The 57,671-nt window shown below is 32.0% G+C and carries 44 protein-coding genes and 1 pseudogene (2 of these 45 only partly in view); 20 read left to right on the top strand and 25 right to left on the bottom strand.

The features are described 5' to 3' along the window. Window positions 1–1,540, top strand: the 3' portion of a protein-coding gene (locus QWY99_RS21225) for a pectate lyase family protein (RefSeq protein ID WP_290267837.1). 1,019 nt of this gene lie to the left of the window's left edge; the window shows 1,540 of its 2,559 coding nt (coding positions 1,020–2,559); its start codon lies off the left edge, out of view; the stop codon is at window positions 1,538–1,540. Window positions 1,541–1,926: 386 nt separating this feature from the next. On the opposite strand, the gene amaB is transcribed toward QWY99_RS21225, so the two are convergent. The 5 genes from amaB to QWY99_RS21200 all read right to left on the bottom strand — a co-directional run bounded on the left by amaB (window position 1,927) and on the right by QWY99_RS21200 (window position 7,416). After that, window positions 1,927–3,480, bottom strand: a complete 1,554-nt coding sequence (amaB, locus tag QWY99_RS21220) for an L-piperidine-6-carboxylate dehydrogenase (protein WP_290267836.1) — start codon at window positions 3,478–3,480, stop codon at window positions 1,927–1,929. Window positions 3,481–3,565: 85 nt separating this feature from the next. Beyond that, the gene (locus tag QWY99_RS21215; protein WP_290267834.1) at window positions 3,566–4,459 is read right to left on the bottom strand and encodes a CorA family divalent cation transporter; all 894 of its coding nucleotides are present in this window, start codon (window positions 4,457–4,459) and stop codon (window positions 3,566–3,568) included. Between the two features lie 176 nt (window positions 4,460–4,635). After that, window positions 4,636–5,562 carry a magnesium transporter CorA family protein gene (locus QWY99_RS21210; protein ID WP_290267832.1) on the bottom strand — a complete coding sequence of 309 codons (927 nt, stop codon included), beginning with the start codon at window positions 5,560–5,562 and terminating at the stop codon, window positions 4,636–4,638. 144 nt (window positions 5,563–5,706) lie between these two features. Further along, a complete protein-coding gene (locus QWY99_RS21205; protein ID WP_290267830.1) occupies window positions 5,707–6,246 on the bottom strand; it encodes a 3-hydroxyanthranilate 3,4-dioxygenase in 540 nt (179 codons plus the stop codon). Window positions 6,247–6,351: 105 nt separating this feature from the next. Beyond that, window positions 6,352–7,416: an endonuclease/exonuclease/phosphatase family protein gene (locus QWY99_RS21200; protein WP_290268273.1), complete on the bottom strand. Its 1,065-nt coding sequence runs from the start codon at window positions 7,414–7,416 to the stop codon at window positions 6,352–6,354. Between the two features lie 171 nt (window positions 7,417–7,587). Here QWY99_RS21200 and QWY99_RS21195 point away from each other — a divergent pair, with 171 nt between their 5' ends. The 4 genes from QWY99_RS21195 to QWY99_RS21180 all read left to right on the top strand — a co-directional run bounded on the left by QWY99_RS21195 (window position 7,588) and on the right by QWY99_RS21180 (window position 11,548). Next, window positions 7,588–8,607, top strand: a complete 1,020-nt coding sequence (locus tag QWY99_RS21195; RefSeq protein ID WP_290267828.1) for an XAC2610-related protein — start codon at window positions 7,588–7,590, stop codon at window positions 8,605–8,607. Window positions 8,608–8,722: 115 nt separating this feature from the next. Continuing rightward, on the top strand, window positions 8,723–9,622 hold the full coding sequence (locus tag QWY99_RS21190; protein ID WP_290268272.1) for a S66 peptidase family protein: 900 nt from the start codon (window positions 8,723–8,725) through the stop codon (window positions 9,620–9,622). Window positions 9,623–10,414: 792 nt separating this feature from the next. Beyond that, the gene (locus QWY99_RS21185) at window positions 10,415–10,774 is read left to right on the top strand and encodes a YraN family protein (protein WP_290267826.1); all 360 of its coding nucleotides are present in this window, start codon (window positions 10,415–10,417) and stop codon (window positions 10,772–10,774) included. Between the two features lie 117 nt (window positions 10,775–10,891). Next, window positions 10,892–11,548, top strand: coding sequence for an aspartate kinase (locus QWY99_RS21180; protein WP_035618292.1), 657 nt, complete (start codon window positions 10,892–10,894; stop codon window positions 11,546–11,548). 93 nt (window positions 11,549–11,641) lie between these two features. Here QWY99_RS21180 and mfd read toward each other — a convergent pair whose 3' ends face one another. Both mfd and QWY99_RS21170 read right to left on the bottom strand, forming a co-directional pair. After that, a complete protein-coding gene (gene mfd, locus QWY99_RS21175; RefSeq protein WP_290267820.1) occupies window positions 11,642–15,010 on the bottom strand; it encodes a transcription-repair coupling factor in 3,369 nt (1,122 codons plus the stop codon). Further along, a complete protein-coding gene (locus QWY99_RS21170) occupies window positions 15,003–15,608 on the bottom strand; it encodes a hypothetical protein (RefSeq protein ID WP_290267819.1) in 606 nt (201 codons plus the stop codon). Before QWY99_RS21170 ends, mfd begins: the two co-directional genes overlap by 8 nt. 228 nt (window positions 15,609–15,836) lie before the next feature. On the opposite strand from QWY99_RS21170, the gene QWY99_RS21165 reads away from it, so the two are divergent. Both QWY99_RS21165 and QWY99_RS21160 read left to right on the top strand, forming a co-directional pair. Beyond that, a complete protein-coding gene (locus QWY99_RS21165; RefSeq protein ID WP_290267818.1) occupies window positions 15,837–16,784 on the top strand; it encodes an L-threonine 3-dehydrogenase in 948 nt (315 codons plus the stop codon). Between the two features lie 210 nt (window positions 16,785–16,994). Beyond that, entirely contained in the window at window positions 16,995–18,203 is a 1,209-nt protein-coding gene (locus QWY99_RS21160) for a DUF418 domain-containing protein (RefSeq protein ID WP_290267817.1), read from the top strand. Window positions 18,204–18,288: 85 nt separating this feature from the next. On the opposite strand, the gene QWY99_RS21155 is transcribed toward QWY99_RS21160, so the two are convergent. Both QWY99_RS21155 and QWY99_RS21150 read right to left on the bottom strand, forming a co-directional pair. Further along, window positions 18,289–20,166, bottom strand: coding sequence for a M1 family metallopeptidase (locus QWY99_RS21155; protein WP_290267815.1), 1,878 nt, complete (start codon window positions 20,164–20,166; stop codon window positions 18,289–18,291). A 62-nt stretch (window positions 20,167–20,228) separates the two neighbouring features. Next, window positions 20,229–21,857, bottom strand: coding sequence for a S8 family peptidase (locus tag QWY99_RS21150; protein ID WP_290267813.1), 1,629 nt, complete (start codon window positions 21,855–21,857; stop codon window positions 20,229–20,231). A gap of 248 nt (window positions 21,858–22,105) precedes the next feature. Between QWY99_RS21150 and QWY99_RS21145 the strand changes: the two genes are divergently transcribed. Both QWY99_RS21145 and QWY99_RS21140 read left to right on the top strand, forming a co-directional pair. Beyond that, complete coding sequence (locus QWY99_RS21145; RefSeq protein ID WP_290267811.1) at window positions 22,106–25,405, top strand: T9SS type A sorting domain-containing protein; 3,300 nt, start codon at window positions 22,106–22,108, stop codon at window positions 25,403–25,405. Between the two features lie 2 nt (window positions 25,406–25,407). Further along, window positions 25,408–26,106, top strand: coding sequence for a glycoside hydrolase family 78 protein (locus QWY99_RS21140; protein WP_290267809.1), 699 nt, complete (start codon window positions 25,408–25,410; stop codon window positions 26,104–26,106). 77 nt (window positions 26,107–26,183) lie between these two features. Here QWY99_RS21140 and QWY99_RS21135 read toward each other — a convergent pair whose 3' ends face one another. Together QWY99_RS21135 and QWY99_RS21130 are read right to left on the bottom strand one after the other, a co-directional pair. After that, window positions 26,184–27,041 carry an MBL fold metallo-hydrolase gene (locus QWY99_RS21135; RefSeq protein WP_290267807.1) on the bottom strand — a complete coding sequence of 286 codons (858 nt, stop codon included), beginning with the start codon at window positions 27,039–27,041 and terminating at the stop codon, window positions 26,184–26,186. 72 nt (window positions 27,042–27,113) lie between these two features. Further along, window positions 27,114–28,037, bottom strand: a complete 924-nt coding sequence (locus QWY99_RS21130; protein WP_290267805.1) for a DUF8428 domain-containing protein — start codon at window positions 28,035–28,037, stop codon at window positions 27,114–27,116. Window positions 28,038–28,314: 277 nt separating this feature from the next. Between QWY99_RS21130 and QWY99_RS21125 the strand changes: the two genes are divergently transcribed. The 5 genes and pseudogenes from QWY99_RS21125 to sufD all read left to right on the top strand — a co-directional run bounded on the left by QWY99_RS21125 (window position 28,315) and on the right by sufD (window position 33,007). Beyond that, a complete protein-coding gene (locus QWY99_RS21125) occupies window positions 28,315–28,644 on the top strand; it encodes a HesB/IscA family protein (protein WP_129540185.1) in 330 nt (109 codons plus the stop codon). Between the two features lie 190 nt (window positions 28,645–28,834). After that, complete coding sequence (sufB, locus tag QWY99_RS21120) at window positions 28,835–30,283, top strand: Fe-S cluster assembly protein SufB (protein WP_290267803.1); 1,449 nt, start codon at window positions 28,835–28,837, stop codon at window positions 30,281–30,283. Window positions 30,284–30,454: 171 nt separating this feature from the next. After that, window positions 30,455–31,201 carry a Fe-S cluster assembly ATPase SufC gene (gene sufC, locus QWY99_RS21115; protein ID WP_290267802.1) on the top strand — a complete coding sequence of 249 codons (747 nt, stop codon included), beginning with the start codon at window positions 30,455–30,457 and terminating at the stop codon, window positions 31,199–31,201. 42 nt (window positions 31,202–31,243) lie between these two features. Next, window positions 31,244–31,546: pseudogene (locus tag QWY99_RS21110) on the top strand (four helix bundle protein). A 144-nt stretch (window positions 31,547–31,690) separates the two neighbouring features. Next, entirely contained in the window at window positions 31,691–33,007 is a 1,317-nt protein-coding gene (gene sufD / locus QWY99_RS21105; protein WP_290267800.1) for a Fe-S cluster assembly protein SufD, read from the top strand. A gap of 645 nt (window positions 33,008–33,652) precedes the next feature. Here sufD and QWY99_RS21100 read toward each other — a convergent pair. Further along, the gene (locus QWY99_RS21100; protein ID WP_290267798.1) at window positions 33,653–34,996 is read right to left on the bottom strand and encodes a serine hydrolase domain-containing protein; all 1,344 of its coding nucleotides are present in this window, start codon (window positions 34,994–34,996) and stop codon (window positions 33,653–33,655) included. 220 nt (window positions 34,997–35,216) lie between these two features. Here QWY99_RS21100 and QWY99_RS21095 point away from each other — a divergent pair, with 220 nt between their 5' ends. From QWY99_RS21095 to QWY99_RS21070, 6 genes are all read left to right on the top strand, one after another. Beyond that, window positions 35,217–36,431: an aminotransferase class V-fold PLP-dependent enzyme gene (locus tag QWY99_RS21095; RefSeq protein WP_290267796.1), complete on the top strand. Its 1,215-nt coding sequence runs from the start codon at window positions 35,217–35,219 to the stop codon at window positions 36,429–36,431. A 13-nt stretch (window positions 36,432–36,444) separates the two neighbouring features. Continuing rightward, the gene (locus QWY99_RS21090) at window positions 36,445–36,870 is read left to right on the top strand and encodes a hypothetical protein (protein WP_290267794.1); all 426 of its coding nucleotides are present in this window, start codon (window positions 36,445–36,447) and stop codon (window positions 36,868–36,870) included. Between the two features lie 3 nt (window positions 36,871–36,873). Next, window positions 36,874–37,299: a SufE family protein gene (locus QWY99_RS21085; protein ID WP_290267792.1), complete on the top strand. Its 426-nt coding sequence runs from the start codon at window positions 36,874–36,876 to the stop codon at window positions 37,297–37,299. A gap of 85 nt (window positions 37,300–37,384) precedes the next feature. Beyond that, window positions 37,385–37,708, top strand: a complete 324-nt coding sequence (locus QWY99_RS21080; protein WP_290267790.1) for an SUF system Fe-S cluster assembly protein — start codon at window positions 37,385–37,387, stop codon at window positions 37,706–37,708. Window positions 37,709–37,775: 67 nt separating this feature from the next. Further along, the gene (locus QWY99_RS21075; RefSeq protein WP_290267788.1) at window positions 37,776–38,285 is read left to right on the top strand and encodes a DUF2480 family protein; all 510 of its coding nucleotides are present in this window, start codon (window positions 37,776–37,778) and stop codon (window positions 38,283–38,285) included. An 81-nt stretch (window positions 38,286–38,366) separates the two neighbouring features. After that, window positions 38,367–39,299 (top strand): DUF3078 domain-containing protein, encoded by a 933-nt coding sequence (locus QWY99_RS21070; protein ID WP_290267786.1) that lies wholly within the window; start codon window positions 38,367–38,369, stop codon window positions 39,297–39,299. A gap of 33 nt (window positions 39,300–39,332) precedes the next feature. On the opposite strand, the gene hflX is transcribed toward QWY99_RS21070, so the two are convergent. From hflX to QWY99_RS21010, 13 genes are all read right to left on the bottom strand, one after another. Then, window positions 39,333–40,565, bottom strand: coding sequence for a GTPase HflX (gene hflX, locus QWY99_RS21065; protein ID WP_290267784.1), 1,233 nt, complete (start codon window positions 40,563–40,565; stop codon window positions 39,333–39,335). Between the two features lie 107 nt (window positions 40,566–40,672). After that, window positions 40,673–41,533: a hypothetical protein gene (locus QWY99_RS21060; RefSeq protein WP_290267781.1), complete on the bottom strand. Its 861-nt coding sequence runs from the start codon at window positions 41,531–41,533 to the stop codon at window positions 40,673–40,675. 170 nt (window positions 41,534–41,703) lie between these two features. Further along, window positions 41,704–43,059 carry a DUF5689 domain-containing protein gene (locus QWY99_RS21055; protein ID WP_353960588.1) on the bottom strand — a complete coding sequence of 452 codons (1,356 nt, stop codon included), beginning with the start codon at window positions 43,057–43,059 and terminating at the stop codon, window positions 41,704–41,706. A gap of 17 nt (window positions 43,060–43,076) precedes the next feature. Next, entirely contained in the window at window positions 43,077–43,286 is a 210-nt protein-coding gene (locus QWY99_RS22305; protein WP_353960587.1) for a hypothetical protein, read from the bottom strand. Further along, window positions 43,250–45,928 (bottom strand): carboxypeptidase-like regulatory domain-containing protein, encoded by a 2,679-nt coding sequence (locus QWY99_RS21050; RefSeq protein ID WP_353960586.1) that lies wholly within the window; start codon window positions 45,926–45,928, stop codon window positions 43,250–43,252. Before QWY99_RS21050 ends, QWY99_RS22305 begins: the two co-directional genes overlap by 37 nt. A 280-nt stretch (window positions 45,929–46,208) precedes the next feature. Next, complete coding sequence (locus QWY99_RS21045) at window positions 46,209–47,432, bottom strand: MFS transporter (RefSeq protein WP_290267779.1); 1,224 nt, start codon at window positions 47,430–47,432, stop codon at window positions 46,209–46,211. A 95-nt stretch (window positions 47,433–47,527) separates the two neighbouring features. Next, complete coding sequence (locus QWY99_RS21040; protein WP_290267777.1) at window positions 47,528–48,568, bottom strand: Gfo/Idh/MocA family oxidoreductase; 1,041 nt, start codon at window positions 48,566–48,568, stop codon at window positions 47,528–47,530. A gap of 79 nt (window positions 48,569–48,647) precedes the next feature. Then, the gene (locus tag QWY99_RS21035) at window positions 48,648–49,715 is read right to left on the bottom strand and encodes an NADH:flavin oxidoreductase/NADH oxidase (RefSeq protein ID WP_290267774.1); all 1,068 of its coding nucleotides are present in this window, start codon (window positions 49,713–49,715) and stop codon (window positions 48,648–48,650) included. A gap of 1,231 nt (window positions 49,716–50,946) precedes the next feature. Continuing rightward, window positions 50,947–51,333, bottom strand: coding sequence for a hypothetical protein (locus QWY99_RS21030; protein ID WP_290267772.1), 387 nt, complete (start codon window positions 51,331–51,333; stop codon window positions 50,947–50,949). Between the two features lie 677 nt (window positions 51,334–52,010). Continuing rightward, a complete protein-coding gene (locus tag QWY99_RS21025; protein ID WP_290267770.1) occupies window positions 52,011–52,580 on the bottom strand; it encodes a hypothetical protein in 570 nt (189 codons plus the stop codon). A gap of 345 nt (window positions 52,581–52,925) precedes the next feature. Continuing rightward, window positions 52,926–55,076 carry a peptidase domain-containing ABC transporter gene (locus QWY99_RS21020; protein ID WP_290267768.1) on the bottom strand — a complete coding sequence of 717 codons (2,151 nt, stop codon included), beginning with the start codon at window positions 55,074–55,076 and terminating at the stop codon, window positions 52,926–52,928. A 1-nt stretch (window position 55,077) separates the two neighbouring features. Next, the gene (locus QWY99_RS21015) at window positions 55,078–56,220 is read right to left on the bottom strand and encodes an HlyD family secretion protein (RefSeq protein ID WP_290267767.1); all 1,143 of its coding nucleotides are present in this window, start codon (window positions 56,218–56,220) and stop codon (window positions 55,078–55,080) included. A 1,391-nt stretch (window positions 56,221–57,611) separates the two neighbouring features. After that, window positions 57,612–57,671, bottom strand: the 3' end of a protein-coding gene (locus tag QWY99_RS21010) for a class IIb bacteriocin, lactobin A/cerein 7B family (RefSeq protein WP_290267764.1). Its footprint extends 75 nt past the window's final position; the window shows 60 of its 135 coding nt (coding positions 76–135); its start codon lies off the right edge, out of view; its stop codon occupies window positions 57,612–57,614.

Raw genomic sequence — 57,671 nt, 5'->3', positions numbered from 1 at the left:
ACGCTATTATTCCGCTCATATCTATAACAACTATTATGATGGTAATTCAAAATATGGATCAGGAGCAACTTTAGGATCTTCTTTGTTTATGGAAGCAAATTACTTCCGAAACACAAAAAATCCTATGTTAACGTCTATGCAAGGAACAGATATTTGGAGTAGCGTTAAACAGGCAAACGATGCCGCTAACCAAGGTACCTTCTCCAATGAAGCTGGTGGATCAATAAAAGCATTTAATAATATCTTAGATGCATCTGTCGGAACTAACTCAATGCGTTTTGTAGCATATGCCGATCCAAATCCGTTGTACAATATTGCTGGTAAAATTAACTCCACGACAGATTTCGATGCCTATGTAGCTTTAACAAGAAACGAACAAGTGCCTTCAACAGTTAAATCTAGTGCTGGTGGAAACGTTTACAACAACTTCGATACAAATGTAGCAATAATGTACTCGTATACGCCAGATAGCCCACAAGATGCAAGAACTAATGTAATGCAATATGCTGGTCGTGTAAACGGTGGTGACTTTAAATTTACTTTTGATAATGCAGTAGATGACGCTTCATATACCGTAAATACACCATTAAAAAATGCATTAACAACATATAAAACTGCATTAAAAGCAATTCAAGGAGAACAAACAACGCCAACTAGCAGTCAAACATTAATTGCAACAACAAATAATACAAACCAAGACGTAACAGAAAACACTGCAATTCAATCAATTGTTTTAACTTGGGGAGGCGATGCAACTGATGTAACCGTAACTGGATTACCAGCATCTGGAATTAACGTAGCAAAGAACACTTCTGCAAGAACCATCACTATCTCAGGTACACCTTCTGCAAACGTATCCTATTCAGCTACTACAATTGGTGCTTCAGGAACGCCAGCAACATTAACTGGAAAAATAACAGTGTTACCTACAGGAACGGGAACAGGAACTCAAATACACAACTTTACAACTTCTATCAAAGAAAGTTCTTTCTACAACATAACAGGTAACATGAATTCTACAGCAGGATCTGTAACCTATTCTGGTTTAACATTAACTGCACGTTTAAAACTAGAAACAAACACAAATATAGTTTACACAACAACTAATGAGACTACATTGACATTAGTATTCGACAGCTCTTTCTCAGGAAAAGTAAAAATAAACGGTATTAACTATACTGCAAGTGCAGGAATAATTAACATCACGGTTCCAGCTGGAAACAATACAATTACGAAAGGTGACACAGCAAACTTATTCTATATAAGCACCGAATACAAAACTACATTACGAGTTGATAACAACAGTATTCAAACTAAAAAAATGATCTTGTATCCAAATCCAGTAACAGACTACTTGCATATAACGAATTCAGATCAAAATATTGAAAACGTAACAATTTACAATATGACAGGTTCACAAGTTAAAAGAACTGAAAAAGGGATTGAAACTATAGATATGAGTACGTTAACTTCTGGAACTTACTTAGTAAAAGTTCAAACAACTGAAGGTGTTACAAATCAAATAATCATCAAAAAATAACCTAATAATAATTAGCTACAATAAAGGCTTCCAATACAAGGAAGCCTTTATTTATTATATTAATCTTTGAGGATAATTATTTTAACACATAGTTCCAATAGCTATCGGAACATAACTTAACAAAACCTAAAAAAGACGTTTCACTTAAAATAAACCACATAAGCTATGTGAAAAAAAAATAATTTTTCTTAAATCTCCTTTGATTATTAATTCTACTCCGATTGCTATAAAAACAATGCCACTATGTGTTAAAATCAATTTTTACAACCCGAACAAAGCGAATTGACGAAGTAATTGCAACCAAAAGAATATTCTGAACAAGTCATAAAAAAAACCGCTTCTTCTAAACAAATTAGAAAAAACGGTTTCTATATAAAAACGTATTATTACAAATCAAATTTTATTCCTTGAGCCAATGGCAAACTTGTAGTGTAATTGATTGTGTTAGTTTGACGACGCATATAAATTTTCCAAGCATCTGAACCTGATTCACGACCACCTCCAGTTTCTTTCTCACCACCAAATGCACCACCAATTTCTGCACCAGAAGTTCCTATGTTAACATTTGCAATTCCGCAATCAGAACCTACAACAGATAAGAAATATTCTGCTTCACGTAAATTGTTTGTCATAATTGCTGAAGATAAACCTTGAGCAACACCATTCTGAATATCAACAGCATTTTCAACAGTTCCGCTATATTTTATCAAATATAAAACAGGCGCAAATGTCTCATGTTGAACAATTTCAAATGAATTTTCTGCTTCTGCAATAGCTGGTTTTACATAACAACCACTTTCATAACCTTCACCAGAAAGTACTCCACCTTCTACAAGAATTTTTCCACCTTCGGCAACAACTTTAGTTAAAGCATTCGCATACATTGCTACTGCATCTGTATCGATAAGTGGACCAACATGATTGTTTTCATCTAAAGGATTTCCGATACGTAACTGTTTGTAAGCCGAAACAATCGCATCTTTTACTTTGTCATAAATACTTTCGTGAATAATTAAACGACGAGTCGAAGTACAGCGCTGTCCTGCTGTCCCTACTGCACCAAAAACGGCACCAATAACAGTCATTTTGATGTCTGCATCTGGAGTAACAATAATAGCATTGTTTCCACCTAATTCTAATAATGATTTACCTAAACGTCCCGCAACTGCTTGTGCAACAATTTTACCCATACGAGTAGATCCTGTAGCCGAAATTAAAGGAATACGTTTATCATTCGTCATTAACTCCCCTACTTTGTAATCTCCGTTAATCAAACAAGAAATTCCTTCTGGAAGGTTGTTCTCTTTAATTACCTGAGCAATTATATTTTGGCAAGCTATTCCGCAAAGTGGTGTTTTCTCAGATGGTTTCCACACACAAACGTCTCCACAAATCCAAGCCAAAGCAGTATTCCAAGACCAAACTGCAACTGGAAAGTTAAATGCCGAAATAATTCCGACAACTCCCATTGGATGGTATTGCTCATACATACGATGTCCAGGACGCTCTGAATGCATTGTTAAACCGTGAAGCTGACGAGATAATCCAACTGCGAAATCGCAAATATCAATCATCTCTTGAACTTCTCCATATCCTTCTTGTAATGATTTCCCCATTTCATAAGAAACCAACTTACCTAAAGCTTCTTTATTCTGACGCAATTTTTCACCAAACTGACGCACAATTTCTCCACGTTGTGGTGCTGGCATTAGTCTAAATACTTTAAATGCATCTGTTGCTGTTTGCATTACTTTTTCATAATCTTCAGCTGTTGATGTTTTTACCGATGCAATTAATTTTCCGTCTACTGGCGAAAAACTATCTAAGGTGTCTCCTGAAGAAAAATGATTTATTCCAGTTGATGTCCCTTCGTTTACGGCTTTTATACCCAATTGCGCCAATGCGTCTTTCATTCCGAATTGCTCTGCTATTGTTATCATTGTAACTTTTTTGTTAAAAATTGTTATATTTTTTTATGTAAATATATCTGAATTAATTTATCTACAAAAATTTAATTGTTTTAGATTACATAATGTTTTTCTTTTTGAACCAAATATAAATAAAAACACACATGATAAACATAAAAAGAATTGCATACAAATAACCAAATTTCCATTCCAATTCTGGCATATATTTAAAGTTCATTCCATAAACCCCAACTAAGAAAGTTAAGGGCAAGAAAAAAGCAGAAAAAACAGTTAATAGTTTAACCACATCATTATTTTTCTGAGCAGTTACTGATAAAAATGTGTTCATTAAATTTATCGCATCCTCCATTGCCTCTTCGTAAGCTAATATAAGCTTAACAAGATTGTCTTTTACATCCTCTAGTGCTGATGAATTTTCTTCTGGTACATGAATTTTATTGATAACATTTTGTGTAAGCACTAATAATTTTTTGGTAATTCTCGTTTCTGCTTTCTGAAAATAAAGATCTTCTAAAGAGATTTTGTTTTGCTGTTTTAAGAAAATTGTTTTCTCTACTTCATCAATTTGATCTGTTTGCCATTGCGAAGGTCCACTGTAAGTTAAAACAATAGCTTTAAAAATGTGAATTAGCAATTCATAAACCGAATTACATTTTGATTCTGATTTAAAAATCTCTTCTAAGAAAGGAAAAGGAGTTCGATGAATTGTTATTAATTGCTCTTCATTATAGAAAAAAGCTACCTTATTAGAAAGTTCTTCTACGGTAGAATTATTATCATATTCATTTGCTGTATATGCCCTTAGAATAATGAAATTAAAATTCTTAATCTTTTCAATTTTAGGTAAATGCCCATGTTCAACCGAGTCCTTGACAGGAAAAACCTCTAAGTCAAACTTTTTGGCAATGTTTTCTAATTGCTCTTCTGTTGGACCTTTGATATCAAGCCAATTAAACGTTTCGAATGATTTTTCGGAGATATTTTTAGCCATTATACTTTTTAATTTTAATTTGAGGTTGCTTCTAAACCTATAAAGTTACGATTAAGGAATTGAAACAAGCAAAATGATTTGAGTTTCAAGCAACTATTAAAGAAGAAATATTAAGAAAGCAACGTAAAAGAAAATTTACATTGCTTTATATTGAATTTATGTATAACTAAAACGAATTAAAACATGTTCTTTTTCTTAAACAAGAAAACACCACAAATTGATATGACCAATGAAATCAATAAGATTATAACAAAACCATAATTGTTTTCCTGAAGGTTATTTGGAACGTTCATCCCATATAAACTTGCTACCAATGTTGGAATCATTAAAATTATAGATATTGAAGTCAATCTTTTCATAATAACATTTAAGTTATTCGAAATTACCGATGCATAAGCATCCATCATACCGGTTAAGATATTACTGTAAATATTAGTAGTTTCTTCAGCTTGTCTTAACTCGATTTCTACATCCTCTAGTAAAACGGGATCAAAATCTTCTTTATGGTTTTTCAGATTTTTAATTCTATGAAACAATACATCGTTGCCTTTTAATGAAGTAATAAAGAATACTAAACACTTTTCTATTTGAAGCAATGCTTGTAATTCTTCATTTTTGATTGACTTTTCGAGGTTATCCTCTGCCAGTCGAATACGTTGATTTATTTGTTTTAAGTATTTTAAGAACCAAATACTTGAAGATAAAAGCAATCTTAAAACTAAGTCGAAATGGTTCTTTACATCCGATTTTTTACGTTGCGTATATAATACAAAATCTGATAAAATTTCAACTTGATGGAAACATAGCGATACAAAAACATCATCTTTAAACATAAGCCCTAAAGGCGCTGTATTGAAAGGCAATTTGGCATCATTACTTTTAAAAGGAATTCGCAATATGATAAGAAACCAACCGTTTTCAATTTCGATACGAGGGCGCTCGTCAATATCTTCAATATCGTTATAAAATGCTTCAGGGATTTGTAACTCTTCGAGTAAAAACTTAGTTTCTTCCTGTGTTGGACAAACTACATTGGTCCATTTGTTTTTTTCACGGTTTTCTGTTGGAAACAAACCGTTGTTGTTTTTGTAAAAGGTAATCATAATGCAAAACGTTATTATAGGAATAGCGCATGCATGATGCAACAACTACTCCTGTTTATCTATCTTCTTCCTCGAATAATAATCGTCCATGTGGATAATTTATTTTTTTTGCAAAAGTATGCCTTTTATGTAAAAAACTCAGATTTATTTTTTAGCAACAAATCTTGGATCAGATTCCATTACAGTTCCACAATTTGTGCAGGTTCTCAAAACTTTAGAATTGTAGAAATGCTCAAAGTGAGGTAAGAAATCTTTCTCGATATTATGAAGTTCAAAAAACACTTCATACAATTTTTGATTACAAGTATCACAATACCAAAGCAATCCATCTTTAAGTCCTTTGCCAACTCGTTTTCTTTCGATTACCAAACCTATAGATCCTTCAGAACGTACCGGAGAATGAGGTACATGAGCAGGATGAAGATACATATCTCCGGCATGCAAATCCATTTCCTTACGTTCTCCATCTTCTTGAATAATAACTTTTATGCTACCTTCAAGTTGATAAAACAATTCTTCTGTTTCGTTATAATGATAATCTTTGCGGGCATTTGGTCCTGCAACAACCATTACGATATAATCGCCTGATTCGACATATAAATTCTTATTACCAACAGGTGGTTTTAGTAAGTGACGATTATCATCAATCCATTTAGTAAGATTGAAAGGTTTTGCTATAGCCATAATTATGGGGGTGCTAAGTTTTGAGGTGCTAAGTTACTAAAAAGTTCACAGTATCAATACCAGTTTACAGTCGCAGTTTACAATCTAAATACAGAAAAACGCGAATTATTTAACTTCTTTAATAAGGTAAATATAAACCGGTAAATGATCGCTAAAACCAACCTCATTCGATCCGTGACGCAACGGATATCCTTTGTATTTACCTGAATTTTGTATTAAAAATGATTTATTAAAGATTCCTGCTTTCCAAAATTGAAAGGAACTAAAATCGGATTTAATCAAAGATTGACTAACTAGAATCTGGTCAAAAATATCCCACCAATCGCGATACGCAATAGTTCCCATTCCTCTTTTAGCCATATTCTCAAATGGATTATATATTCCAAATTCATTAACCTCATTCTTATTTGCCTTAGCTCCAAGTGAAATTTTGATACTTTTGTTATAAGGCCCATCATTAAAATCTCCCATTGTAATAACTTTAGCATCAGAATTAATTCGCTGTAAGGAATCAATTATTTTACGATTCAAAGCTCCAGCCAATTCACGATATGGACTCGATCTTTGTTCTCCGCCTGAACGAGACGGCCAGTGATTTACTATAATACTTATTTCTTCTCCATCTAAAAACCCAGACACTAATAATTGATCTCGAGTAAATACACGTTTCTTTGAATTTATAACTGTATCGCTATTCTTTTCTGTGGGGTTTTTATAAATGATAAGTGGAATATTTGAATAGGTAATTGGCTTGAAATATTTTTTCTGATACAATAGAGCGACATCTATCCCTCGTTGGTCGGGCGAATCAAAATGAATAATTCCATATTCCTTATCTATTAATTTAGGTTGTTTTATTAAATCCTCAAGAACACCTCTATTTTCTATTTCGGCACATCCTATAAAAGTAGGTGCATTAGGATTTTCTGGCGTTCCAATTTCCGACAAAACTCTAGCAAGGTTCTCTAATTTTTTATTATATCTCTGAGATGTCCAATGTCGAGATCCTTTTGGTGTCCAATCATTATCACGAACATTAGCATTATTTATGGTATCAAAAAGATTTTCAACATTATAAAAAGCTGCAGTATGAATCGTATACTTTTTTGTTTGTGCACTAGATTGCACTATCAATAAGTTTAAAAAAACAAAGGCATAAAAGGCAGTCATTCGCATTGTCACATCTACTTAAAGCAATTAATTAAAAGAAAATTCTTTCAAATATAAGCTAATTCATTTAAATAAGAAGTTCAAAAATAGTTTGTATAATGGTTATCTTTGTTTTGTTTAATCTTATTTAGATTCTAAATACGGAATCTACACTGAAAACATTGCTATAAAATGAAATTTTCAACCACAGCTTTACTTCTCTTTATATTCAATTTTACTTTTGCTCAAACTATATTTAAAGTAGATCATTTCTCAAAAGAATATTTTGGAAAAATCTTCATCGCAGACACTTCCGAAGTATTTTCAAAAGGTTGGATTGCTATTCATGATGCTAAATCAAACAAACAAATCATAAAAGTTGAATCTGAAGAATTAGCATTGACTTTACATAACGGAAAAGCATTGGCAAACATAAAAGCATTGCCATACGGAGAACAAAGTTTAATCTTGTATGAAGATTACAATTTTGATGGAATAAAGGACTTTGCCATATCTGATGGACAAAATAGCTGCTACCACGGACCTTCTTTTAAAATATATTTAGCCACTAAAACAGGCTTTAAATTCAGCCCAGATTTTACAGCTCTTGCACAAGAATACTGCGGTATGTTTAATGTAGATTATAAAGAGAAGAAAATAAACGTGATGACTAAAAGTGGGTGTTGCTGGCATCAATTCTCTGAATTTATAGTTGAAAATAACAAACCTAAAGTAATCAAGATAGTCGAGGATAATCAAATGGACTTTCCATACAGCAATTATTCCGAACAAAATTGGGATGGTAAAAAAATGGTAGTAACATCTAAAAGAACAATTTCATTAGATGAGGGAGAAGGAATCAAAACTATATTGTCTTTTGAAGTTGATAAAAATCAAAAACAAGTTGTTCTATTTAATCACAATGACCGAGTACTAAACTATGTTTTGATTGACAAAAATGATGAAGTTGAATTTTCGTACCCAATAAATATTGTTTATCAAAATCCAGATTTTACCTTTGACAAAAAAAACAATTCTGTTACTTTTAAAAACAAAGATGTAGTTTATACGATCTATGATAACCAGAATAGTATTGGAATAACAATAACAACTGGCGGAAAAACATACAACTGGACTGGAAACATTGCTAGCAAAAAAGGAAAAATAAAAGATATAACTGCAACACCACTAGATAACGTTGTTGTAAACTAAAAATAGAAAAATGAATACGAACCCATTACGATACCTAAAGAAACATTTTGCTTTTTGTAAATTCACATTTCTTATTTTTGCTTTACAATCATTCACCTGTCAATCTCAACAAAACATGATAACACCTCCTTATTTACAAAAAGGCGATACAGTTGCCCTAGTAGCAACAGCAAGAAAAAACATCGATGATAATTTAAAGCCTACAATCGACTTACTTAAGAGTTGGGGAATAGAAGCTGTAATAGGAAGTACAATAGGGTTAGATACCAATCAGCTTGCAGGAACTGACGAGCAACGTGCAGCCGATTTTCAGCATCAAATGGACAATCCAAACATTAAAGCAATTTGGTGTGTTCGTGGTGGTTATGGTACAGTTCGAATGATTGACTTATTGGATTTCACAAAATTCAAACAACATCCTAAGTGGGTTATAGGTTTTAGTGATGTAACTGTTTTACACAATCATCTTAATACGATGGGCTACAAATCAATTCATGGTATAATGCCTGTTAGTATTCCTCGTGCTACTCCAGATGCAGTTGCAACTATGAAAATGGCTTTATTCGGTAATCCAATATCATATTCAATTTCGCCAGATCCAATGAACCGATTTGGTAAAGCTACTGGTGAACTAGTTGGAGGTAATTTATCTATATTGTATAGTTTATTAGGATCGAAATCATCTATTGATTGTCATGACAAAATACTTTTTATAGAAGATCTTGATGAATATCTTTATCATATTGATCGCATGATGATGAACTTAAAACGCAATGGCTGTATCGAAAATCTAAAAGGAATAATGATTGGAGCCATGACCAAAATGAAAGATAATGATATTCCTTGGGGAAAAAATGCATTGGAAATTATTGATGATGTTACCAAAAAATACAATATCCCAGTAATTTTTAATTTCCCAGCAGGACATATCCAAGACAATAGAGCTTTAGTAATGGGAAGCACAGTTACCATAGATGTAAACAAATCTGGAAGTACGGTTACTTTTGATAAATAATATTTTGTACTTATTTTGTAACGAATCCCATACGATGCAAAAATTAATCTCGAAAAGACGCAGAGAAACCAAATTTAAACTTTGCGACTTTGCGTCTTTGCGAGAAAACTATATGTTACCCCCTCACACAACAGTTAGCAAATAAGACTGTCATTCGCCCCCTCAGGATGATACTAATGAATACCGTGACTGTAATCTGTTATTTTGACTACGATTAGTACTCTGGCATAATACATTGTAATGGATACGCCACAAAAATAAATCTCGCAAAGACGCAGAGTCGCAAAGAAAACAAATGCAACCTTTGTGTCTATGTGTCATTTCGAGAAAACTATCTGTTACCCCCAACACACAACAGTTAACAAATAAGACTGTCCTTCAACTCCCCTCAGAAAGTACGGTTACTTTTGATAAATAATATTATATACTTATTTTGTATTAAATGTCATACGATGCAAAATTAATCTCGCAAAGACGCAACGTCGCAAAGAAAACAAATGCAAACTTTGCGTCTCTGTGTCTTTGCGAGAAACTATCTGTTAAGCCTAATACACAACAGTTAGAAACTGAGAATGCAAACAAATTTATGAAGAGCTACAAACGGAGTTTCTCGAAACCTGAAACCTGAAACTTGTAACTCAAACTGTAACTCAAACTGTGACTCAAACTGTGACTGAATACTGTGACTGAATACTGTGACTGAATACTGTGACTGAATACTGTGACTGAATACTGCGACTGAATACTGCGACTGAATACCGAGAATAAATACTAATTTCATAATACTCAAAAATGGCTGAACACAACGAACTAGGAAAAATAGGAGAAGAACTTGCAGTAGAATACCTTCAACAAAACGGTTATAAAATTCTTGATACCAATTGGACTTTTCAAAAAGCCGAAATTGATATTATAGCTACCAAAGAAAACATCTTGATTATTGTAGAAGTAAAAACAAGGTCAAGCCTCGAATTTGGCTTACCACAAGATTTTGTGAATCCAAAAAAAATTCAATTACTGGTAAAAGCCGTGAATGCCTACATAGACGATAGGAAAATAGACTTTGAAGTGCGCTTTGACATCGTTGCAATCCATAAAAACAAGGAATCCTTTGTTATAGAACATCTTATAGATGCTTTTTATCATTTTTAACACAATTTTTTATTGTTATATTTGTAACAAATTGTTTTTTATTTTATATTTGCAAAAAAATATAACACACAATTAACTAAACCAACCACACTAATTTAGTACAAAAACCAGAAAATTATGAAAACCGTTTCCTCCATCGTAGAAAATTACATCAAAACGAAGCCTTTTTTATTAAATGCATTATCTCTCGGTATTATTAATTTAACTTCATTATCTAGAAATATAATGACCGAATTAGAAAGCGAGTTTGGCAAAGAAGTAAAACAAGGAGCTGTAGTAATGTCGTTAAAACGATTAACGGAAGAATTAGACTTTAAGTTAAACCACAAGATTAATAAAGTAATCAAGAATATTGGCGAGATTACTGTTCGCTCAGAACTTACTGATTACACTTTTGCAGCATCTGAAACTGTTTTAAACAAACAAGCCGATTTAATTTCAGATATTAATACATTATCAGATATATTCTACACCTCATCACGTGGTGTTAATGAAACCAATATTGTTGTTAGTAGTAGCATAAATCAACTCGTTGAAAAACACTTTGCTCGTGAAAAATTAATTCAGAAATTGAGCAATTTAGCTTCAATTACTGTAAAATTACCAAAAGAAAATATCGTGGTTCCTGGTATATATTATTTCATTTTTCAACGTTTAGCGTGGGAAGGGATTATAATAAATGAGGTAATCTCTACATCAAATGAATTTACAATTCTAGTAAGTGAAGATCAAGTAGATATCGCTTTTAAGGTAATTAAAGATTTGAAAAACTAAAGATATTTAAATATTTAATGTGCTTAAAATTATATTCTAAAAGGAAAAATAAAAATGGCGTATGAGATTTCATACGCCATTTTTATTTTTAAGCTATTGCTTTTCAAACATCTCCATTAATTCTAAGGCTCTTCGAGTAGATTTAACATTATCAAAAGTTATCAAAAGGCGTAAACCTGCTGGTGTTTGTTTTTCTTTCATTACACAAATAGCACTATTTGTTTGTACAAACTGTATCACTTTATGGAAACGCTTAGAATGGTAATAATCTGATTGCTGATCGGAGACAAAATAACCAATCATCTTGCCTTTCTTGAGAACCAGTTTTTCGATTCCGATTCTGGTGGCAATCCATTTTATGCGGATGCTATTCATTAAAGCAATCGCTCTTGGTGGCATTGGTCCAAAACGGTCGATTAGTTTATTCTGAAAAACAACCAATTCTTCTTCGTTTTTGACTGCTCCTAACTCGTTGTACAAACTTAAACGCTCATTCACATTATTGATATATTCGTCAGAAAACAACAATTCGAAATCGGTATCCATTTGCAAGTCTTTTACATACTCCTTGGTTTCGATATTATTTTCTTCAGGATATAGATCTTTAAACTCATTTTCTTTTAATTCCTCGATGGCTTCGTTCATGATTTTCTGATAGGTATCAAATCCGATCTCATTAATAAAACCACTTTGTTCACCTCCTAACAAATCTCCTGCTCCACGAATCTCAAGATCTTTCATGGCAATATTAAAACCACTTCCTAGCTCACTAAATTGTTCTAGAGCCTGAATCCTTTTACGAGCATCTTCTGTCATTGATGAATATGGCGGACAGATGAAATAACAGAATGCTTTTTTATTACTTCTACCTACTCTACCACGCATTTGATGCAAATCAGACAATCCGAAGTTATTGGCATTATTAATAAAAATGGTATTTGCATTTGGCACATCCAAACCACTTTCAATAATCGTTGTGGCAACCAAAACATCAAAATCACCATTCATAAACGCCAACATTAATTCTTCAAGCTTAGCACCTTCCATTTGGCCGTGTCCAATTCCAACTCTGGCATTTGGAACCAAGCGCTGAATCATTCCTGCAACTTCTTTTATATTTTCAATTCGGTTATTGATAAAGAATACTTGCCCGTTACGCTGAATTTCATACGAAATCGCATCACGAATTAATTCTTCACTAAACCCAACTACATTAGTTTCTATAGGATAACGATTAGGCGGAGGCGTTGTAATAACTGATAAATCTCGCGCTGCCATTAAAGAGAATTGTAATGTTCTAGGAATTGGCGTTGCTGTCAATGTCAATGTATCAACATTCGCAGCAATCGTTTTAAGTTTATCTTTTACATTAACTCCAAACTTTTGTTCCTCATCAACAATTAGCAATCCTAAGTCTTTAAAAATGACATTTTTATTTACTAACTGATGTGTTCCAATTACAATATCAAGTTTTCCTTCGGCTAAATCTTTTAAGGTTTGTGCCTTTTGTTTTGCAGTTCTAAAACGGTTCAGATACCCAATAGAAACAGGCATTTCTTTTAATCGCTCCGAAAAAGTGCGATAGTGTTGGTAGGCTAGAATTGTTGTAGGTACCAAAACGGCTACTTGCTTACTATTATCTACTGCTTTGAAAGCGGCACGAATTGCAACCTCAGTTTTACCGAATCCAACATCACCACAAACCAAACGATCCATTGGTCGATCGCTTTCCATATCTGCTTTTACTTCCTGTGTTGACTTAGTCTGATCTGGCGTGTCTTCGTAGATAAACGAACTTTCTAATTCGTTTTGTAAATAACTATCTGGAGCAAACTGAAATCCTTTTTCCAATCTTCTTTTAGCATACAACTGAATAAGATTGAATGCAATGTGTTTGACACGTGCTTTAGTTTTTTGTTTTAATATCTTCCAAGCATTAGAGCCTAACTTATAAATTTTAGGTGGAGTTCCGTCTTTACCGTTGTATTTTGAAATTTTGTGAAGCGAGTGAATACTCACATACACGATATCATTATCCGCATAAACCAATTTGATGGCTTCTTGCGTTTTCCCTTCTACTTGAATTTTTTGTAAACCGCCAAATCTTCCAATTCCGTGATCAATATGCGTTACATAATCTCCAACCGATAAAGTGGTAAGTTCTTTAAGCGTAATATTCTGCTTTTTAGAATATCCGTTTTTAATGTTGAATTTATGGTAACGCTCAAAAATCTGATGATCGGTATAACAAGTAATCTGATTTTCATCATCGATAAAACCTTGATACAATGGTAAAACTACAGTATGATATTGCTTACGAATATTCTCAGAATTGGCTTCGTCTAAAGTTTCAAAAATATCATGAAATCGTTTTGCCTGTGCGTCATTCGAACAAAACAAGTAATTTTTGTATCCGTTAAAATGATTCTCACTTAAGTTATTCAGTAACAAATCAAACTGTTTATTGAATGATGGTTGTGGCTGAATATGGAAATCATATTTCTTTTTTGTTTTAAAAATTGGCTTACTGGCTAATTCTACAATCGAAAAATCCAATGCCTTTTTGATAAACGAACTCTGATTTAAGAATAACTGATCTGGCGTAGCATGCTTTATATCCTTTGATAATTTCTCATATGCTTCTTCTGCTCTTGCAAATTGCTTATCTAACTGACTTAAAAATCCATCTGTATTTTGGATAAAAAGCACTGTTTTTTCAGAAATATAATCTAGGAAACTCTCTCTATTTTCTTGAAAAATTTTATTCTCGACATTCGGGATAATCGTAATCTTTTTGTGTGTCTCGACAGATAATTGTGTCCCAACATCAAAGCTTCGAATACTATCGACTTCATTTCCAAAAAACTCAATTCGATACGGGTTATCATTCGAAAAAGAAAACACATCGACGATTCCACCACGAACAGAAAACTCTCCTGGTTCGGTAATGAAATCTACTCTTTTGAATTCATATTCGAATAAAACTTCGTTGATAAAATCGATCGATATTTTATCCCCAACTGATACTTTCAACGTATTCTTATCCAATTCTTTTCGAGTCACTACTTTTTCAAATAATGCTTCGGGATAAGAAACGATTATTGCCGGTTTTTTGCGCGAGTTAATTCGGTTGAGAACTTCTGCACGAAGCAAGACATTAGCATTGTCTGTATCCTCAATCTGATATGGTCTTCGATACGAACCTGGATAAAACAATACATCTTGCTCACCAACCATTTGCTCTAAATCATTCAAATAATAAGCTGCTTCTTCCTTATTATCTAAAATAATAAGAAAAGGCAATGCTGCTTTTTTAAACAAAGAACGAATTACAAATGAAACTGCCGAACCTAACAAACCGTTAAGATGCAGTTTTACTTCATTATTTTCTAATAACTGATCGGCAATTTGCTGTGTTTTTGGCAAATTATCATACGTAGTATATAAAGCACTCTTACTCAACTCTTGGGGTATTTGGATCTATGGGCGTACTGGGAATTGCTCTTGCAGTATCCTTTATCATTTTCATTAATTCTGATTCTCCTTCTTCTAATGGAATTTTATTCTTCTCAACTATTTTATCCATTTGTCTTTCTAAAGAGACCAACTCTTTATTGATATCTCCTATTAAAGCAACAACTTTTTGATCTGGAATTTTATCTAAATGAATATATAAATCCATCATTTTTATCTTAGTAATTAAGACAGAAATCCTACTTTTTATTTGTTGTTTATTGAATTGTTCCGGGATATTATTATTTAATGCAATTGCTTTTTGGGCAATAGCACTCGATTTTTTTTGAAAAGCACCAATTGTTTTTTTAGGTTTTCCCTTTAGCTCCTCCAGAAACTGGCGCCATTCGTTCCAACTTTTTATAGTTTCTTCTGAAACTGTATTGATTGGTGTATCATAAAAAACCCAGCCTTTATTGATATTATTAAAAATTAGTTCTTTCTTTTTAGCTTCTTTTTTATTTTCGGCAAGTCGCTTCTCATCTTGATTTTGACAAGAATTTAAAAGAAAAACAAAAAGAAGGAAAAGAGATATTCTATATTTCATCGGTTCAAACGTTAGACTACAAAGTTACAAAGTAAATTTACAATTACGAATTCCCATTTAAGAAGAAGTTATGATTTAATTGTTCTGTTTTTAATCTACTTACTAAAACAGCTATCGGTGAACAATCATGAGAAACAAACACTCTTTTTGAGAAGTTATTAAATAATAGATAGTCAATTAAAATATAATTGCGAAATCGTTACCTTTGCTAGACTAAACAAACTTAACATGAATCCTAAAATTTTAATCATTGGTGCTTGTGGCCAAATTGGAACGGAGCTTACACAAAAACTACGCAAATTATACGGAACTGAAAACGTAATTGCTTCAGACATTCGTAAACTAAATACAGATGTTGTTAATTCTGGTCCTTTTGAAGTTGTAAATGCCTTAGATTTCAATCAAATAGAGCACCTTGTAGAGGTTCATAAAATAACCGACATTTATTTAATGGCAGCTTTACTATCTGCTACAGCCGAAAAAAACCCTGCCTTTGCTTGGGATTTAAACATGAACTCTTTATTTCACGTTTTAAATTTAGCTAAAGCAAAAAAAATAAAAAAGGTTTTCTGGCCATCAAGTATTGCTGTTTTTGGACCAACTACTCCCAAAGAAAACACACCACAATATACCGTAATGGAACCTTCTACTGTTTATGGAATTAGCAAACAGGCTGGTGAAAGATGGTGCGAATACTACCATAATATCTATGGTGTAGATGTACGAAGCATTCGTTATCCAGGTCTAATCAGTTGGTCATCTCCTCCTGGTGGTGGAACAACAGATTATGCTGTTGATATTTTCTATAAGGCTATTGCTGATAAAAAATACGAGTGCTTTTTATCTTCTGAAACTAAAATGCCGATGATGTATATGGATGATGCAATCGATGCAACCATTAATATTATGAAAGCACCTATTGAGCAAATCAAAATTCATTCTTCATACAATTTAGCAGCAATGAGTTTTACACCAACAGAAATTGCAAACGAAATTAAAAAACATATTCCTGAATTTGAGATTACTTACAACCCTGATTTCCGTCAGAAAATCGCTGATAGCTGGCCTGCAAGTATCGACGACAGTTCTGCGCGAGAAGATTGGGATTGGAAACATACTTTTGATCTTGAAACAATGACAAAAGATATGTTAGAGCATTTAGGTGACAAAAAATAAGCAATCATTTTCACATTCTAAAAGTCCGTTTTTTTTAAAGTAATCTCTTTAAAAAAATGGACTTTTATCATTTACAAAATAGCCAAATTAATTAGTCTATATTATTTCTGTTTTTACAATTAACCACTGTGTAATTTTATTACTTTTAGTGCGTTTTTAACAAACACACTAACCAAAATAATTTAAAAAACCACAAATCAAGTTAATTATATGACAAAATCATTTCAGCCGATTCAAGAAGACAAGCGAACTCCAATCGTTGATATCCTAAGAGGATGGGCATTATTAGGAGTTGCAATTGGAAACTACGTAGATTATATTCATATCGGATTACCTACTAAAATAGTTAACAATACATTTTCCGATATTCTTCAAATTTTTAACCGTTATTTTTTTGCAGCAAAATCATGGACATTATTAACAGTCCTCTTTGGTTATGGCTTTGCAATTTTAATTACCAACATCAGCAACAAAGGCAAAAACCCAGTCGCTTTTTTTAGCTGGAGAATGATTTTACTTTTTGTATTAGCATTCATCAATTCGGCTTTTTGGCTTGGCGACATTTTAAAAGATTACGCCTTTTTGGGACTACTCTTGTTGCTCTTTTATAAAAGCTCAACAAAAACATTAACAGTTCTATGTAGCCTTCTTTTCATTTCAATTCCTTTTGTCGCTGCTTATGTAAACAGCATAAAAACAGAATATACCGCGATTACGACAAGCGTAGAATACCTCAAATTATATTATTCAGGAAACTGGCTAGATTTCTTTAATTTTAACTTATTAGCCTCCTATTATGAACAAATAATTATTCCAGGATATGCAATCACGGCTCACCTTGTAATGTTTACCTGCATGCTTTTTGGTTTTTTACTTCAAAAAGTAAACTTTTTTAGTCGTTTAAACGAAATGAGAAAACTTTTAAAATATACTCTTTTTATAAGTTTGTTTTTCTCAATAGTACTGGGAGTAATCTTTGAAATGGCTCGAATTAATAAAACTAATTACTTCGTCTTTTTTAATCCTTTTTATTGGATGATTTTAAGTACTATGCTGTTTATTGCAACGGGAATTTCTTTGTTATATATAAATAACAAACTAAAAACTATATTTAACTACTTTAAGTTTGGCGGTAAAATGACATTGACTAATTATATCTTTCAAAATATATTAGGTGCGTTTATTTTCTCTGGAATTGGTTTAGGAATAGGAAACACAATGCCTTATTGGTTTTACTTTTCATTAGCTGTTTTTGTTTTTATTGCTCAATTATTTATTAGCAAATGGTGGCTTTCAAAATATAATTACGGCCCAATAGAATGGCTCTGGAGATCTGCTAGTTATAGAGAGTTATTCCCTTTTAAAAAACCAGCACAAAATAATGTTCAGATAGAACAAAATACAAAAATTACGGAGTAAAATTCTATTATCAAAATAATTCTACATACAAAAAGCCCTTAAAAACAAATGTCTTTAAGGGCTTTTATGTTATAAAAGATGAAGATTATTTCACTTCATATACATTATTTGTTGCTTTCACATCTGCCATTAACCCGCTTGGATCGATAGTGATTTTCTTGATAGTGCTTTTACTTTTGTCAATTGTAAAATTATAAGTAGGCATTGCCCAAGCCCAATCATTTAAAACTGTTCTTTTTACAGAAGGATCAGGGTTCTCTTTTATAAAATTCATCATTCGCAACGGAATATAAAAGCTCTCTTTAGTTCCATCTGTATATTCTACAGTTAAATCAATAGGCATTGGCATTCTTCCAATTCTTTCAAGAGTTACAACTGTTTTATTACCACTATCGCTCACTTCTTTGATGCCGTAATCAATTGTATTTGTAGTTTGCGTCCAATCTATTAAATACCAATCTAATTGAGCTCCAGAAACACGTTCAGCAGTTCTTTTGATATCATTAGGTGACGGGTGCTTAAATTTAAAGTCGTTATAATATCTTTTTACCGTAGCATCTAAATTATCCTGACCAATTACATAAGCCAACTGCGAAAGAAAGATACTTCCTTTTACATAAGATGAGATACTATAGGGTCTATTTTCATCATAACGGTCACCGTGTGTAGTTTGTGGCTGCTCTTTACCAGATGCAACTAAATTGTAATACGCTGCATAATTTCCTTTAAATGGGTTTACTTCTTTTTTATCCCCCTCTAATTCATTCAACGCCATATCTTCTACATAAGTTGTAAAACCTTCATCCATCCATGGGTGCTTAGACTCATTTGAAGCCAAAACATGTTGAAACCAAGCATGTCCTAATTCATGTGTTGCTGTACCTAACATTCCTTTTAAAGTTCCGTTACCCAACATCAAAGTACACATTGCATACTCCATTCCTCCATCTCCACCTTGAATAAATGAATATTGTTTGTACGGATATGGTCCAATTTTATGATTATAAAAATCCATTACTTTAACCATTAATGGCTGTAGATTTTTCCAATTCTCAATAATTTTCGGATTGTTTTTGTAAAAGAAATGCAAATCAACATCATTTGGTCCTTTTACTATATCATGAATATATTCATTATCAGCAGCCCAAGTAAAATCATGTACCATTGGCGCTACAAAATGCCATGTAAGTGTTTTTGCCTTTTTAGGATAAACTACAGTAACTCCAGTGTCTTGATATCCGTGACCAATTTCGTTTTTGTTCTGTAAATATCCTGAACCACCTATTGTATAGTCCTTATCGATTGTAATTTTTACATCAAAATTCCCCCAAACACCATGAAATTCTCTTGCGATATATGGATCTGCATGCCAGCCCTCGAAATCAAATTCGGCTAATTTAGGATACCATTGCGACATTGACAAAGCAACACCTTCTGTATTATTTCTTCCTGCACGACGAATTTGTACTGGAACCTGTCCATCAAATTCTAATGTAAAAGTAGTTTTTGAGTTTGGTAAAATTGGTTTAGCCAAAGTAACTTCCATAATTGTCCCCGAAGTTCTTGTTACAGCTGTTACCCCATCTTGCTTGAAATTAGTGATATTAAGATACCCCATTTCATTAGGCTTTAAAGTTTTCATACGGCTTTCCTTAACATCCTTACCGTCAACTTTTATCTTATTTATCATTCTCCCATCTGGGTCTTTAATCGTTTGGACTCTTGCATCCATCTCGCTTCCAGGTTGAAACGCATTAAAAAACAAATGATAAAAAACTTTTCGCAACGTATCTGGCGAATTATTGGTGTATTCCAATTCTTGTTTTCCTTTGTATAAATAGTTTTTTACATCCATCGATACATCCATTTTATAATCAACATGTTGTTGCCAATAAGGAGCATTTTGGGCAACCAGAGAACCAAAACTAAGGCTCAAAAAAGAAAGTAATATAATTTTACGCATGGTCTATATAATAAAAAATGGAAGGGTTGCCACCCTTCCATCGGATTAATATTCTTTACAATTTATTTTTTTGACATTTTTTCTGCCATCAATAATGCATTATAAGCATTCACCATTCTACGTGTTTTAGATGATTCAGCCGAAGAAACCGCTACTGGTTTTTCTTCTGGGTTTGGATTTTCACCTAAAAACACCATCTCAGGAAGTAAAACCCCAGAATTCATTAAAATATGTTTTACCTGCGGAGCAGTTAATCCTGGGTAATACGAACGAATTAAAGCCGCAACCCCAGCTGCGTTTGGCGCTGCCATCGAAGTTCCTTGCAAATACTTGTATTTGTTATTTGGAATTGTTGCATAGATTTCTTCACCTGGCGCAAAAACATCAACGTTTATTTTTCCAAAGTTAGAAAAACTAGCAACTACCTTTTCTCCATATACTTTGTTTATTGCACCAATTGTAATTAAGTTATCTGCAAATTCTTTAATGTTGTCTTCAGAGTCATTTGGATAATTAATATTTTTCTCAATATCAATATTGTATCCATCATTTCCAGCTGCATGCACAATTAGAACATCTTTTTTAGCAGCATATTTTATAGCATCGTAAACCCATTGTTTATGAGGAGAAAAACTCTTTCCAAAACTTCCGTTGATTACTTTTGCTCCATTATCTACAGCATAACGAATTGCCAATGCAATATCTTTATCGTACTCATCTCCATCTGGAACAGCTCTCACTGCCAAAATCTCAACATTATTAGCAACACCATCTCCACCTAAATTATTATGACGCAATTGAGCTACAATACCTGCTACGTGAGTTCCGTGTAATGCTTTATCTTTAACTGGCCCAATAACATTATTATTACCGTAGCGAGTATCTTTAATATCCTCTGGATTATCTCCTACAATTTTACGCCCATCAAATTCTTTATTCAAATTAAAATTTAACTGATCGTAAACATATTCTCTATACTCCTCTAAGCCAGCTTCAAAGTCAGGACCTGCATTAGTTAAAATTTGAGCCATTACATTCTTACTATTAATTATAGCTCGATCAACTGAAGTAATAACACTAAGATCTTCAAGTGTATATTTATCTTTCTTTAAATAATCTTTTATCGATTTATTTGCATCCAGATAAAAATCAATCATTTGTTTCTCTTGCAATGCCTTTTCATACTTTTCATTGTACATCGCCAATGCATCTTTGTATTGAGGAGATCCATCATCACCTTTCTTTACAATACGAGTAAGTTCTAAATTCTCACTTACAGCATCACCAAGAAAGTTCCAACCATGAACATCATCGATATAACCATTTTTATCATCATCGATTCCATTACCAGGAATTTCTTTTGCATTAGTCCAGATTTTCCCTTGTAAATCCTCGTGTTCAATATCAACACCTGAATCAACAATTCCTACTATTACTTTTACTCCTTTTTTATCTTTTAACAATTCGGCATACGCCTTATCAACACTCATCCCCGGAATAGTATCTTTTACTAAATCCAGATGACTCCATCTTTTCAATTCATTCTCTGTAAGGGGAGCATTTTTTTTAATAATTGCAGGAGCAATTTCAACAACTGGAGGTGTTGTAATTGATGCTTGTTTTGTAGCGCCACAACCTGCTAAAACCATTAGCGCAAAAGCAGACATGTAAATAGGCTTGATACTATTCATTTATAATAAATTTAATAAAAGTTAAAATACGGGTCTAATTTATGATTTTTTGTTACAAAAAAAAGACAGATTAACACACTGTTAGGAATCTTCTTCAATCTTTTTTTATCAAACTAGAAACCGTTCAAATATAATCATTCTTTAGAAATGAAGATAAATGAATTTAATTGCTACCTGATAAATAAAAATTTAACAAGAAATAATTTGTATTTTCGTATCATTGCAAGTTCAAATCGTAAACTAAATCTATGAAAACAAAACTACTTTTATTGCTGTTATTGGCAAATTTTACAATTCATGCACAGACGAACTTAGTTCCCAATGGGAATTTCGAAACCTGGACTTCTTCCAATCAACCAAATAACTGGTACCCTTTCTTTAGTGGCTTTGTTTCACAAAGTACAATCGCACAAAACGGAAAATCAAGTACTAACATGATGGTTGCCAGCGGAACTTTCACGTATATTAATAGCGAATATTTTCCTATACAAGCAAACAAAACCTATCGTGTAACAGTATACCACAAAACTGTAAAAGGAACATTTTCTTCTATCGATTTAAGCCTGTATCACAAACCAGGCACTTTTAAGGAGAAAGTAACTCAAAAATCTGATGTTACTTTTTCTACCACAGAATGGAGAAAAATTGAGTTTGAATACACTTCAAAAATATCAGAAAACATAGAAGTAGATATCTGGACAACAGGAACACTTAATTCTGAAATTTTGGTTGACAATGTATCTGTTGTAGATATTGCAGATGTTCCCGTACAATACACTTTGATTCCAGACGTGAATTTCGAAAAAAAATTAATTTCCATGGGATTCGATTCTGGAGAAGTAGATGGAAAAGTATTGACTAGCGACATTAAATCATTAAGAACCTTATATATTTCAGGTAGCAACATTTCAGATCTTACAGGAATTCAAGATTTTACTGCATTAACTACACTGGAAGTTTCTTCAAATAAATTAACAAGCATAGATATCTCTAAAAATACAGCTTTAGAATCGCTTAATTGTGGCTGGAATTCTTTAGCTACTCTAGATATTTCAAACAATTTAGCATTAACCGACCTATCTTGCTACTATAATAATCTAAAAACTATCGATGTTAGTAAACAGATCAATTTAAGGTATTTAAGTTGTGGTGGAAATGGATTAACCTCTTTAGACATTAACAAAAACATTAACTTAGTCAATTTAAGTTGTTATACAAACAAACTGACCACAATAGACACCTCTAAAAACATTTATTTAGAAACAATTGACTGTATTCAAAATCAAATAACATACCTTGATCTTTCTAACAACACAAAGTTAAGACGTTTAGAATGCTATAGTAACGACCTAACGACTTTAAATTTATCTAAAAATCTAAATTTAATTTACTTAGAATGCCAATATAATGCTTTAGAAACACTAGACGTTTCCAAAAATATAGCATTAATACAATTTGACGCTAGTCATAATCCAACCTTAAAGGAAGTAAATTTGAAGAACGGGAAAAATACCCTTATAAAATCAGACAAGTTATCACTTACTGCAAACCCTAGTTTAACTTGTGTACTTGTTGATGATGTTGCTTATGCTAATACCAATTGGATAAAAAGAAAAGATCCTGTTGCGAAATTCTCTGAGTCAATTTGTTCAACACCTGAATACACATTAATTCCCGATGCAAATTTTGAGAAATCTTTAATTAAAAAAGGGATTGACGGAGTTGAAGACGGTAAAGTACTTACTCGTGCAATTAACACCATTACAACATTAGACCTAAGCGATTATTACACCAACTTAGAAATCAAAGACTTAACAGGAATACAAGATTTTATAGCTCTTGAAAATCTAAAATTACCTTACAATGGAAAAGGTAAGCTAACTAGTATTGATGTTTCTAAAAACCTAAAATTAAAAGTATTAAATTGTGAACAAAACGAATTAACAAGCTTAGATGTTTCTAAAAACCTAGCTTTAACAGAGCTAAATGTCTATTATAATAAATTAACAACTTTAGATATTTCTAAAAACTTAGCTTTAACAAAGGTAAATGTCTCTTATAACAAATTAACAAACATAGATGTTGCTAAAAACTTAGCTTTAACAGAGCTAAATGTCACTTATAATAAATTAACAACTTTAGATGTTACTAAAAATTTAGCCTTGACGAACTTACATTGTTCAGCGGCTGGTAGTAATAATGAAAATTCAAGTCAGAGTACACTAACAAGCTTGGATCTTTCAAAAAATATCGCATTAGAATATTTAAATGCTAGTCAAAATAAAAACATTAAAGGTTTTGATCTATCAAATAATATAAATTTAACCTCTATATCAGTAGGCTACAACAACCTAACAACGATTGATTTTACGGCAAACAAAAAACTAACATACCTTAACTGCGAAGCTAATTTACTAAAAACCTTAGACCTTACTAAACATCCTCAATTAGAAAAATTATTCTGTGGAAACAATGATATAAACTATTTAGAGACTAAGGCATTGCCAAATTTAAAGCAATTGCATGGTGAACGTATGAGCCTAACTAATATAGATTTCAGCAAGAATCCATTATTAGAAATCGCATATGTTTCTGATAATATGTTAACATCTTTAGACTTTTCAAGTAATCCTAATTTAAAACAACTTATTTGTAGTAGTAATGACTTAATGAAACTAAACATAAAGAATGGAGGCAATGCTAAATTTAATAATTCTTATTATAACAGTTTTGCCAACAACCCTAATTTATCTTGCATAACAGTTGATGACGTTACATACTCTAATAATACTTGGGCTAAATATAAAGACGCAAGCGCTAGTTATAACACTCAATGCGATTTTAGCCTTCCTTCAAATAACTATACTATTGAGTCAAAAGGAGAATCTTGCGTTAACGAAAACAACGGTGAAATTAGTATAACAGCAAATGCTAAGTTACCTTACACCGCTAGTATAAATGGAAAACCATACACTTTTACAAACAACACTTTAACTGCTTCTAACCTTAGCCCTGGAGCTTACAATATTATTATCTCAATAGCTGGAGAAAAATACGAACAAAGCTTTAATGTTAGTATCGCCAAGGCAACAACCATTTCTGGAACATCCAACATAACCGCTAGAAAAGTTGATGTTGAAATTACAGCAGGAACAGCGCCTTTCACCGTTTTTGTAGATGGTCAAGCGCAGTTTCAGACAACCGATCCTAATTTCTCTTTAGATTTAAACAAAGGTGGCTTAATAGAAGTAGCAACAGCTAAAGTTTGTGAAGGTGTATTTTCTAAAAGAATTACGTCATTGGATGCTATAAGAAGTTTAGCTGCTTATCCCAATCCAACATCTGGAAATTTTGAAATCGATGTCCCAACGAATAAAAAGGAAATCAAAATAGAAGTTTACAATTTCGGAGGTCAATTGGTTTCTACTAAAAATTATAACATCGAAGATGGAAAAGCATATTTAAATATCGAAAACCAAGCTTCTGGAATTTATGCTGTTAAAATCTATTTAGACACTCCAGAATACATTAAAATTATAAAAAAATAAAAATGAAAAATTTAATATACTTATCAATCATCAGTATTTTGTTTATTTCTTGCGGTGGCGGTGGTGAAGACGATCCTGTAACTCCAGGAGTTGTAAACGTAGCACCTACTGTACCAGCTTTAACTAGTCCTGCTGATAATAAATTGTGCGTAGACAATACCGTTTCTTTTAAATGGGACAAAGCTACAGATGCAAACAATGACGCTATAACCTATCAAATTCAAATTTCAAAAGACAATACTTTTGCTAAAATTGATAAAAATTTTGAAGGAGCCGATAATAACACCTCGCTTGTATTAGACAAAAACACAGCCTATTATTGGAGGATAAAAGCATTTGATAACAAAGGATTAGCAAGTGCTTATTCTACAGTTTACAAATTTTATACCGCGGGAGATGCTGTGGTAAATCATTTACCTTTTGCACCAAGTTTACTGCATCCAACCTTAAACAGCACTCTGAGCACTGCTACTGCTTCCTTAAAATGGGATGCAACAGATGTTGATGCAACAGATATTCTAACTTATGATGTCTATTTCGGAACTACAAACCCACCTACCAAAAAAATAGCTGAAAACATAGCAGCAAAGGTACTTGATGTAACATTAGAACCTACAAAAGAATATTTTTGGAGAGTTATTGTAAAAGACAATAAAGGAGGAGAAACTGTTGGTCAGGTATGGAAGTTTAAATCCAATTAATAAAAACAAAAAACATAATAAAAAAATCCCGTTTTCAAAGTTTGAAAACGGGATTTTTTTAATATTTAATAGTTACATTAAAAAATCTCTTCACAAATAAAAACATTCTTTAATCGAACTCCTTTTTCAGTATGCTCTACTGTTATTATCTGGTTATGTGCATCATGTTCTAGAAATAAATAGTAATTATTATCAGCTGCTGCGTTCAGAAATTTTGATTTTTCAGGCATCGTCAATAATGGTCTTGTATCATATCCCATAACATAGGGCAACGGAATATGTCCAGCTGTTGCCAATAAATCGGCACAAAAAACAATCGTTTTATCTTGATACTGGATGTGCGGAATCATTTGCTTTTCGGTATGTCCATCGGCAAAGAAAATTCCGAAACCAAGTTCAGACGTTGAAAGAAAATCTGTTTCGGGTCTTTTTATAAAATTCAATTGTCCACTTTCTTGCATTGGCAAAATATTTTCAGACAAAAAAGAAGCTTTCTCACGAGCATTCGGTTTTATTGCCCAATCCCAGTGACTGTCGTTACTCCAATATTTAGCATTTTTAAAAGCTGGTTCATAACCCGTTTTATCAGAATTCCACTGTACACTTCCACCGCAATGGTCAAAATGCAAATGAGTCATGAATATATCTGTTATATCATCACGATGAAAACCATATTTTGCCAACGATTTATCTATCGAATGATTTCCCCAAAGCGAATAATAGCCAAAAAACTTTTCTGACTGTTTATCTCCCATTCCTGTATCAATCAAAATAAGTCGGTCGCCATCTTCGATAAGCAAACATCTTGCAGCAATATCAATCAAATTATTTGCGTCGGCAGGATTCGTTTTATTCCAAATTGTTTTAGGCACAACACCAAACATGGCACCTCCATCTAATTTAAAATTTCCTGATTCTATTGGGTAAAGCTTCATTGTATATCAATTTATAAGATAAAACAAAGCTAGGAAATCAAAATCCCTTTTACTAAAAAACAGGGATCAAAATTATCCCAACACTATCGAAGCCGTTCCCACAAGTTCGTCTTTATCAAAAAAGTTAACAAAATAAACTCCTTTTTGAAACTTCCTGCCTCTTGTATTTAAAATTCCATAAACAGAAACAGGCTTGTGTTGAAAATCTACAGCAACTATAAAACTATAAACCAAAGCCGAATTCTCATCAAACTCAATTAGTTTATTCTCACCAAGAACAAAATTATCCTGATCTAAAACTTGAACATAAAAAACTTTCTTTCCTGTTTTAGCAATAGAATTTCCATTAATAGAGAAACTAGCTTTCAGCTTTTCGGCCTTGCTTCCTTTATTCGTTTCTAATTCTTCTCCTGATCTTTTATCTCTTAATGCTACAACCTTAAAATTACTTAAAGTTAATTTTGAAGCAGTTTTTAAAGTCGATTCAAGTTCTTTTTGTTTTGACACCAATGTATCGTATACTCGCTTATTCTTATCTATTCTAACATTTTGGCCTTCAATCTCTGTCAATAATTTTTTATTATGATTTTTAAGTTGATTGATTTCTAAAACTTTAGCATTCAACATACTTTTCAATCCCAAAAGTTGTTTCCTGTAAACTTCAATTTGAGAAGAAGAAGGTTTTTCTGAAGCCTTAACAATTTCCATTAAATTTTCGACATTTTTCCTCTCTAACTCTAATTGTTCTGATAATGCGGTTTTTTCTAAAATTGCAACATCATAATCTAATTTCAGAGAGGTTAAAGAATCTAATATGTTTTGTTTGTTGCTGTCTTTCTGATTTACCTTACCTACGTTTGTTGTATTCTCTAAAGCCTTTGTATCGTTTTCAGCAAGTTCATCCGAATCATTCTTGACAACAAAAGCAACACCCAAGCCAGAAATCAATACTATTACAAAAAATTTCAACCAATTATTTAGACCTTTTTCTCTCATGCTTACACCGTGTTTTTTTTTGCAAAAGTATCCTACTCCAATCATTAATTACTACGTATAAATACGTGTTTTTACTTAATAAATAAACAATACTAACTAGTGTTTTTAACTTAAAAATTAGAAAATCTATTTCTTAGCCTGAAACAATGTCTTACAAATTCACTATCCTAAATAAGTATTATCTATTTTAACATTTGTTATAATAATGTGAACCGCTATGGAAAAAGGTTTTTATATATTATCTTTGCGAACAATTTAGACAATAATCTATATAACAATGATAAAGGTTTCTGATTCTGCCAAAAAGAAAATTATCGACTTAATGAAAGACGATGGTTTTGATGCCGCACATGACTACGTAAGAGTAGGCGTGAAAAGTGGTGGGTGCTCCGGTTTATCATACGACTTAAAATTTGACAAAACCAAAGGGGACGACGATAAAATATTCATAGATAACGACATAACTATTGCTGTCGAAAAAAAATCATTTCTATATTTAGCTGGAACAATATTAGAGTTTTCAGGTGGATTAAACGGAAAAGGTTTTGTATTTAATAATCCAAACGCGAGTAGAACTTGTGGTTGTGGTGAATCTTTTTCTCTATAAATCAGTTAAAGAATTTTAAAATTAAATTATTTAAGGTTTACAAAATCGACAAATAATCTAAAACGAATTCTTTAAAAAACTGAAACACTTTATAGAAGGATTAAATTCGAAAATTCGAATCAAATAAATGATTAAAAAATTTCAAAAGCATTATTCAAAATTTGAGTTTTTCAATCTTTAAATTTATACAATGAGTAAATACACTGAAGACGATTTAAAAATCGAACTCGAAACTAAAGAATACGAATACGGATTTTATACAGATATAGAATCGGAAACGTTTCCTATTGGGCTAAACGAAGATATTGTTCGTGCCATTTCTCTAAAAAAAGAAGAACCACAATGGATGACCGACTGGCGTATTGAGGCTTTTCGTGCATGGCAAGAAATGATTGAACCAGAATGGGCAAATGTACATTATCAAAAACCCGATTTTCAGGCTATCTCTTACTACTCTGCTCCAAAACAAGTAGATCCAAATAAAACATTAGACGATGTCGATCCAGAACTTCTAGAAATGTACAAAAAGTTAGGAATCTCTGTCGACGAACAAAAAATGATGAACAATGTCGCTATGGATATCGTAGTTGACTCTGTTTCTGTTGCTACTACTTTCAAAAAGACATTAGGAGAAAAAGGAATTATTTTCTGTCCGATTTCTGAAGCAATAAAAGAACATCCTGAATTAGTTCGTAAATATCTCGGAACAGTTGTACCACAAAAAGATAATTTTTACGCAGCATTAAATTCTGCAGTTTTCTCTGATGGATCATTCTGTTATATTCCAAAAGGAGTTCGTTGTCCAATGGAACTTTCTACTTATTTCCGAATCAATCAAGCAGGAACTGGTCAATTCGAAAGAACATTAGTTATTGCTGACGAAGGAAGTTATGTATCTTACTTAGAAGGATGTACTGCACCAAGTCGTGATGAAAACCAATTACACGCTGCTGTTGTAGAGCTAATTGCTCTTGACGATGCAGAGATTAAATACTCAACAGTTCAAAATTGGTACCCAGGTAACAAAGAAGGAAAAGGTGGAGTTTTTAATTTCGTGACCAAAAGAGGTTTATGCGAAACTAACGCAAAAATTTCATGGACTCAAGTAGAAACTGGTTCTGCTGTAACTTGGAAATACCCTTCTTGTGTATTAAAAGGAGACAATTCAGTAGGTGAATTTTATTCAATTGCTGTTACCAATAACTTCCAACAAGCAGATACTGGAACTAAAATGATTCATTTAGGAAAAAACACTAAATCAACTATCATATCTAAAGGTATTTCGGCTGGAAAATCACAAAATAGCTACCGTGGATTAGTACAAATAAGTGCTCGTGCAGATAATGCAAGAAACTTTTCGCAATGTGATTCCCTTTTAATGGGGAACAATTGTGGCGCACATACTTTCCCTTATATCGAAAGCAAAAACCCTTCTGCAAAAATAGAACACGAAGCTACAACAAGTAAAATTGGTGAAGACCAAGTATTTTACTGTAACCAACGTGGAATTCCAACTGAAAAAGCAATTGCATTAATCGTAAACGGATTTAGTAAAGATGTTTTAAATAAATTGCCGATGGAATTTGCTGTAGAAGCACAAAAATTATTAGAAATTTCTTTGGAAGGTTCTGTGGGTTAAAACGTTTAAAGTTTCAGGTTTAAAGTCTACAAAACATACTTTTTACTTCATAATAGAAACTGTTCACTATAACCTAAATTGAAAATAAATAGTTTAAACAAGAAAAATTTTAAAGTAGCCATTCTTAATAAAACAAAGAACTTGGAACTTTAAATTTTAAACAAAAATAATATGTTAAGTATAAAAAACCTTCACGCCTCAATTGGTGACAAAGAAATCCTTAAAGGAATAAACATAGAAGTTAAAGCTGGCGAAGTACATGCCATCATGGGACCAAATGGTTCTGGAAAAAGTACTCTTTCAGCAGTAATTGCTGGAAACGAAAACTATGAAGTAACACAAGGTGACGTTTTCCTTGACGGAGAAGATTTAGCTGATTTAGCACCAGAAGAAAGAGCACACAAAGGTGTTTTTCTTTCATTTCAATATCCAGTAGAAATCCCAGGAGTTAGCGTAACTAACTTTATGAGAACTGCAATCAACGAAACTCGTAAAGCAAACGGTCAAGAAGAAATGCCGGCTAACGAAATGCTAAAAGTAATTCGTGAGAAATCAGAATTATTAGAAATCGATCGTAAATTTTTATCACGTTCTCTTAACGAAGGATTCTCAGGTGGAGAGAAAAAACGTAATGAAATTTTTCAAATGGCTATGTTGGAGCCAAAATTAGCAATCCTTGACGAAACTGACTCAGGTCTTGATATCGATGCATTAAGAATTGTTGCTAACGGTGTAAACAAACTAAAAAGCGACAAAAATGCAATTATAGTTATCACACACTACCAACGTTTATTAGATTATATCGTTCCTGATTTTGTTCACGTTCTTTACAATGGTAAAATTGTAAAATCGGGAGGAAAAGAACTTGCTTACGAGCTTGAAGAAAAAGGATACGACTGGATTAAAGCGGAGAACTAAATTAGTTTTTAAAGTCGAAAGTCATAAAGTCAAAAGAAGATTATGAGTAAATTTAACTCTTTCGAAGAAATTAATTCTTGGCAAAAATCAAGAATCCTCAACAAAAGAATTTACCAAATTACCGAAAACTCTAACTTCAAGAAAGACTTTGATTTTGTTAGACAAATTAGACGAGCAACAATCTCTATATCATCAAATATAGCATAAGGTTTTGAAAGAAATACAGACAAAGAGTTTGTCTATTTCTTATACGTAGCAAAAGCTTCAGCAGGAGAAGTTCGTTCTCAATTATATTTAGCTTTTGATTTAGAATACATTAAAAAAAAGAATTTGAAACTTTATTAGAGTCGGTAACCGAAATATCGAAATTATTAAGTGGTTTCATTAAATACTTAGAATCTAGCCGTAGAGTTTAAAAGTCAAAAATTACCATAAGGGCACTTGACATTAAGACTTTAAGACATGCGACTTTAAGACTAAAAATTAAAAATGGATTTAAAAGAAAAATTAGTATCGTCTTTTATGGCTTTTGAAGAACGTGTAGATGTCCATACAGACCTTCACGAAATCAGAACACAAGCGATAAAAAACTTCGAGAATAAAGGTTTTCCAACCAAAAAAGAAGAAGCTTGGAAATATACATCGTTAAATGCCATCTTAAAAAATGACTTTTCCGTATTTCCAAAACAAGAAAATGCAATCGAATTTAATCATGTAAAAAAATATTTTATACATGAAATAGACACCTATAAAGTAGTATTTATTGATGGTGTTTTTAGTTCGCATTTATCTTCTACAACTCATGATGGAATCGACGTTTGCTTAATGTCTTCGGCATTGACCAAACCTAAGTATAAAATGATAATTGATAAATACTTCAATCAAATTGCTAATACAGAAGATAGTTTAACTTCTCTAAATACAGCATTTGCTATTGAAGGAGCGTATATCAATATTCCAAAAAAGAAAGTTGCTGATAAACCTATCGAGATTATGTATTTCTCAACAGGAACTGAAACAGCACTAATGGTTCAACCAAGAAACTTAGTAATTGTAGGAGAGAATTCTCACGTACAAATTATTGAGCGTCACCAGAGCTTAAACGAAAATCCTGTTTTAACTAATTCAGTTACCGAGATTTTTGCTCAAAAACGTGCCATTATCGATTATTACAAAATCCAAAATGACAATAGCGAAGCTAATTTAATTGACAATACTTACGTTTCACAACAACAAGAAAGTCATGCATCGGTTCACACGTTTTCATTTGGTGGAAATTTAACTCGTAACAACTTGAATTTTTATCACTTTGGTGAAAGACTAACAAGTACATTAAACGGAATAACTATTATAGGTGAGAAACAACACGTAGATCACTATACATTAGTTAAACATTCTACTCCAAATTGCGAAAGCTTCCAAGATTACAAAGGAATCTTCACAGACCGTTCGGTAGGAGTTTTTAATGGAAAAGTATTGGTTGAAAAAATAGCTCAAAAAACAAATGCATTCCAAAAAAGTAACAATATCTTATTAAGTGATAAAGCAAGTATAAATGCTAAACCACAACTAGAGATTTTTGCAGATGATGTTAAATGTTCTCACGGTTGTACAATTGGACAACTAGATGAAACAGCTATGTTCTACATGCAATCACGTGGAATTCCTCAAAAAGAAGCAAAAGCTTTACTAATGTATGCATTCTCAAATGCCGTTATCGAAAGCATCAAAATACCAGAATTAAAAAAACGAATCACCACAATTATCGCTAGCAAATTAGGCGTGAAAATGGGTTTTGATTTATAATACATAATCGCAAAGTTCGCGAGGGTTACGCAAAGACCGCAAAGTTTATATGCTTTGCGGTCTTTTTTTTATAAAAAACTTAACCCTACAATGAGCTAGTAAATTAGGCGTGAAAAGGAGAATTGATTTATGAAAAATTTAACCGAAAGTCTTGTGAAAATTTAACCGCAAAGTTCGTGAGGGTTTTCGCAAAGTCCGCAAAGTTTATATGCTTTGCGGTCTTTTTTTTATAAAAAACTTAACCCTACAATGAGCTAGTAAATTAGGCGTGAAAAGGGGAATTGATTTATGAAAAATTTAACCGAAAGTCTTGTGAAAATTTGACCGCAAAGTTCGCGAGGGTTTTCGCAAAGTCCGCAAAGTTTATATGCTTTGCGGACTTTTTTTTATAAAAAACTTAACTACAACAATAAGTCAACTGGACTTAGCGCACTTTGCGATTTCTTCACTTTGCGAACTTTGCGGTAATTTCACATAAAACTTATCTATAATAATGACTCAGCCCTACTTAGCGAACTTTGCGATTAAATTTTTCATAAAACTTAACTACAACAACAAATCAACTGGACTTTGTGAACTTTGCGGTAATTTTCCATAAAAAACCAACATCGTCAATGAGTTAAATGAACTTTTCGATTAAATTATCTACTTAATAGAAGAAACTATCTCCTTCAAAAAAGTATTAAAATTAAAATCAAGATCATCCGTTAAACCCATTCTTACTATCACTAAATCTAGAGACGGAATAATAAACACTTTTTGTCCTTGAAATCCGCTACAATAAAACATATCCTTAGGAGCGTCTTTGTACTTACCGCCTGCATTAAGCCAAAATTGAGCACCATAATCCCCTTTTGAAGTATTGGTTGGAGTAGATACATATTTCACCCAACTTTCATCAAGAATTTGCTCTCCTTGCCAGTTACCTTTATGCAAATACAACAAACCGAATTTAGACCAATCTCTAGTAGTAGCCCAAGCATAAGAAGACCCCACATAATTCCCAACCATATCAGTTTCAATAACAGTAGAATTCATTCCGATTTTATCTATCAAAGCAGCATACCAAAAATCAAGATATTCCTGATGTGTCTTAAATTGCTTTCTCAAAATAGCGGACAACAAATTACTTGTGCCCGAAGAGTAATTCCAATGTGTATCAGGTTTAAACAAAGCCGGCTTTTCTAGTTGTACTTTTGCCATATCTTCTGATTCGAAAAGCATAATGGTTGCATCACAAATCGTATTGTAATTCTCTACCCATTCTAAACCAGAATTCATATGAAGCAAATCGTTAGTAGTTATTATTTTGCGTTCATCATTTTGCCATTCAGCAATTGGAGCAGGTTTATAAATATCAAATTTCTTTTGTTTTTGAAGCACACCAAACATTGTTCCTGTTATACTTTTGGTCATAGACCATCCGAGTAACTTGCTGTTTTTAGAAAATCCTGTATCATATTTTTCAGCTATCAGTTTGTCTTTATACAATACTAAAACAGATCTTGTTCTTTTATTTTTTTCACCCGCCACATCAAATGCATTTACAACCGCTTTTTCTAATTTGGCATAATCAACAGTAGCGAACACAGTATCTTTAGGTTCTTTATCTCCATAAGGAAAAGGCAAATCGTTAACCAATTTTGTTCTTTTGGGAACCAAGTACGGTTTAGATGTATCGAAATTATCATTAATTAAAGTAGCGCCAATCCCCTCTCTATAAATTGCTTTACGTTCTTTTAACCCATAAACATTAGATATTGCAAATTTCCCTTCTTCATTAATCTTACTAGTTGCCAAGTTAAGCAAAGGAATATCATTATCTCCTTGTTCTATTGATTCCAGAGTCCGATTATCTATAAAATGACACGAAGCAATACTTTTTGAGGTGAAGCCAGAAATTAAATCAAGTTTGGGATAAGTAGTAAATCTGAAATAAATAATTATGACAACCAGAAGAAGAACAAGTAATTTTAAGATTTTTTTCATATTAGTACCGATTTATATACACTGCAATATAACCATAATTTTTTCACAAATTAACTTTTAAAACACTCAAAATCAAAGACAAGAAGCATAAAAATATCAAATATGCAAAACAATATAGTTTTTTATAGGATTATCTAAAAGGAAAAAGGAAATTTATCAATTACTGGATAAACCAATTTAGTTTTAGTACTTTTGTACGTAGAATTTTTCTAAATAAGATATGCTAGATATTCATAAAATAAGAGCAGAGTTTCCGATACTTTCAGAAAAAGTAAATGGGAAACCTTTGGTATATTTTGACAATGGAGCTACATCACAAAAACCACAAGTTGTGATTGATGCTATTTCAAAATATTACCAAGAAATTAATGCAAACATACACCGAGGAGTACACACTTTAAGCCAGTTAGCAACAGATGCTTACGAAATTTCAAGAGTAAAAATCCAACATCATATAAATGCCAAACATTTACACGAAGTATTATTTACTTCAGGTACAACGCACGGAATCAATTTAGTTGCAAACGGTTTTGCTGCTATATTAAAACCAGGAGACGAAGTAATCGTTTCAGCATTAGAGCATCATAGTAATATTGTGCCTTGGCAAATGTTATGTGAGAAAACAGGCGCTATTCTGAAAGTGATTCCTATGAATCAAGACGGAGAGCTTATCATAAGCGAATACGAATCGTTGTTATCAGAAAAAACAAAAATCGTTACTGTAAATCATATTTCTAATGCATTGGGAACCATCAATCCTATAAAACATATGATTGAGAAAGCGCATGCTGTAGGCGCAGCCGTTTTAATTGACGGCGCACAAGCCGTACCACATTTAAAACCAGACGTATTGGATTTAGATTGTGACTTTTATGCTTTTTCAGGCCACAAAATGTGTGGACCAACAGGAACAGGTATTTTATACGGAAAAGAAAGCTGGTTAAACAAATTACCTCCTTATCAAGGTGGTGGTGAAATGATAAAAGAAGTTACTTTCGAAAAAACCACTTATGCTGATTTACCACACAAGTTTGAAGCAGGAACTCCAAATATAGCGGGGGGAATTGTGCTAGGAACTGCGGTAGACTACATGAATAGTATAGGTTTTGAGAACATTCAACAACAAGAAAAAGAATTACTAGCACATGCTACTAAACAATTACTTGAAATTGAAGGTTTAAAAATCTACGGAACTGGTAAAGAAAAAGCTTCAGTTATATCATTTAATATCAATGGAATTCATCCTTTTGACATTGGTTCAATAATTGATAAATTAGGAATTGCAGTACGTACTGGTCACCATTGTACACAACCAATAATGAATTATTTTGGAATCCCTGGAACTGTAAGAGCTTCTTTTTCTTTTTACAATACAAAAGAAGAAATTGATTTAATGGTCGAAGCAGTTAAAAAAGCCAAAACAATGTTATCTTAATCTAACCAAAACTATGAAAATACTATCATTATTATTTCTGACACTTTTTATTGGAAGCAGTTGTGCAAGCCAGAAAAATGTAGACATGAACACTGTAGAGATAGTATATTCTGCTGTTTCTCGTGGTTATTACCAAAAGGTAGTAGTTAAAAATCAGATGGTATCGATTACCAAAGCCAGAGGTGAGGAAGCTGTTACAAACAAAATCAGTGGAGCACATTGGGCAAGAATCGTCTCTGAATTAAAAAAAATAAATTTAGAAAGCATTCCGCAACTTAAAGCACCAACCGAAAAGCGCTTTTATGACGGAGCTGCCGTTGCGAATTTAAGAATAATAAAAAATGGAAAAAAATACGAAACCAATGGTTTTGACGATGGTTTTCCTCCAGCAGAAATAGAAAAACTAGTGACTTTATTAGTTGCTTTTACTCAAGAATAAAACATGACAATAAAAGAAATACAAAACGAAATAGTCGAAGAATTCTCAATGTTCGATGACTGGATGCAACGTTACGAGTATATAATCGAACTAGGAAAAAATCTACCATTAATAAAAGAAGAATACAAAACTGAAGAGAACTTGATTAAAGGTTGTCAGTCTAAAGTATGGCTTCAAGGAGAACAGAATGGTGACAAGATTGTTTTTACAGCCGATAGCGATGCTATTTTAACCAAAGGAATCATTGCAATCTTAATTAGAGCTTTCTCTAATCAAAAAGCAGAAGATATCTTAAAAGCGGATGTAGATTTTATTGATGAAATTGGCTTGAAAGAACATTTATCTGCAACTCGTGCAAACGGCTTAGTCTCGATGATAAAAAACATTAAAATGTACGCCTTAGCATTCGATACAAAAAACAAAAAATAAACAAAAACAACTCATATAATACAATTTAAGATTTTATTTATATTTTCTTAAAACAACTATATGACTAAAGAGATAACACTATATTATGGAACAAGAAATAGATACTAACGAATTAGGAGAATCAATCGTAAAAATCTTAAAAACAATTTACGACCCTGAGATTCCTGTAGATATATACGAATTAGGATTAATATATGACGTAATGGTAAACACTGATTACGAAGTAAAAATCTTAATGACATTAACATCGCCAAACTGCCCAGTAGCAGAAAGTTTACCAAGGGAAGTTGAAGAAAAAGTAAAATCTATAGACAACGTAAAAGATGCTGAAGTAGAGATAACTTTTGATCCACCTTGGAGCAAAGATTTAATGAGCGAAGAAGCTAAATTAGAATTAGGAATGCTTTAAAAAGTATACAGTATTCAGTCTCAGTCATTACAATTTTACTGAGACTAAATACTGCAAACAAAATATAATGGAAGAAATAATCAATAAAGTTGCCAATAGCGCCTTAGAAGTTTTTGACCTTGAGGATTATTATCCAAAAGGACTTCGTGCTCAGATTGACATTTCACAATGGCTTCTCGAAGGATTTCTTTTGAAAGAAAAGGACTTTCGCGAGCACCTTAAAAATCATAATTGGTCACAATACCAAGACGCTTATGTCGCTATTAATTGTAGTACCGATGCAATAGTTCCTGCTTGGGCTTCTATACTCGTAGCTGTACAATTAGCACCATTTGCAAAAAAAATTGTCGATGGCACACTAGAAGATCTAGACTCTAGCCTTTACGAAGAAATTCTACGTAATATCGATTTTTCAGTATACAAAAGTAAACCTGTAATCATAAAAGGCTGTTCTAAAAAACCAGTTCCTACACGTGCTTATATTTTGGCTGCTCATTATTTACAGCCTTTTGCCAGAAGTATAATGTATGGAGAAGCATGTTCTGCCGTGCCTTTATACAAAGAGAGCAAGAAATAATTTACAATTAAAATTAGGATTTTTTTAACAACTTCATGGTTTTTAGTATATTTGTGTTAATCAACACTAAACAAGGAACGTATGAAAAATTGTCTTCAAGTCCTTTTAATCTTTCTAGCAAGCTTTTCGCTAGTACAGGCACAAAACACCGAAAAAGAATTAGTAAAGAACACCGAAAAAGCTGTTAAATTCATATCCGATACTACAGCAAATGGATGGAAAAGTACAGGGAATATTTCATTCCTTTTTAATCAGTCAAATTTCAACAATTGGATTGCAGGAGGAGAGAATAACATCTCAGGGAATTTAGGCCTTAACTACAACATCAATTACAAGAAAGACGACATTAGTTGGGATAACAAAATTCTAGCTTCATATGGTATTTTACAAACGGAGAATTCAGACTTTGAGAAAAAAACCGATGACCGATTAGAGATTAATTCTATTTATGGGAAAAGAGCATTTGGTAATTGGTACTATTCCTTCTTTGTAAATTTCAGAACACAATTCACTAAAGGATACGTATATGGTAAAGATGTAAATGGTGCCGAAATACGAACTGAAAACACCAATTTCTTGTCTCCAGGGTATCTCACCTTTGGTCCTGGTATTTTCTGGAAGAAGCACGACAATTTAAAACTAAATTTCGCCCCTCTAACCTCTAAAATGACTTTTGTAGACAAATACTACACTTCTCAAATTGGATACGTAGACGAGTCTTATTTTGGTGTTAAAGCAAACAAAACGATGCGTTACGAATTAGGTTTTTATGCTTCGGCATATTATAAGCTGGATATCATGACAAATGTTTCTGCAGAGAACATTTTAAACTTATATTCAAATTATCTCGAAGACCCACAAAATGTCGATATTGACTACTCCTTAAATATTGTAATGAAAATAAATAAATTCTTGTCGACTAACTTATCATTTCAAGCAATTTATGACGACAATGCATTTCAAGGTTTTCAAACCAGAGAAGTTTTTGGTTTAGGTATAAATTACATATTTTAAAACATAAAAAAAAGCGCTTTAAAGCGCTTTTTTTTATTCTTCATCTTCTTTTTCAACTGCATCCTTATAATCAGGATACAAAAATTTATTATAAGGAAATCTTGTAATATGAATTTGTCTAACCGACTCATATACTCGCTCTCTAAATTCTTCGAAATTCTCTTTGTTTGTTGCCGAAATAAACAAAGCGTTTTGCTCACCTAATCGATGCATCCAAGTTGACTTCCACTCCTCTAACGTGTAATGTCTAGGTGTTTTCTCGGTAATTAAATCATCCTCATCAATCGTTAAATGCTTGTAAGCATCTATTTTATTAAAAACCATAATAACCGGCTTATCATTAGCCTTAATATCTAATAAGGTTTGATTGACAGATGCAATATGATCTTCAAAATCTGGGTGAGAGATATCTACAATATGTAATAACAAATCTGCTTCACGAACCTCATCAAGTGTACTCTTAAACGAATCAACTAATTGAGTTGGTAGCTTACGTATAAAACCAACTGTATCAGAGAGTAAGAAAGGTAAATTTTTAATTACTACTTTACGAACTGTTGTATCTAATGTAGCAAACAGCTTATTTTCTACAAAAACATCGCTTTTTCCAATAGCATTCATTAATGTTGATTTCCCAACATTTGTGTATCCTACTAAAGCCACACGAACCATTGCACCACGATTACTTCGTTGCACACCCATTTGCTTATCGATAGTTTTTATTTTCTCTTTCAATAAAGCAATACGGTCACGAACGATACGTCTATCTGTCTCGATTTCAGTCTCTCCAGGCCCACGCATTCCGATACCCCCTTTTTGACGCTCAAGGTGAGTCCACATTCCAGAAAGTCTAGGTAATAGATATTGGCATTGTGCCAATTCAACCTGAGTTCTTGCATAAGAAGTTTCAGCTCTTTGAGCAAAAATATCAAGAATTAAGTGCGTTCTATCTAGGATTTTACAATCTATAATTTTAGAGATATTCTTTTGTTGCGAAGGAGACAATTCATCATCAAAGATCAAAGTCGAAACACCGTGCTCTTTTACAAAAAGATTGATCTCGTCTATTTTACCAGTTCCAACAAAAGTTTTAGGATTCGGACGTTCCATCTTTTGCGTGAAGCGTTTTATAACTTCTCCGCCAGCAGTATAAGTCAGAAACTCTAACTCGTCCAGATATTCATTTAACTTCTCTTCACTTTGATTTTGAGTTACAATCCCAACAATGGCTGTTTTCTCAAAATTTAGTACTTCTTTTTCTAACATAACTTTAAATAAGCTACAAATTTAGTGATTTGCAAGGTACTAAAGCCAATTGATGTATTTTTTTAAATACAAAATCAAAGACTTTAGTTACTATTCGGTAATAATTCCTATTCGTAAATATACGTTTTATCAATTTTCACAATTCCATTTTGCTCTAAAAAAGAAGATGATATAGGATAATTTAGTACATTATACTTGTATTTTCCTGATACTCCAGTGTAATTTGTTATAGAAGGAGCAAATGCCAATTCATTATTATAAGAGATAGATTCAAAACTAAATTCATCTTCGTGAAAAGAAATTAAAGGTACAATTACTTTGTAATTAGGACCAAATAAGTTTTGTACAATCAATAAATCAACCGATTTTTTGTCATCAAAAGTAAAACTATTAATCATTTTTTCACCCAGCACTCCTTTGTGACGCACTACATTATCATTAAAATATGCATATTCAATTTTATTGAAAATCTGCTGATTTCTATCTCTAGAAGAACGTCTTATGACAAGTCCTTTTTCAACTACATACTCAATGTCCTCAAGTACGGTATGTATATTACTTTTTTTGGTTATTACTTTTATTCTTGCTCCTTCATAAGCCATAGTTACTGTCTTAGTTACAGTCTCACCATTTTCATCGTACTTCTTCATGAACTTAGTAATTCTATCGTCTTTGTCGTAACTATATTTTACAACTTCTTTCCAGTTACTACCTACTCTCTCTTTTACAGTCATATCCAAAAGTCCTTTTGGATTGTAAAAAAAACTATGCACAACATCGGATGTTTTTATAGTCAGAAGTTTACCGTCCTGAAACAAAACAGTTTTATTTTCTATCTCTCCACTTTTGGAATCGCGGTAATTTGTCTTAACGACATTTATTTGTTTTAACTTAACTGGTTGATCTTGACTATGGATCAAACATGAAAAAGCCATTGTAAAAATGGCGATGAAGTAATTTTTCGTCATGGTATTTTATATCAATTTGGGATGGCCAAAATACAAAAAACATAGAAAGAATATTATTTTCTTGACCATAAAACTAAACCGAATCATATACATTCAACAAAAACAGCAACATATCAATTGAATACCAAGAACTTACACTTAACATAAAAATCACACCAGATACACCATCCTTACTTATCTCCTACAATAACAACATCATCTACCATAAAGGCACCGTTAAGAACTTTATCTTTTCCCGATCCCACATACTTAAACGCAATATAAATATCACCTGAATACGAAGACAAATCGATTCGATCTGAACTTATAAATTGACGAACTGGAGTTGATAATGTAGGGAATGTAGCTTCTAGTTTAGTCCATTTTGCTTTAGCTACGTTAGAACCATCAAAATTATCCGACACATAAACCTCTAGAGAATTCAATGGAGAATCAACTTTTAAATCATGTTGTGCACTTCTAAAAGACAATACTGCATTTTTATAATCATTTAAATTTATTTTGGGAGATACCAACCATGCTACAATTTCAGTAGCAGTTGTAGCTGTTGTATTAAATTCAGCATAACCATTACCCGCATAAACAATACTCTTCCATAGTTTGGTTCCTTTCTCTACGATATTGCTCCAACCTGGGAGACTGAAATTCACATTGTTCTGCATCAATTGGAAATCTTCTGAGAAGAAAGGAACAGTACGTTTTCCATCCATTATTATATCTTTCTCTGATCGAACCATAATTTGATAATCTGAACCGTATTTAGTTAAAATCCCACGAACTCTTCCACTGCCTTTCGGCACAAAACTTGTTGCGAATTTGGCGTAACTACTGGTTCTAAAAATTACCTGATTCCCATCTTTATCACGCAAATTCCAATTGGTAGCACCGCCAATCTTATTTGTTTCTTCAAAATAATGCCTTCCCATAGCTGCATCTGAAAATTGAACATCAGACAATTCAACCAAAGTATTTATATTGTCATCATTTAATAATTCTGAGATTGAAAGTGAGCGGACCAACTTACTCTCATCAATAACTTCACAAGAAGCATGGAGCACATTAAAATAATCATTTTGTGCAATGCGACCAACTGAAGCATCCCCATAAGCATTTACAAACAAGCTTCCTATTCGTAAACTCCCAAAATTAATATCTGTAAATTGATTCTTTAATCTAACAAATACCTTTCTCCCAACTTTATAACTCACATATGTATTAGAGGCATCAATTCCGACACTAAATCCTTGTGCTGCAACAGTATCGGTAGGAAGTGTTTGAAAAGATATTGTTTTAAAAAAATTTCCCGATTCATCACTTGAGACTACATACCCTACGATAATATCATCATACAAATACTTAGTAGGAACAGGCTTAATATTATTACGAACCTCAACGGCCGATGTATTTACAACTAAATCGGTCTGATTACACTTCAATTCCGGTATCGCTGTTTCCTCTCCAACACAGCCTAAAAGAACAAGAGTTATTATAAAAAAAACTAAAGAGCTATATCTGATTTTCATCATTATTACTTTTTTAAAATTCATAGGTTAATTGCTAAATTCCCAAAATAAGTTCTACCATATCCGTAAAAATATTTTGGTCCAAATGAAGGCGTACCACTTGCTTCTTGCTGATCTAATCGGCGAAAATTGGCATTTCTTGCCTGTTCAAAACCACCAGTTTTATACGTTTTATTCAATGCATTATTAATACTTACAAATAGGGATACATATTTTCCCGGATACGCCAAGATTTGCCTCCTGTAATATTTAATAAAGAAATAGGACTAAACTTTTCTTGTTTTAATAACACCTTAGCTCTTTCTTTTGATGCTTCAGGAAAAGGAAAACTGTTTTTAGGGTTAATATAAAACTGTGCTGTTCTAGAAATAGGAGAAACATCTATATAAGAATTTGAAAGATAATTTATATTGCTTCCGAGCCACCAATACTTAGGATTTCGATATTCAACTCCAAACGAATAAGCTTGTTGAGGCATTCCTGGCTGTTTATAATTCTTTAATATCGCAGTCCCAAAATTAAAAACGGGATTACTATTTTCTACAGAAGCTCTTGCATCATTTGTAATTATAACATTGGGATTACTATCATATGTATATTGCCCGTAAGCTACAGACAGAATTGTTTTTAAAATTGGCGAAATTTGATACTCAAAACTCAATTCTCCACCAATGTTTTTTTTATTAAAATGGGTTAATATCTGGCTTACAAAGGCGTTGGCATTACTAGAACCTGCACCCATATCAAAAATACCCTCAGCATAAAAGAAAGAAGTCTGCGTTGCATTTTTTATCAAAGAATAATATCCTGTTAGTCGCGCTTTGATCTTAGGTGAGCGAAAAATATAATTCCCCTCAACGCTACTAACATTAGTACTCTCTATGCCGTCGACGATGCTATTATTGAGTCGAGCATTAGGAAATGTATTTCTAATTGTAGGTGCTTGAGTTAAATAGACCCCATTAAAAAATAACCATTGTTTTCCTGATATTTTATAAGTCAAACCTCCTTTGAAAGCAAAGTTTTCGAAATTCACTTTCTTGCTTTTCCCAAAAGAATTATTAGCATAAATTCCGTTTTGATACAAACCTTCTCTTTGATAGGTTGAACTAGAGAAAGCTTGAGCAAGATGAAAGTCGACTTTACGATACGCAAATTTAAATTGTGTAAAAAAGTCAATTGTATTAGCAAGAAAATTATAATTATATCGGTAAAAATCTCCAACTCCAACCTTCCTATTCGGATTAATTAAATCAGATTGCGACTGATCTCCTTTGTAAAACAAATCGACATCCTCATAATACAAACCCCCTAATAAATCCGTGAGTAACTGGTAATTATGTGATTTTAATTTTCTAAAAGTAAATCCACCGTTAAAAATTATATTTTCTGTTAATTGAGAATTTATATTTGAATTAAAAGCAATCGTTATGTCATCGGTTCTACCTTCATATAAAACATAATGACTTTTTGCAGGACTATAATTAGCACCCATACCACTAGAATTTGGTAATAGCGTTTGATTTGTCCGATATAATTCATTCCAATCTATTTGCGAATTTTCTAGAAAAAGCAATTTATTATTCTTGGAATTTTCATAATCTGGAGTAAAATCGCCTGAGTGTTCTCCCTTGTCTTTTGTATAAATTGAACTATAAAAACTCGGTAATTTACGATAATGAATTGGGTCGGGACTATTCGCATTTTGATAATCTATATTACTATTGCTTACTTTACCAAACTGATATGCTACACTAGAATTCAGTGTTATTTTATCATCTATTTTAAAAAAATGATTCAAGATTAAAATAGGTTCTTCTACTTTTTTAATTCTCGCATTCCTTTTCTTTCCATTTTGCCACCCCCAATAAGAATTATATTTCTCACTAGTAAGTTGTGTGACCTCAGCTGTATTTGGTGAATTCTTCCCTTTTGAATTTGGCGTATAGAATCCTGTAAAATTGAAAGAATGCTGCGTATTTATTTTTTTTTCAATACTCATAAAAAAAGAATCAGCGTCGTAGTTAGTTCCTTCAAAGAAACCTTCATTTGCCTTTCTTTTAGCTGCTGAAATAACATAAGACCATCCCGTAGACATTAAACCTGTGGCATAAGTTCCCATTACGCGATGGCTATAGTTTGTATTACTACTCGAAAATGTAATTCGAGAACTTGCTCTATAGATTGAAGCTCGTGTATTAATTTGTTGCGCTCCTAAAATACCTCCAAAAGTATAATCTGAAGTGGCTCCCCCTACTGAGAATTCTTGATTTCGCGTAGCATCATTTAGACCTCCCCAATTTCCCCATTGTGGTCGTCCATCATACATTTTATTCATTGTGATTCCATTGATAGTCAACTTAGCATGCTCACTATCTAATCCTCGCATCCTAAAACGTGCTTGCCCCCAATTAAAAGCCGATGCTTGCATAAAAGCATCTCGTGAGGATTGCAAAAGTCCTGAGGTACTATCGGAACTAGAATTATCCTCTGTTAAATCACTTTCTGACAATGCAATTACAGAAGCTTCTGATCCAATTTGATGATCTTCTTCTAAAACTAAAACACCTAAATCTATCATTTCACCAGAAACTACTTTGACCGGAAACAATAAATCTTTATATCCCTGACTGTGTAGTAATAACAATTGATTTCCTTCTGATTGTAAAACTAACTTAAATGTCCCATCACTTGAGGTTAGTTGCAGAATTGTAGAATTCTGAATACTAACCACAACATATTGAAGCGCATTTTGTGTTTTAGAATCAATAATTTTTCCTCGGAAACCAGTCTCATTTTGCGCAAAAGCAATCCCAGCTTGTGATATGAGTAAAATTATAGTTGCATACTTTTTTATAAAACAGAATATCATTTTTAACTTTCTAAGATTCTTAACTATGAAATCTTAGGATTAAAATTTGACTTTGTTATAATTTGAAATAATGAATTATAAACTCACAACAACAATCAAAAAGATGTTTCTGAAAAAGCGTTTTAATAAAAGTGGTACTTTAAAACAAGGTAAAGTAAGAATTACACTATACTTGAATGCATCAAATATAGACAAGAAAAACAAAATATGCTATTTTTCTTATATTAATTTAAAACAAAAAGAGAAGACACTCTAGAACAACAATGGTATTAAAAAAAGTCTAGTCTATAGCTTTTATCCTAGAAACCATAAAAGCAATTAAAAATCCGAAGATTCCAATAAATGCAAAAGAAAAACGAAGCCCAAAAGCTTCAGCGATATAGCCAATAACAGGAGGGCCCATTAAGAAACCTAAGAAACTCACACTCGAAACTATCGTTAAAGCTTCTCCTGCAGGAACAGTAGGATTTTTTCCTGCTACGCTATACAATGTTGGTACAACTGTAGAAACACCAAGTCCTACAAACATAAAAGCGATCGTACAAGGAATTATATATGGAAACAATACTGAGGTAAAAAGTCCAATTGATATAACCAATCCGCTTACTTGTAATACTCTCTTTCTTCCAAATTTAAGAATGAATCCATCACCAAGAAAACGACCTCCGGCCATCATAATCATAAACGATGTATATCCTAAAATGACCAATGCTCCAGGAGCTTTTACAACATCTTTAAAGTAAACGCCACTCCAGTCAAACATAACACCTTCACTTGCCATACAGCAAAAACCAATTACTCCCAACCAAATCAATGAACTATCGGGTTTTGTAAATAATTTCTTTTTCTTCTCTTCGGTTATAACTTTACTTTTTTCTTTGGCTTTTATCAAGAATTTATAATTAAAAGCAATCATAACCAATACTATTGCGGCTACAATTACAAAATGATAATACGGTGTAAGATTTAAAGCAAGCATTCCTAATCCAACTATTGCACCAGAAAAACCTGCAAAACTCCACATACCATGAAAGGAAGACATTATTGTTTTCTTAAAAAGAACTTCGGTATAAACTCCTTGAGTATTTACAGCAATATTGGCTAAGTTCCCAAATATTCCAAATACAAACAACGCAAGCGATAATTGCCATGACGCAGTAGCTAAACCAAGATTGGTTAAACTAAAGGCATAAAATAATAATGAAAGAATAAGAATTCTGTGACTTCCGAATTTAGTCACAAGTTTACCTGAAAAAGGCATAACAACCAATTGCCCTAATGGCAATGCAAACAAAATAGACCCTAATTGTCCTTCACTTAAACTTAAAGCCGTTTTAATATCTGGAATTCGGCTTGCCCAAGTAGCAAAACACAAACCCATTGCAAAATAAAACATACCTACTGCAAAGCGAATTCGATTTAAATACGATGCTTTTACATTTTTATACGTTTTTTTGAATTTTGCTTTGGTCTTAAATCTGCCAAGGAAGTTTAAATCTATCAAAATGAATTATTTAGGGTTTGATTGGGCAAAATTACGAAAATCATTCATTCGATTAATTCAACCCAATCAATTCCTATAAATTATAACGTTATTGTTTATAAATTGACAACTTCACGCTGCGCACTACTCACAATAGCAGCTTCGATTATTTTCATTGTTTTTACACCATCTTCTGCCGTTACGGGCGCTATTGTATTATTAATAATCGATGAGTAAACTCCATCAAAAAAATCATAATAATTACCCTGAAATGTTGGAATTTTTTCTTTCACGATTTTACCCTCAATTTCGGTATGCAAAATCCCCTTTAAATCTTCGGACTCTGTTCCCCAACAATCTAAATTTGGAATTTTACCCTCTTTTAAATCATCTTCCTGAACATCACCACGAGGCTTTAAAAATGATCCTTTCTTTCCATGAACTACATAAGCTGGATTAGCTTCTCTAACAAAGAAACTCGCTTTCAATCGAACTCTAAAATCATCGTAATATAAAAGCAAGTCTATATAATCATCTACTAATGAATTCTCACGTGTAGTTCTGATATCTGCAAAAACCGATTTTGGAAAGCCAAACAAATGCAACGCTTGATCTATTAAATGTGGCCCTAAATCTTTTAGAATTCCAGCTCCAGAATTGGCTGTTTCTTTATGAGTTTTAATACTCAATAAAGGATTATAGCGATCAAAGTGAAATTCGGCTTCAACTAAATCTCCTAGAATTCCATCTTTAACAACTTTTTGAATGGTTTTAAAATCACTATCCCATCTTCTGTTTTGAAAAACAGCTAATTTTAATCCTTTTGCTTTAGCTAAATCAGCTAATTCTTGTGCCTGAGCTACTGTGGTTGTAAATGCTTTTTCGACTATGGCATGTTTTCCAGCTTCCAAAACTTTTTTAGCATATTCATAATGTGTTTCAACGGGCGTATTTACAATTACCAAATCAACATCATCAGTAAGAACATCTTCTAGAGTTGGATAACTTTTAACTGTTGGATAATCTTCTTGTATTAATTTCTTACTTCTCTCCCAAGAACCTACAAGTTCAAATCCGGGATGAATGGCTATAAATGGTGCGTGAAAAACTTTTCCCGACATTCCGTATGATAATAGTGCTGTTTTTATTTTTTGCATTGTATTTGTTTTTTTTACTGTTAAGCGAGCAAACTACTATCCTCAAACGGTATAATTTATTTTTGATTCTTGTGACTTATCAGATTTTTGCTCTTTCGTATTGTTTCGGCCATTGAATATCTGAGTTTAAGTCCGATGCAAAATGCAATCCTAAATTTGGATCACGAAGAGATTCACGAGCAAACAAAATCAAATCAGCTTGACCTGAATTTAAAATAGCTTCAGCTTGAGTTGCTTCTGTAATTAAACCAACTGCACCTGTTAAGACTCCTGTTTCTTTTTTAATTCTTTCTGCAAAAGGAACTTGATAATTGGGACCTAATGTAATTTTTTGGTGAGAAACCAAACCCCCTGAAGAAACATCTACAACATCTACTCCTTTATCTTTTAGAATCTTCGAAAGTTGAACTGATTCTTCGACACTCCATCCTCCTTCTGCCCAATCGGTTGCCGAAATACGAACAAACAAAGGCAAATCAGCAGGCCATTCTAATTGAACTGCATCTACAATTTCAAGAGTAAGTCGGATTCTGTTTTCAAAACTCCCTCCATATTCGTCTGTTCTAAAATTAGACAATGGTGACAAAAATTGATGTAACAAATACCCATGTGCTCCATGAATTTCTAAAACCTGATATCCTGCTACAACAGCTCTTTTGGTAGTAGCTTTAAAATCACTAATTACTTTTTGAATCCCAGCTTTATCCAATGCTACTGGTGCTGTTTCGTTATCGTGATAACCAACGGTACTTGGTGCAACTGTTTGCCATCCGCCTTGAGCGATGTCTAGCTTTTTATTTCCTTCCCAAGGAGGAGAAACACTTGCTTTTCTTCCTGCGTGCGCAATCTGAATTCCTGGAATTGCATTTTGAGAAACTATAAACTGATTAATTACTTTTAATTTTTCAATTTGCTCATCATTCCACAACCCTAAATCTGCAGGTGAGATTCTTGCTTCGGGCGAAACCGCAGTTGCCTCCTGGATGATTAGTCCCGAACCACCAGTGGCACGAGCTCCTAAATGTACCAAATGCCAATCATTAGCAAAGCCATCAACAGCTGAGTATTGACACATGGGCGAAATAACGATTCTGTTCTTTAAAGTGATTTTTTTTATAGTAAGTGGAGAAAATAATACTGATGCCATAAGATGTAACTTTTAATGGTTTTTACACTATAAATACTTTTCATAGCGTTCGAAAAAGTAAAGTTACAGTATCTTGACAAAACAAGAAATTCAAATGTTTATTAATTAACAAACATTTAAAAACTGACAACTTTTGCCGTGGCAAACACTGAAATCAATTTTGCTTATTGGGTCTGAACTGAATAATTTTGGTTTCTATAAAAATAAACTATATTTAATTTAATCAAAACTAGTTTAAACAATGCATTTAAAACGAATGACATTATTTAATTCTAGGTCTTTAAAAAATAAAATAGAGTAATTGGTAAATTGTATAAAGAATGCAAAAAAAAGCCCCAAATAAAACCGTTTTTCATTCTAAAATATGCTACAAAAAAAGACAAAGTAATTTGTGGTAAGACAAATATAGGAGCAAGATACACTAAATTCACAGGCACAATTTTGTAAAAGTTTACAATGTGTATTAACCCAAAAGAAATCGTAAATAAGTAAAAAATAGTTTTAAAATACTTCTTATTGATGGATTCTAGTAATGAATCTTTAATACATGTATAGAAAAGGATAATTATAAAAACAATTGGAACTATTTTAATCCAAGTATACAAGCTGAAAACATTAATATCTACCACTTTATCTCCGACAAAATAAATAGACAAAAAAGACAATGATAAAACAATGTTTCTCTTTTTAAATCTTAGGGGCAATCTAAAAATTATTTCCTCCATAAAAGGCCCCAAAAAGACAATAAAAAAGACAGGTAATTTATTGAAATTTAAATCTTGTAGCTTTTTTACACTCTTAAAAAAAGAAAAATTAGATTGCTGAAAAATGATTAAATCTATAAAATTTATTAAAAATACGATAAGAAGAATTACAAGCATCATTTTAAGATAAACTAATAACAATTCCTTAATTTTAGAGATGAAGTAACTTATATTCTCTAAGTTAATCTCTAAGTAATTTGAAAAAGAGTTCTTCAAAATTGACATTATAAAGCAATTGAGATTGCATAAATTCCGAATGTTATAAGAAAACAGACCGCATCAATTGTAATTTTGTATAACATAATTATATTTTTAATTAATATGCTGTTCAAAAGTAAATTCCCCTATCTAAGATTTACTGAACTACAAGTTTCGAAAACCACTAACTTCTATTGAATGATATGATCTTATCTAAAATTTATTATCCTTTTATTTAATCGCTTAAAGGCTTTTTAAAAGACAATAAATTAAGAATCTTTCTTCAGAATATTGATTTTTGATTGAATTTCAAATGAGTACACTAGAGACAGCTTCTCATAACCACGATATAGTTCAATTATTTTTTCAGATTGTTGCAACCATTTTGGTTTATCATGTTCAAGTGAGAAATTAAAAAACAATAAATCCGCAAAATCTTTAATATCTTCCAGATTATTGCTTCCTACTATTTCTAATATTTCAGCCGTTTCTTTCTCTAAAAGAGATTCTGTAGAAAGATTAAAAGTTTCTATGTTGAATTCATTAATATAATCAACAATGTTTTCTATTTCTGATGGCTTTTGCTTTGTCAATACCATTAAAAAATCTGAAAGTTTTTTAATATTCCTAAGAATTAAGTCCTTATTAGTTTGCATTGGTTGGTTTTATAATTAATATCTAAATAATCAACTATTTATCTATTGCCATTAATTAATAAAATGATATAGATATTCTCCTGATATTTTCCCAAGGAAATAAACAAAAAAAAGATATGCTATTGACAATAACACTATGAATAATAGTTTTTTATCTCTGTTCCCAAGGACTATCTTCTCTAAACTATTTTGCTTTTTCATGTTTTTATACTATTTCTAAGTTTAAAAGGTAATTTTTAAATTTCAACAACGTAATTATTTCAAGGACTTTGTTCTCATTACAAACTTATCATACTTACGCCCGCTAAAATTGGACAGAAATAATATCATCCAAATATGAATTATGATTCATCACTCTACATGCTCCGACTTTTTCTTAAGATTTGGAATGATTAAATCAAAAACAATTAGAGCACCTATTAAAAAGTAAAGAACAGGTTTCTTGTATACAAAGTCTATATGAAAAAATGCAATTGATAATCCATAGACAATAGTAATTATGTACAGTATGATTCGGATTTTTTTCATTTTATGTAGCGTTTTATTATTTATAAGATTTCCTTCAAACAAGCATCAATAGAAACTATTAACCGTAAATATATACTATTTTAATTACAAAACAAGTCCATTTGATAGGTTTCGTTTCTTAAATTAGATTTATCCTGACTTTTACAATTTCATGTAGCCTTCTGGCTAAACCAGTATTCGAGACGTATTTTTCGTACCAGTAAAACAAGAATAAAAAGAACCGGAAAAACAGAAATTATAAAATCAAACAAATAAAGACGATTAAATAATCGATAATATTTAATCGCAAGTTCATCTCCTTCATCAAATAGATAGACCCAGTAATTGTTTAATGAAAACAATGTACTTGTCGTTATTACAAAAGCAGGAGCAATAGCCCCAAACAAAACAAGTGTTTTTCTTAAGTTTAAACTAATAAACCAATCTTTCATTTTAGATTTAGATTTATCAAAAAAATACAAACTGATATACTCTTTCAGACTAGATGTGTTTATAGAAAATAAAGACCTATTTTGGGAATAATACAAATAAAGTAACGCAAGAAAAAATGCTAAAACAGTTTCTAAAATAAAAAATGTTACCATACTCATAGAAGTCATTTTTACAATTATATTTTGTTCTTGCATTTCAAAATTCTTTAAAGCTAATTTTGTTGTGACCAAGTCAATCATCCTAAAAACAAAGATTATCACACTTACTACTATCGCTTTTACATTCATTTAAAAACTTTAAAACATAAGGATACTAACAAGTCCCTTAAAATTAATATCTATTTCCGTTTTGTGCTGAATTATTGTTGATTTAGAAGTTGCACAACCTTCAAAAAGGAAACATGTTCTAACATATTCACCCTTAATCTCTATTACTTCTTAAGCGTTAAGCTCTAGTAAATTTGACTTTGGAAAATTCAGAATTATAATTTTAAAAATGCTAACTGATAAATTTAAAAAATATCATGATAAGCCATATCTCGCTTTAAGATTGAACAAAAGCAAAGAACACTACGAGAAATCAATGGCTATTAACAAATAGATAAAAAAACCACAACTAAATTGTAATAGAGTTTAGAATAGATTTTGCTTGTTCCATAGATTATAATACTCGCCTTTTGATTCTAATAAGCTGTTGTGATTTCCTGATTCAACAATAATTCCGTCTTTCATAACTAGAATTGTATTGGCATTAGCAATCGTACTTAATCTATGAGCAATCACAATAACTATTTTTCCTTGTGATTTAAAATCATTAATAACATGTTGTACAATTTTTTCAGAGTTAGTATCTAATGATGACGTTGCTTCATCCATTAATAAAATTTCTGGATTTTTATATAAAGCTCTTGCAATGGCAATGCGCTGTTTCTGTCCGCCGGAAAGCATAGTCCCATTTTCACCTATTTGAGTTTCAAAACCATTGGGTAATTTTTCTACAAATTCTGTTATTCCTAGTTGTTTCGCTAAATCTATAACACGCTGAATGTTTGGAAAAGAATCTCCTAGGGCAATGTTTTCTATGATATTTCCAGAAAACAAATTAAGCTGTTGTGGAATTACACCTACATAATTTCTCAAACTTTGATAATGGATAAATTGTGTGTCATATTCTCCAATATAAATTTTCCCTTCTTTTATAGGATACAAATTTTGGAGCAAGGAGATTAATGTAGTTTTGCCACTTCCACTTTCACCAACAATGGCAGTTGTTTCATTTTGTTTGAATACAGCATTAAAGTTTTTAAAAACTTCAACTCGAGACCCATAGCGAAAAGAAACATTTTCGAATTTTACATCTCCTATATTTTCTCTTTGTAACTCAATTTTATTTTCTGTTTCTTCACGTTCTAAATCCATTATCTCAAAAAGTCTATCGGCTACAATCATAGCATTTTGAGCCGTTTTGTTCATGCCTATCAAAGAAGCAACAGGCGATGTAAAATATCCAATTAAAGCATAAAACGAGAATAACTCCCCTGGAGTAATAGCTCTATCTATGACATAGCCTGAGCCAATCCACATAAGAATAACAGTAAATATAGAAGCCAAAAATTGGGTAGAAGTATTTGCAAAAATGCTATTCAATCCTGATTTATATGTTGTGAACAGTAATTTTACAAATTTGTTCTCCGTTTTTAAATTTGAAAATTCTTCAATACCAAATTCTTTAACGGTTCTTATATGGGTAACACTCTCAACTAATTGCGTTTGTAGTTCAGCACCATTTTCCATAATATTCCGTTCTACTTTTTTATTGAATTTGTTTAGAACAAAATAGATTGCTACATAAAAAGGAATTACAAGTAAAATAACTAGAGCCAATTTCCAGTAATACGTGAACATTAGTGCAAATGAAAAAATTACTATAAAAATATTTACAATCATTTCGATAGCAACATCATTTATAAACGACCGGATTTTCACAGCATCATTTATTCTTGATGTAATTTCGCCAATTTGCATAGTATCAAAAAAGCGCTGTGGCAGATGAAACAAATGTTTATAATATCCAAGTATTAATTTAGCATCTATTAATTGCCCTGTTTTCATTACAAAGACACTTTTCTTCGAACCAATGTAGGCTTGCAATACTATTATTGCAATCATAGAGATACTTAATAAATTGAGTAAATTTCTATTACCATCCACTAAAACATAATCAGTTATTTTTTGAATGTAAATAGACATTGCTAATCCTAAAACTGTAAATAAAATTGCACCAACTAATGCTTGTATTAAAATCGTTTTGTGTGGCTGTATTAATTGCCAAAAACGTATTATAGGAGAAGTCTTTTCATTGTACGTTTTGAAATCGTCATTAGGAGCAAAAAGAATTAATACTCCCGACCATGTTTCTTTAAAGTCTTCTAAAGTATAACTTTCCATTTTTCCTAAGCCAGGATCCATAACAGTTATTTTTAACTTTTCAACTTTATAAATAACTACATAATGATGCAATTGTTCTTTTGTAATTACATGAGCAATAGTAGGAAGTGGTATTTTGTCTAAAGAATCCATACCGCCTTTAACTCCTTTGGCAGTAAAACCCATTTTTTCAGCAGCTTCAATAATACCTAATACATTTGTACCTCTTTTATCGGTATTTGCATACTGACGAATTCTGGCTATAGGAAGATTGACTTTGAAATGATTTCCTATAGAAGCCAAACAAGCCGCACCACAATCTTTAATATCATGTTGCTTTATTTTAATTGAAGACATATTAATTACTATTTTCTAATTGTTTTGGATTAAGCCAATCATCGATTTTATCAAATAGTAAATCGAATAGACTACGGCGTGTAATGATATACCTTGTTGTTAATGTCATTCCTTTCGAAACATTGGTTTTATAACCAGATTGTAATTGCATAGCTGTCGAGTTCAATGCGCAACGTACTTTAAAAAAGGCTTGCTCGCCTTGCATTGTTATATTTCGATCGATATCAATTACTTTTCCTTCTAATAATCCCCACTGATTGTAATTAAAGGCGTCTAATTGAAATTTTACTTTTTGATTTTTTTGTATAAGTCCGATGTCATTTGGTGAAACGTTATTCTCTACAATAAGAAAATCAATTGCCGAGATTGATGCGATGGACTGAGAAGCATTAATATAAGAACCTACCTGAATACCAGAAAAATTTTCGACAGTACCTGAAATAGGAGCTAAAACAAAATAATTAGTTGACTCTATATTTATTTTATCAACTGTGCCATTCAAGTTTTTTAATCGTTCTTCTAAATCTCTTTTTTGATTTTCCCAAGTTGCTTTTTGTTGGGTTATGTAACTTTGTAATGCTTGATTGGCAAAACGCAATTCATATTCGTATTTTTCATATTCGCCTTTTGCAATAATATCTTTATCATACAAGTTTATGTTTCGAGTATGATTAATTTCCGCTTGTGAGACTTTACTTTGTAACTCATTTTTGCGTGCTTGAAATTTAAATAGATCTTCTCGAGCAGTAGATGTTAGTATATGAGAGGATTTGTTTTGCAATAGATAAGTGATATCTTTAAGTAGTACCAAAACGGAGCTGGATAAGGTATCCTGCGTTTTTTTATCACTTTCCAGTTTTTGCTTGGATATTTTAATAAGTGTGTCACCTTTTTGTACAACAGTATTATTTTTTAAAGCCAACCAAGTAACCCGACCACTTACAATTGTTGCAACAGGTACATTATCGGTTTTACTACGTATGATACCACGACTCTGACTGCTAATATCAACTTTTATAATGGGTAGCAAAACTAAAAAAACAATAATTGCCAAAACGAGTATTAAGTATATGGATATACTTTTGGTTTTGTTTCTTGCAATGAGATTTTCAAGGGTATTTATTGGATCTGAACTGAAGTTCATGTGCAAAAATTTAATTGATTTTTTTCAAAAGAAAAGTTTTCTCTTTAGCCAGCTATATCACACAATTTATAGAACACGAATAGGCGTTATAAAAAATGGATAATTTTATACTGTTTTAAAATAAATCATCGGTTCTTAAATATTTTTTTTTCAAGTAAAATAGGGTTGTAATAAACATTCAACTACTTCTGCATATTCATATTTTAATATTATAAAAAAACACATAGGCTTCGTGTTTATCAAATAACGAAATTTCACAATAAACAACACATTACAAGCAACATAATATTCTTTTGACAATAACATTGACATATTAAATAAGCATCATTGTTGTATAAGATAAATACAGTACTACCAATTTAAGTTGTTTTTCAAAATCTGACAGATTCTATTTTAAGAGACTACAAGTCATTATAACTTAAATATTTCATCTTTAACTTTTTAAACAGGAGAAACAATAACAACGTTGGAGGAACAATAAATATAATCACATCAAAAAAATAAAAATCATCCAATAAAACATAATATTCAAAAGCGATATTATTATTTATATTTAAATACACCCAAAAATTATTAAGACAAAACAGCAAACTAGTAGAAATAACAAAAACAGGAATAATTGAACCATATAAAACAATACAATTCCTCAAAAGTAACGGATGGAAATAATCATTAAACCGCAAATTTATTTTGTTAAATAAAAAACACTTGATGTAATCGTTAAGATTTCGGGATTTAATTATGAATTTGTCCTCGTTTGCAATTGAAAACAAATAAACAAGGATAAGAATAATTGCCAATACTATTTCTATCATAAAAAACATATCCTGATTTAAATCGAAAATTTTAACTATTAAATTTTGCTCTTGCTCCTTAAAATTGGTGACAGCTAAATCTGTTGTATATAAGTCCATAATTCTAACAAAAAGTAACAACACACTTTTACTAATAATACTATATCTGTTTTTCAAAATGATTAATAATTTTTATTGAATTAAATTTTACCCCAATTTCTCGGGGTAAAATTTAGACTTCTTAGCGTGGTCTTCTATCTTTTGCAGCTGCACAACCACAACCGCTAAGCACTAGACAAGCCGCAAGGAGCAATAACGGTAAAGAAAACCTTCTATTTCTTGAGTTTTAAACTTAAGCTCATCCTCCAAAATCTTTTATCCAAACTTTTAAAATACCTGCTAAATCTCATATTTTTTATTTTAATTCTATGTTAAAAAAAGTGTGTTTCATCATTTAGAGACACACTCTTTTTTATTCTAACGTGCCAAAGCTTTACCAAAAAACACCCCTTTTTCAAAGATATAAATACTAAACAATATGAAAATTACTAATGCATATAATAGGATGCAATATTTTTTTTTAGTTTCCATTTGGCATTATATATTAGTTAGATAGCCATAGCTAACACCTAAAGACCATATACCAACAATGGCATA

Origin of the sequence: Flavobacterium branchiarum (assembly GCF_030409845.1) — a bacterium.
GTDB lineage: Bacteria > Bacteroidota > Bacteroidia > Flavobacteriales > Flavobacteriaceae > Flavobacterium > Flavobacterium branchiarum.
Note: the sequence above shows the minus strand (reverse complement) of the source record. Positions and strands in the feature narration are given on the sequence as shown.

Coding starts and splice junctions, on each gene's coding strand:
- amaB (WP_290267836.1), bottom strand. CDS start 3,480: ATGATAACAATAGCAGAGCAATTCGGAATGAAAGACGCATTGGCGCAA.
- QWY99_RS21215 (WP_290267834.1), bottom strand. CDS start 4,459: ATGGCTAAAAATATCTCCGAAAAATCATTCGAAACGTTTAATTGGCTT.
- QWY99_RS21210 (WP_290267832.1), bottom strand. CDS start 5,562: ATGATTACCTTTTACAAAAACAACAACGGTTTGTTTCCAACAGAAAAC.
- QWY99_RS21205 (WP_290267830.1), bottom strand. CDS start 6,246: ATGGCTATAGCAAAACCTTTCAATCTTACTAAATGGATTGATGATAAT.
- QWY99_RS21200 (WP_290268273.1), bottom strand. CDS start 7,416: ATGACTGCCTTTTATGCCTTTGTTTTTTTAAACTTATTGATAGTGCAA.
- QWY99_RS21195 (WP_290267828.1), top strand. CDS start 7,588: ATGAAATTTTCAACCACAGCTTTACTTCTCTTTATATTCAATTTTACT.
- QWY99_RS21190 (WP_290268272.1), top strand. CDS start 8,723: ATGATAACACCTCCTTATTTACAAAAAGGCGATACAGTTGCCCTAGTA.
- QWY99_RS21185 (WP_290267826.1), top strand. CDS start 10,415: ATGGCTGAACACAACGAACTAGGAAAAATAGGAGAAGAACTTGCAGTA.
- QWY99_RS21180 (WP_035618292.1), top strand. CDS start 10,892: ATGAAAACCGTTTCCTCCATCGTAGAAAATTACATCAAAACGAAGCCT.
- QWY99_RS21170 (WP_290267819.1), bottom strand. CDS start 15,608: ATGAAATATAGAATATCTCTTTTCCTTCTTTTTGTTTTTCTTTTAAAT.
- QWY99_RS21165 (WP_290267818.1), top strand. CDS start 15,837: ATGAATCCTAAAATTTTAATCATTGGTGCTTGTGGCCAAATTGGAACG.
- QWY99_RS21160 (WP_290267817.1), top strand. CDS start 16,995: ATGACAAAATCATTTCAGCCGATTCAAGAAGACAAGCGAACTCCAATC.
- QWY99_RS21155 (WP_290267815.1), bottom strand. CDS start 20,166: ATGCGTAAAATTATATTACTTTCTTTTTTGAGCCTTAGTTTTGGTTCT.
- QWY99_RS21150 (WP_290267813.1), bottom strand. CDS start 21,857: ATGAATAGTATCAAGCCTATTTACATGTCTGCTTTTGCGCTAATGGTT.
- QWY99_RS21145 (WP_290267811.1), top strand. CDS start 22,106: ATGAAAACAAAACTACTTTTATTGCTGTTATTGGCAAATTTTACAATT.
- QWY99_RS21140 (WP_290267809.1), top strand. CDS start 25,408: ATGAAAAATTTAATATACTTATCAATCATCAGTATTTTGTTTATTTCT.
- QWY99_RS21135 (WP_290267807.1), bottom strand. CDS start 27,041: ATGAAGCTTTACCCAATAGAATCAGGAAATTTTAAATTAGATGGAGGT.
- QWY99_RS21130 (WP_290267805.1), bottom strand. CDS start 28,037: ATGAGAGAAAAAGGTCTAAATAATTGGTTGAAATTTTTTGTAATAGTA.
- QWY99_RS21125 (WP_129540185.1), top strand. CDS start 28,315: ATGATAAAGGTTTCTGATTCTGCCAAAAAGAAAATTATCGACTTAATG.
- sufB (WP_290267803.1), top strand. CDS start 28,835: ATGAGTAAATACACTGAAGACGATTTAAAAATCGAACTCGAAACTAAA.
- sufC (WP_290267802.1), top strand. CDS start 30,455: ATGTTAAGTATAAAAAACCTTCACGCCTCAATTGGTGACAAAGAAATC.
- sufD (WP_290267800.1), top strand. CDS start 31,691: ATGGATTTAAAAGAAAAATTAGTATCGTCTTTTATGGCTTTTGAAGAA.
- QWY99_RS21100 (WP_290267798.1), bottom strand. CDS start 34,996: ATGAAAAAAATCTTAAAATTACTTGTTCTTCTTCTGGTTGTCATAATT.
- QWY99_RS21095 (WP_290267796.1), top strand. CDS start 35,217: ATGCTAGATATTCATAAAATAAGAGCAGAGTTTCCGATACTTTCAGAA.
- QWY99_RS21090 (WP_290267794.1), top strand. CDS start 36,445: ATGAAAATACTATCATTATTATTTCTGACACTTTTTATTGGAAGCAGT.
- QWY99_RS21085 (WP_290267792.1), top strand. CDS start 36,874: ATGACAATAAAAGAAATACAAAACGAAATAGTCGAAGAATTCTCAATG.
- QWY99_RS21080 (WP_290267790.1), top strand. CDS start 37,385: ATGGAACAAGAAATAGATACTAACGAATTAGGAGAATCAATCGTAAAA.
- QWY99_RS21075 (WP_290267788.1), top strand. CDS start 37,776: ATGGAAGAAATAATCAATAAAGTTGCCAATAGCGCCTTAGAAGTTTTT.
- QWY99_RS21070 (WP_290267786.1), top strand. CDS start 38,367: ATGAAAAATTGTCTTCAAGTCCTTTTAATCTTTCTAGCAAGCTTTTCG.
- hflX (WP_290267784.1), bottom strand. CDS start 40,565: ATGTTAGAAAAAGAAGTACTAAATTTTGAGAAAACAGCCATTGTTGGG.
- QWY99_RS21060 (WP_290267781.1), bottom strand. CDS start 41,533: ATGACGAAAAATTACTTCATCGCCATTTTTACAATGGCTTTTTCATGT.
- QWY99_RS21055 (WP_353960588.1), bottom strand. CDS start 43,059: ATGATGAAAATCAGATATAGCTCTTTAGTTTTTTTTATAATAACTCTT.
- QWY99_RS21050 (WP_353960586.1), bottom strand. CDS start 45,928: ATGATATTCTGTTTTATAAAAAAGTATGCAACTATAATTTTACTCATA.
- QWY99_RS21040 (WP_290267777.1), bottom strand. CDS start 48,568: ATGCAAAAAATAAAAACAGCACTATTATCATACGGAATGTCGGGAAAA.
- QWY99_RS21035 (WP_290267774.1), bottom strand. CDS start 49,715: ATGGCATCAGTATTATTTTCTCCACTTACTATAAAAAAAATCACTTTA.
- QWY99_RS21030 (WP_290267772.1), bottom strand. CDS start 51,333: ATGCAAACTAATAAGGACTTAATTCTTAGGAATATTAAAAAACTTTCA.
- QWY99_RS21025 (WP_290267770.1), bottom strand. CDS start 52,580: ATGAATGTAAAAGCGATAGTAGTAAGTGTGATAATCTTTGTTTTTAGG.
- QWY99_RS21020 (WP_290267768.1), bottom strand. CDS start 55,076: ATGTCTTCAATTAAAATAAAGCAACATGATATTAAAGATTGTGGTGCG.
- QWY99_RS21015 (WP_290267767.1), bottom strand. CDS start 56,220: ATGAACTTCAGTTCAGATCCAATAAATACCCTTGAAAATCTCATTGCA.